Source organism: Acinetobacter sp. NIPH 1852 (genome assembly GCF_022549455.1).
Taxonomy (GTDB): domain Bacteria; phylum Pseudomonadota; class Gammaproteobacteria; order Pseudomonadales; family Moraxellaceae; genus Acinetobacter.
On record NZ_JAKZGG010000001.1, the window covers coordinates 1 to 56,819 of the forward strand.

Here is a 56,819-nt window from a genome sequence, read left to right on the forward strand (position 1 = left end):
ATTTAGTTGAAAAACTAGTTACAATTCAGACCCAATGAAGCTAATCCGTTAATAACTCTTTGGTTCGTAAGTAAGGCACACACTGTGAAATTTAATTCACAACGTGATTAAGACCCCAAAACACCACAACAGTTTGCTGGCGACAATAGCAAGAGTGAACCACCTGATCCCTTCCCGAACTCAGAAGTGAAACCTCTTCGCGCTGATGGTAGTGTGGCACTTGCCATGTGAGAGTAAGTCATCGCCAGCTTTTAAATACAAAACCTCCCAACTTATGTTGGGAGGTTTTTTTTGTTATATACTTTTAATTATTTAAGATGTTTTCAATATGGTTTGGATAGTGGTACAAACATTTTCTTTTCCTTATGAAGCACAAATTGCAAAAACGCATTTAGAGGCGGCTGAGATTCCTGCTCAAATTGAAAATGAGCATATGATTAATATGAATTGGCTTTACTCTAATGCCTTGGGTGGCGTTCGGTTGTTAGTACCTGAGGTTTATGCAGATGAAGCAAAAGTGATTCTTGCAAAAGATTTTAGTGCTGAGCTAGAGCAAAAATTTGGTGTAAATGAAGAATGTTGTCCAAACTGTGGCAGTAAAAATATCGAAGCTTATATCAAAGGGAAGAAACCAGCTTATATCGTTTTCTTGTTAATTGGTTTTCCATTATTTTTTTATAAACATGGAAATAAATGTAAGCAATGCCAGTATTTTTGGAGTTAAGTCATTTTCGGTTATAATTTATTAGCAAATCTATCTAACATTAATAAATCATTTAGAGAATGAAAATGACCAAGAAAAAACAATTAGATGCTGAGCACACAGTTGCTTTATTGATAATCTTAAAAAAACGTTTTGAACAAAACATGCATCGCCATCAAGGAGTCGATTGGGTAGAAGTAGAAAATAGATTAAAGCAACAACCAGAAAAGTTATGGTCACTCAATCAAATGGAAGATACAGGTGGAGAGCCTGATGTAGTCATCTTGGACACTAAATCAAAAGAGATTGTATTTTGTGATTTTGCAGTAGAAGCTCCGAAGGGGCGTAGAAGCTTATGTTATGACCGCAAAGCTTTAGAGTCTCGAAAAGAGCACAAGCCTGAAAGTAATGCTATCGATATTGCTGAAATGATAGGGATTGAATTATTGACGGAAGAGCAATATAAACAACTACAATCGATTGAAAATTTTGATTTAAAAACCTCTAGTTGGGTGAAAACACCAGATGATATTCGTGCATTGGGTGGTGCTATTTTTTGTGATAGCCGCTATGGTCGAGTATTTACCTACCATAACGGAGCACAATCTTATTATGCAACTCGCGGATTTCGTGGTCTATTAAAAATCTAAATAAGCTTAATGTGAAATGCCTCCTATAAAGAAATTTAAAGTTTTAGGTGGGGGTATTTTTATCTTTTAATTGTGCCAAGCGCTTGCTTGGTTTTGGTGATTTTGATACCTTAGTGCTCATATAAATATTCGAAAACGATGATCAATAATTGCTAGGAAGCACAATATGCAACTTAATCCGATGTATTACACCGAACAACATCTTGCATTTGCAGAGAGCATAAAGCGTTTTGTGGAAAAAGAGATCAGTCCATTTATTAATGAGTGGGATGAAGCAGAAACTTTTCCTCGTGAGCTCTATAAGAAAGCTGCGGACATTGGTTTGCTAGGTGTTGGTTTTGATGAGCAATATGGTGGGGTTGCGGATACAGATGCCTTTTATACCTTATTAGCTTCTATTGAACTCGCAAAGTGCGCATCAGGAGGGTTAACTGCTTCGTTATTATCTCATACCATTGGTACGCCACCGATTCAGCATTTTGCTAATGAAGCGGTGAAAGCTGAGGTATTGCCACAGATTTTGTCGGGTGAAAAAATCTCTGCCTTGGCGATTACTGAACCTGGTGGTGGATCGGATGTGGCAGCATTAAAAACTAAAGCCGTTCGTGACGGTGATTATTATGTCGTCAGTGGCGAAAAGACTTTTATTACTTCTGGAATGCGAGCTGATTACTATACGGTCGCGGTACGTACCGATCCAGATGCCAAGGGTGCAAATGGGATTTCAATGCTGCTGATCGATGCTCATAGTGCAGGCATTACCAAGACTAAACTAGATAAGATGGGGTGGTGGGCTTCGGATACGGCACATTTACATTTTGACAATGTTCGAGTTCCTGCAACGAATTTGTTGGGTGCAGAGAATATGGGCTTTTTTGTGATTATGAATAATTTTAATATGGAGCGCTTTTTCCTTGCAGCCAGTAGTTATGGCTTTGCCTTGGTGTGTTATGAGGAAGCTTTAGATTGGGCAAAACAGCGTCAGACTTTTGGTAAACGACTCATTGACCATCAAGTTGTTCGCCATAAATTGGTCGATATGGCGACTCGTTTAACCTCAACACGTGCTTTATTGGAAGATACGGCTTATCGTCTAGGCAAACCCGAATTACAAGGCAATGAGTTGATCGCACAAATTTGTATGCTCAAGAATGTTGCTACGCAAACTATGCAATTTTGTGCCGATGCTGCGGTGCAAACTTTAGGTGGCATGGGCTTTATGCGTGGGATGAAATCTGAACGTATTTACCGTGAAGTTAAAGTGAATATGATTGGTGGCGGAGCAGAAGAAATTATGAAAGATCTAGCCAGTCGTCAGCTTGGATATTAATGCCGGACGATTAATTTAAGAGTAACTTGTTCAAGGAAAATAATAACATGGATGGTTTATCTTTAAACCCAATTTACTATACGGAAGAACATCGTGCTTTTGCGGATAGTGTCAAAAGGTTCGTAGAAAAAGAAATTTCGCCATTTGTGACTGAATGGGATGAAGCGGAAACATTCCCTCGTGAGCTGTATCAAAAAGCGGCGAGTGTTGGATTACTCGGTTTGGGCTTTGATGCGGAACATGGTGGGATTCCAGAGGCAGATGCTTTTCATGTCTTGTTAGCAGCGATTGAAATGGCAAAAGCGGCTTCGGGAGGCGTACATATTTCGCTGATGATTCATAGTATTGGCACACCACCGATTCATCATTTTGCCAAACAACAGATCAGAGATGAGGTGATGCCGCAAATTATTGCAGGGGAGAAAATCTCTGCTTTGGCAATTACTGAACCAAGTGGTGGTTCAGATGTAGCAGCGTTAAAAACCAAAGCTGTTCGTGAGGGTGATTATTACATTCTCAATGGGGAAAAAACCTTTATTACTTCGGGAATGCGAGCCGATTATTATACGGTTGCAGTGCGTACTGATCCTGATGCGAAAGGTGCAAAAGGCATTTCGATGTTATTGGTGGATGCTCATAGCGTAGGCATTAGCAAAACGCCATTAAAGAAAATGGGGTGGTGGGCATCGGATACTGCTCACTTACATTTCGACAATGTGAAAGTGCCAGTCAATCATTTATTGGGCGAAGAAAATGCTGGTTTTAAAGTGATTATGAATAACTTTAATATGGAGCGTTTTTGGTTGGGGGCGATTGCCTATGGTTATGCTTTGGTCTGCTATGAAGAGGCTTTGGATTGGGCAAAACAGCGTCAGACTTTTGGTAAGCGTTTAGTTGACCATCAAGTCGTTCGCCATAAGTTGGTGGATATGGCAACGCAACTGACTGCGACACGAGCATTGTTGGAAGATACTGCTTACCGAATGGGACAGGGAGAGCAGCAAGGTGCAGAGCTAGTCGCTCAAATCTCGATGCTGAAGAACGTAGCAACTCGTACCATGCAATTTTGTGCAGATGCTGCGGTGCAGACTCTAGGTGGAATGGGCTTTATGCGTGGCATGAAATCTGAACGGATTTATCGTGAAGTGAAGGTAAATATGATTGGTGGTGGTGCGGAAGAAATTATGAAAGATTTGATTAGTAAGCAATTGGGATATTAACTGTAAAAATAGGCAACGTCAAAGTTGCCTATTAAATTAATTTTCTTCTAGACGATTTAATAAGAATTCAGTAATGATACCTACTGCTTGGATGATATTATGAGACTCATAATTATTCAGGTTGGAAGTATAAATTCTACCGTGGCCAGTACCTTCTTTATTGCGTATAATATTAATACTGGTCGCTAGTTTGAATAGAGCTCTTTCATAGTCCTTAATTGCCGATTCACCAGCTTGTTTGGGTGTTTCAGGAGTAGTCATTTCTAATGCAGCATAAGCCTGTCCCATAAGAGTAGGAAAGTTTGCGTTTGCAGTATGACTACCGAATTTCGTTTGTATGATATGTTTTGCTGTAGCCTCTAATAAATCTTTCCCTGTTCCTGAGAGTAATGCTGCATCTTCGGAACCTTGCTTTGCTCGATTTGCATATGATTTTAATGCGAGAGTAAGATTTTTTCCTGATAGATTTTCTAGAGTTTTAGTATGTAAATCTCCATGTTCAGATAAAATTATTCCGTGAAAGTCTAGAATATTTATCATATTTTTGATTTCTTCTTTCCCTACAAAATTTTGAGAGTTTTCTCTAAATCCCCCAGATGCTTTAATAAGACTAAGAATTGAATGAATCAGTTTGCTTCCATTTCTAGGTTTATATTCTAACGCCCAACTTAAAGTGGCTCTTAATCTTTTAGCTTTACCAACCGTTTGTCCTAAATGTTTGGGGTCTCCTTCTAATAAACTTGCCTTTTTTATATAAAAATCTAAATCGGAATGTGTTGGTTCTCTTGATGTAACCTGTGAATCATCAATTAATTTTGAAATGGCAACAATAATATCATCAGCTATTGGTATTTCCATTTTTACCTCATTTTTTATTAAATTTAAAATAAAACACTAGCTTTATAACTCATTTCAAAGCCATTTCCCAAACCATTTCCGTCAACTCATCAATCTTTACTTTGCCTTCTGGTCTGTACCACGTCACTGTCCAAGAAATAGAACCACCAACCAAACGTCGCCAGATAAAAGCATCATGTTTGACCTTGCCTTGAGTGCGTAATTTTTCGATGACATCGAGCCAAACTTGCTCATACTCATTCCGCATTTTCAAAAGATAATCTTGTTTTTCTTTAGATAAAGCGAACCATTCATGTACCAATACTGCCATTGCAGCACCTGTATCACCTGTAATTGAAATCAACTCAGCTTTGATTAAATCACGTAATTGTTGTTCTGGATCATTTGAGCGTTCAGCCGCTTCTTTTAGACGAGCAAAGTTATAAATGATGGTTTGCTCCATCACTGTCGCTAAAATTTCGTCTTTGCTTTTGAAGTGATGGAATAGGCTGCCCGATTGAATACCAATAAATTCACCGAGTTGGCGGACGGTAGTTTTGTCATAACCTTGTTTATAAAACAAATAAGCGGCACCAAGCAGCAAACGTCCACGAGGGCTGTCATCAAAACAAACAATTTTGGGTATTTGCTCAATTGAAGTTGCGATCATGCCAGTCCGTTATCCCGTTAAATCTAAGTGTATTGTAACAAAATTCATTTCATGAATTGTCTTATCTTTTTATAACAAGCATTTGCTTATAAAAGTCCTTTTTTGCCAATACAGCATATCATTATGCACTTTACAAACCAAGCACTTGCTTGGTAATGTTAAGGTGTTTCTGAAATAACAATGAGAAAGCTCATGACAAGCGTCAAACAGGATGACCAGAAAGTAGTAAAAATTGGCTGTGCTTCAGGCTTTTGGGGAGATACCAATACCGCTGCTTTCCAATTGGTGCACCTTAGTGATATTAACTATTTAGTCTTTGATTATCTGTCTGAAATCACCATGTCGATTATGGCAAAAGCGATGATGAATGATCCAAGTCATGGTTATGCATTGGATTTTGTTAGTCGGGTGATGTCTCCTTTAATCAATAAAATTGCTGAGAAAAAAATTAAAGTCATCAGCAATGCAGGTGGCGTCAATCCATTGGCATGTCGTGATGCCTTACAAAAAATTATTGATGAGAAAGGCTTAGATCTAAAAGTTGCGGTGATACTTGGTGATGATGTGTTGCCAAAACATGCTGAATTATTAAAACAAAATGTGAAAGAAATGTTTAATGGCGAGCCTTTGCCAGCTCATGTCGCTAGTAGTAATGCTTATCTAGGTGCAGTTGCGATTCGTGATGCTTTGGACTTAGGCGCGGATATCGTGATTACAGGGCGTGTGGTGGATTCGGCTGTTGTTCTGGCTCCTTTGCTACATGAGTACAAATGGTCGTTGGATGATTATGACAAGCTTGCACAAGGCTGTTTAGCTGGACATGTAATTGAATGCGGTGCGCAATGTACAGGCGGTAATTTTACCGATTGGCGTTTGGTTGAAGGCTTTGACAACATGGGATTTCCAATTGTTGAAGTCAGTGCCGATGCTTCATTCATTGTGACTAAACCACAGGGCACAGGTGGTTTAGTGTCGACCGCTACGGTTGCCGAACAGATTGTTTATGAGATTGGCGATCCTCAAGCTTACTATTTACCTGATGTGACCACAGATTTTAGCCAAGCTCATTTAGAGCAAGTCGGCGAGCATCGCGTAAAAGTGACTGGTGCGACAGGACGAGCGCCTACACCACAATATAAAGTCAGTGCGACCTATGCGGATGGTTATCGTGTCTTGGTTAGTTTCCTTATTGCTGGACGCGAAGCTCCTGAGAAAGCGCAAGTGATTGCGGATGCGATCATCAATAAATGTGAACGTGTCCTCGCATTGCGTTCAGTACCACCATTTAGTGAAAAATCTGTCGAAATTCTAGGGATTGAAAGTACTTATGGCGCACACGCTAAAGTCAAAGATAGTCGTGAAGTCGTGGTGAAGATTGCAGTTAAGCATATGTTTAAAGAAGCCTGTATGTTCTTTGCATCTGAGATTGCTCAAGCATCAACAGGCATGGCACCTGCTTTAGCAGGCATTGTAGGTGGGCGTCCTAAAGCATCGGCAGTGGTCAAATTATTCTCTTTCCTGATTGATAAAGATCAAATCAAGGTTGAGGTGGATTTTGCAGGACAGCGTCATCCTGTGCAGATTCCAACAGGTTCAGTAACACAAGATTTTGTTTCCCATTCAGTTGGTGAGGTCGCAACCTATCAAGGCGATGAGATTGAGGTGCCTTTAATTGATGTTGCTCATGCACGTAGCGGTGATAAAGGTAACCATAGCAATATTGGTGTGATTGCACGTAAAGCGGAATATTTACCTTGGATTCGGGCTGCATTGACTGAGGGCAGTGTTGCTGAATATATGCAGCATGTTTTAGATCCTGAAAAATCCAAGGTGATTCGTTATGAGTTACCTGCGATGAATGCATTGAATTTTATGTTGGAAAATGCGCTAGGTGGCGGCGGAATTGCCAGTTTACGTATTGATCCACAAGGCAAGGCATTTGCGCAGCAATTATTGGATATGCCAGTGAAAATCCCAGCAAAGTTGTTAGAAAAATAAAGTAAAGGATGTAGAGCAAAATGAGTTATCAATCAATTTTTAGAACCGATGCATTTGCCGATAAAGTGATTATCGTTACAGGCGGTGGTTCTGGTATTGGCCGCTGTACGGCACACGAGCTGGCATCTTTGGGTGCGCAAGTCGTGATCACAGGGCGCAAAATTGAAAAGCTGGAAAAAGTTAGCCAAGAAATCATAGAGGACGGTGGCAAAGTCCATTTCATCGTTTGCGATAACCGTGATGAAGAACAAGTCAAAAGTATGATTGCTGAAGTCATTGAAAAATTTGGCAAGCTCGATGGTTTAGTAAATAACGCTGGTGGTCAGTTTCCTTCTGCACTCGAAAATATTTCTGCCAATGGCTTTGATGCTGTGGTCCGTAACAATCTGCACTCTACATTCTATTTAATGCGTGAAGCTTATAATCAATGGATGGCAAAGCATGGTGGCAGTATCGTCAACATGACCGCAGATATGTGGGGCGGTATGCCGGGTATGGGGCATTCAGGAGCGGCTCGTTCAGGGGTAGATAACCTAACCAAAACGGCTTCGGTGGAATGGGGTAAATCAGGCGTACGTGTTAATGCAGTTGCACCAGGTTGGATTATTTCCTCTGGTATGGATAACTACAGCGGTGACTTTGCCAAAGTCATTATTCCAAGTTTGGCAAGCAACGTTCCTTTAAAACGTATGGGGACGGAATCTGAAATTTCTTCAGCGATTTGTTATTTACTTTCTGATGCAGCGGCTTTTGTTTCAGGCGTGACTTTACGTATTGACGGTGCAGCTTCACAAGGTACGCGCATGTACCCATTGGCGGATGCCACCAACAATGAAGCATTTAATGGTTTCCACCGTGCATTTATTCCAGATATTTTTAAAAATACAGATGGAGAATAAATGATGACTATTCTTCAATCTGAAATCGCTGTAGGTAGTGAGCAATACGAGCAAAACCGTGAAGCGTTATTAAGTCAGCTTGCAGACGTTCGTGCTGTACAGCAAAAAAGCATTGATAAATCCTATGCTGCAAAACCGAAGTTTGACAAGAAAGGCAAAATCTTGCCGCATGAACGTATACGTTTATTGCTGGATGCTGATTCACCATTTGTCGAGCTGTGTGGCTTAGTCGGCTACAACATGCATGATGATAAAGATGGTTCTGAAGCTGGTGGTGGCATCATTGCTGGGATTGGCTTTGTGAGCGGTGTCCGCGCTTTAGTGTCTGCCAGTAATAGTGCCATCAAAGGCGGTACTATGTCGCCGATGGGTGTTCAGAAAACCTTGCGTTTGCAAAAAATTGCGCTTGAACAAAAGTTACCGATGGTGACCTTGACTGAAAGTGGTGGGGCAAACTTAAATTATGCCGCAGAAGTATTTACCTATGGCGGAATGACTTTTGCCAATCAAGCTCGATTATCTGCAACAGGCATTCCGCAAGTCGCAGTCGTACATGGCAATGCAACCGCAGGCGGGGCATATCAACCAGGTCTATCTGACTATGTGATCGCGGTGCGCAAGCAAACTGAAATGTTGTTGGCAGGTCCACCTTTGTTGCTGGCTGCAACAGGTGAAGTGGCAACAGCTGAAGAACTGGGTGGTGCAGAAATGCATACCCAAGTTTCAGGGGTAGCGGAATATCTTGCTGAAAATGATGCCGATGGTATTCGTTTGGCACGAGAAATTTTTGAGCATTTGAACTGGAAAGAACAAACCACACGTCTCAATCAAGAATACAAAGAACCTCGTTATTCAGCAGAAGAGCTATTAGGTATCATCCCGCAAGACCCAAAACAACCTTTCGATATGAAAGAAATCGTGGCTCGCATTATTGATGATTCTGATTTTCTGGAGTTTAAACAGGAATACGATGCTTTAACGGTATGTGGCTGGGCAAAAATGGGTGGGGTACATATTGGTATCATTACCAATAATGGTCCAATTACACCACAAGGTGCAGTTAAAGCGGCACAATTTATCCATCTCTGTGAGCAGACCCAACGTCCGCTTTTATTTTTGCATAACACTACAGGTTTTATGGTGGGAACAGATGCGGAACAGAACGGCATCATTAAGCATGGTTCCAAGTTGATTCAGGCCGTTGCCAATGCCACTGTGCCTAAAATTTCGATCATTGTTGCTGGCTCTTATGGTGCAGGTAACTATGCAATGTGCGGACGAAGTCTTTCACCGAGCTTTATTTTTGCGTGGCCAAACTCACATGTCGCGGTCATGGGATCAGCACAGGCCGGCAAGGTGTTGCGTATCGTTGCTGAGGGTAAGCAAAAAGCTTCTGGCATGGAACCAAATCCGCAAATGTTGGATTTTCTTGAGCAAAGTACTGCCATGAAACTTGAGCAGCAGTCGACTGCCTTATTCAACACTGCAATGCTGCATGATGATGGCATTATCGATCCAAGAGATACGCGTAAGGTCCTGATCTTTCTATTGCAAACCATATATGAAGCACAACAACGTGAGTTGAATCCAACCCGATTTGGTGTGTCGAGATTTTAAGAAATCTCCCCTGAGGACAACGTTCCGCAAGTCAGGAGGGATTAATGAATATTAAATTTAAGGAAAAAAACAATGAAATTTACCGCAGAGCATGATGCCTTACGTCGCACTACACGCCAGTTTGTAGAAAATGAATTGAATCCATTTATTCCAGAGTGGGAGGAAGCAGGACGTTTTCCAATTCATGATGTGTTTAAAAAAATGGGGAATTTGGGTTTATTAGGCATCTGTAAACCTGAAGAAAATGGCGGTTTGGGCTTAGATTATTCTTATAACCTTGTGGTGGCAGAAGAGTTAGGTCGTGCAGCATGTGGCGGTGTACCGCTTGCGATTGGTGTGCAAACTGATATGGCAACGCCTGCGCTTGCTCGCTTTGGTAGTAAAGAACTTCGAGATGAATTTCTCAATCCAGCCATTTTGGGTGAGTATGTCGCTGCGATTGCTGTTTCAGAAGTACATGCGGGTTCTGATGTTGCCGCGATTAAAACCACAGCCAAAAAAGATGGCGACGACTATGTGATCAATGGTAGCAAAATGTGGATTACCAACTCGCTCCAAGCGGATTTCTTTTGTCTACTTGCCAACACATCTGATGACAAACCACATGTCAATAAATCGATGATCATTGTACCTGCCAAGACCGCAGGAATTAGTTTTTCAGAGCCACTGAATAAGTTGGGAATGCGTTCGACCACAACCGCCCAAGTTTATTTTGACAATGTGCGCGTACCGCAACGTAATCTCGTTGGTGCGGAAGGCATGGGCTTTATGATGCAAATGATGCAGTTCCAAGAAGAGCGTATGTGGGCATGTGCCAATGCGGTCGGTGGTATGGAAAAAGTGATTCAGCAAACCATTGATTATGCGAAAGAGCGGACGACATTTGGTCAGCCATTGATTAATAATCAATATGTGCATTTTCGTTTTGCAGAGCTGATGACTGAAGTTGAAGCATTGCGAGCACTGACGAATCAAGCCTGTGAACAACATATTGCAGGGGAAAATGTCACCATGTTGGCATCAATGGCAAAACTCAAAGCAGGGCGTTTAAGTCGTGAAGTGGCAGATAGCTGCCTGCAATATTGGGGGGGGAATGGTTTCATGTGGGATAACCCAGCATCGCAATTGTTCCGTGATGGGCGTTTAGGCTCGATTGGTGGTGGTGCGGATGAGATTATGCTGGGGATCATTTGTAAGCTGATGGATATCTTGCCGAAGAAACAGAAGAACTAGGAGAAGAAAGATGACACTTTCAGCTTCACTTGCGAGTTTAGATACCGATGACAGCATTCAACTTGAACAACAAGGCGGTATTTTAACTTTTTGGCTGAATCGTCCTGAGAGTCGTAATGCCATGAGTTTAAATATGGTCAATGCCATTCAACAGGTGTTTGCGCATATTGCCGATGATGCTTCGATTCGCGCCGTGATTCTGCGCGGTAAAGGCGGTCACTTCTGTGCAGGAGGTGACATCAAAGATATGGCGGCACTTCGTGCAGAAGCTGCCAATGCTGGTAGTTTACAGCCTTATGTTGATTTTAATCGTCGTTTTGGTGCCATGATTGAACAGGTGGATCAAGCACCGCAAACTGTGGTGGTCGTGCTTGAGGGTGCAGTATTGGGCGGTGGTTTTGGTTTGGCTTGTGTCTCTGATATTGCGATTAGCCGTAACGATGCCCAATTTGGTTTGCCTGAAACAGGGCTGGGCATTTTACCTGCGCAAATCGCGCCTTTTGTGGTGAAACGTATTGGTCTGACTCAAGCGCGTCGTTTGGCATTGTTGGGTTTACGTTTTAATGGTGAGGCTGCATTGAAGTTTGGTGTGGTGCATGAAGTCGCACAGGATGATACCGAGCTAGAACAACAGCTTGCTGAAACGATCCAACTGATTAAGCGTGCTGCACCATTGGCCTCTCGTGCAACCAAAGCCTTATTACATCGCACGTTAAATGAACCTTTGACTGAACTTTTGGATGATGCTGCACAGCAGTTTGCACAAGCGGTCGGTGGTACAGAAGGCCAAGAGGGCACAATGGCATTTATTCAAAAACGTTTGCCAAATTGGGTGGAATAAATCTTTCTTTGAAATAGTAGGGATATCAAATTTAACCTCACCCTAGCCCTCTCCTAAAAGGAGAGGGAACACTACGAAATCAAATAAGCCATTGGATTCGTGAAAGTCTCCCTCCTTTTAGGAGGGAGATTTAGAGGGAGGTTTTATGAGAACTTGATAGCCCTACTGAAAAAAGGGAGCTTGGGGGATTTAAATAATGAAATTTTCAAAAGTATTAGTGGCCAACCGTGGCGAAATTGCAGTGCGGGTGATGGAAACGGCCAAAGCAATGGGCTATCAAACCGTTGCTGTATATTCCGATGCTGATGCCAATGCCCGACATGTCCAGGTTGCAGACGAAGCTGTGTATATCGGTGCATCTAAAGTTTCAGAATCTTATCTGTCGATTGCCAATATTATTGAAGCGTGCCAAAAGACAGGTGCTGATGCGGTCCATCCAGGATATGGTTTTTTGTCAGAAAATACTGACTTTGCACAAGCCTGCAGTGATCATGGTATTACCTTTATTGGTCCGAATGCCGCAGCTATTCATTTGATGGGTAGCAAGCGTTTATCCAAAATTGCCATGATTGAGGCTGGTGTACTGTGTGTACCGGGCTATGAAGGCGATCAGCAGGATATTGATTACTTGGCTGAACAAGCAGAAAAAATTGGTTTCCCATTGATGGTGAAAGCATCTGCTGGCGGTGGCGGGCGCGGTATGCGTTTGGTACACCAATCTGCAGACGTGTTGGAAGCTTTGAAAACGGCACGTTCTGAAGCTGAAAATGCCTTTGGTTCAGGCGAGCTGATTATTGAAAAAGCGGTCATCGCACCTCGCCATGTTGAGATACAAGTGTTTGGGGATACGCATGGTCATTATGTGTATTTGTTCGAACGTGATTGTTCGATTCAACGCCGTCATCAGAAGGTGGTTGAGGAAGCACCTTGTCCAGTCATGACCCCTGAATTACGCCAAAAAATGGGTGAGGCTGCGGTTGCTGCGGCCAAAGCTTGTGATTACATCGGTGCGGGTACGGTAGAGTTTCTACTTGATCAATCAGGCGAGTTTTATTTCTTGGAAATGAACACGCGTTTGCAAGTTGAACACCCCGTGACAGAAATGATTACTGGGCTTGATTTGGTTGAATGGCAATTACGAGTCGCCAATGGTGAAACTTTACCATTACAGCAACATGAATTGACTTTAAATGGTCATGCGATCGAAGTACGTTTGTATGCTGAAGATCCGCGTCAGGATTTTTTACCGCAAACAGGCAAAGTGTTACGTTGGCAACCTGCGGAGTTGCCGAATGTTCGTATTGATCATGGCATGTTGGAGCAAGGTGAAATTAGCCCATTCTATGACCCGATGGTGGCTAAAGTGATTGCCTATGGCAAAACACGTCAGGATGCAGTTCGTCTACTGGCGAGAGCCGTCGATGATTGCGTGCTTTTGGGCGTGAATAGTAATAAACAATTCCTGTCTAATTTGTTACGTCATCCGATTATTGTCGCTGGGGATACCAATACCGCGTTTATCCAGCAGCACTTTCAGGATGATGTGAGTCTGCATCAGCAAGTGTTAGAGGTTGAAACTTTGGCTGTTGCTGCCGCATTATTTACTCAACAAAATCAGTCCAATCAAGCGTGGCAAACCGGCGTTTCAGTTCCGTTCCCATTAAGATTGAAATATGCCGATCAGCAACTATTGTTGCATGTTCAGTCAAATCATCATCAAGTCACGGTTCAACTATGCGACCAACATGCTACGGTTGATTTGATCGATATTGTTGACGGGACAATTGTCTATCAAGCCAATGGTATACGCCGTAAGCTGAATTATGTTTTGGATCAGAATCAACTGTATTTAGATGCAGGCAATGGCAACATTGTGATTGAAAATAGCACCTATGCAGCGCCTGAAGCCGCAGAGGTTATTGGTGATGGCAAAATCCGTGCACCTATGGATGGTGCAATCGTTAATCTTTTGGTCAATGTCGGTGATACGGTGAGCAAAGGGCAGACCTTATTGGTGTTGGAAGCAATGAAGATTCAGCAACAAATCAAGTCTGATGTTGATGGGGTTGTTGATGAGTTAATTGGCCAAGTCGGACAACAAGTGAAAAAACGGCAATTACTGTTAAATGTTTCGATTGCCTAATCCATATTGAATAAAAAGCTAGGTCAATCGACCTAGCTTTTTAATAAGGCGAATACAGGTGCTAATGAGCTTGTATTATTTCCTTTTAATTCCTGTGTCGCAAATTCTGCTAAAGCTTGTTCATGTGCAAGTAAATATTTTAGAAAATCTTGGGTATCGGCTCCAGCATGTTGATTCATGCGTTCAAAGGTCGCCATAAATGGTTTTGTGCCTTGTTTGAGTAAGCGCATGGCAAGTTTCCAAGGGAGCTTTGCCATTGCAATACCCGATGCTTTGGCCTGTAGTTTGACATGAGGTCGAATTGAAGCCGTTTGGCCTTGTTCTTTTAAAAACAGTTGGAGTTTTTGCAGTGTTTGGGTTTCCAGTTGCGCCAATATTTGCCATTTGTGTTGTTGGTCAACAGAACGCGTGTACTTAGCTGCATTGAGAAAAATCAATTCACCCAATATTTCCGATTCAAGTGCAATATTGAGATCTTGTTGATAATTTGGATAAGTCATTCCTTTGATTTCCATAAAAAATTAAGCGTGATTGTGCAAGGTGAATGTCTGTCTATGAATCAGTATAAGTAAAAAATCCCAGCGGTGAAATAGTGACCACCCCGATTAGTGGGATGGTACTTATTTTATGGGAACATGCTTGATCTTAATGTTTCTAGTCGCTGTTGATACTGTTGCTGCCACTCGGCCTCTGAGAGCTGATTTTTCAAAGGTTGCATGTCTTGTTGTAATTGTTGTAATGCTTGCTGGTATTGATTCACTTGTTGCTGTTGTTGTATTTCACGTTGATCTCGACGTTGAATGTCTTGTCGTTCCTGTTCCGTGAGATAACGTTGCTGCAAGATCTGTTTTAAACGTTCAGTCTCGGCAGAATTGTTGTGGTTTTGATTGAGTAATTCAATGGATTGTTCATACAGTCCAATTTTGCTTTGTTGTTGAGTTGCATCTGGATATCGACGTTGCAATTCCTCGAAAGCTTTTAAACGTTGTTCTGCATTCAGATCTCTATTTTGCTTAATCTCTGCATAAGCAAATTTGTAATCCGCATAATTACGCTCTTGTCCAAAACCAAGCATCGCTTCAGCTTTTCCCAGCATTTGTTCTCTTAATTTCCATAAAGCATTGAAACGTTCTTGCGGAGATAAGGAGGTTGAAAGCACTGTAATTTGCATGTGCTGTTCATATTGCGGCATACGTTTTAATAAATTTTCAACCAAATGCGCAAATTCTTGGTCAGGATAATCTGCCAATGCTTTTGCTAAAGCCGCATTACAGTCTTGTACATGACAATTCGCTTTAAAGTCATTCAAAAATTGAGTGATATTTCCAGGTTGCTTCTGAAGCACTTGTAATTGTCTCAATAAGGATTCTTGAAAAAGCTCATCTGTGGTTTTATTCTGCATAGTTCCATCTGTCGAATGCGTTGTTGAATCATCAGAGAATGGCATGGTTTGGCTTTGCTGGATTGCAGCGGAAGAGGCGCTGCTCTTCCAGACTACAATTCCGACCAAGACCAGTAAAACAATAACGATTGTCAGTAATAGTCTTTTATTCATCCACAGTATTCCGTTTTATGGATTGTAGTTAAAATGTCCCATTACAGGGAAATGGTCAGAAAGATCCCATGTCATAAATAGTGGGTCTGCGGTAGAACGTAAAATACGAACATCATTACGCGATTGAATCGGTTGGCGATGCGTATTTGAAGAAACCACATAATCCAAGTATTCAACCGTTGTGCCACCTGAACCTGCTGCGCCAGCGAGTTTATTAATACGAGGATCAAATGTAGATTCGGTATAACCTGTGCTGACGGGTGCTGTCGCATTTAGGTTGGTAAGCATGTCTTGATAATCTTGCGGCCATAACAGCTTGTTGACATTAAAGTCTCCGCCCATCAATACAGCATCAAAACTCGGGATATTTTGTTGGTTGATTAACTGACGAATTTGCTGGAATTGAACTTGGCGTAACGCACGTGCTTCGGTGGTATCAAACGATGCGGTATGCGTTGAGGTCACATGATAGGCTTTACCATTTTTGATAATTTCCGCATACAACACGCCTTTATCCGCAAAACAATCTGTTCCTGTACAATCTGGATAAATCTGTTGTGCTGTTTTCACAATAGGATAACGACTGACGATCACGAGCCCACTATCAAATAAGTTATAACCTGAACCGACTGGGATATGTGTTTGATATGGATATTGTTGTGCCAGTTGATTCAACATCCCTGTACGAGAAGATGCAAATGCTTCTTGCATTAAAATCACATCATAACCATTTAAATGATTTGGAAGTTCTGCTAAACGCTCACTAATTTTACTTGCAACCATGGGCAGTGCGTAAATGTTATAGGACAGTACTTTTAATTCATCTGCACTGCTTGAGATCGGTTCTTGGACAGTGTTTTGATGGATGGTGTAATGAAAATCATCGTAACCGCCTGTATATACGGCTTTAACCGCAGCCTGTGCCGATAAGCCTGCATAAGTAGTATTGATGCGATGAACATTGCGATCAGTATACCAAGGTGATGTAGTAGATGCCGTTTGGATGCCGTGCTTGATGGTACTTCCAGACCAAGTCCCCGTCATCGATTGTTTGAATGTTACTTGCGAGCTTCCACTTGAAACAACCGTATCAAAATTATAAGTCTGTCCAGATTTTAATCCTGAATAACGATTCATGCGCAGCACACGCTTGGTTTCATAAGGCGCAAGTTGTGTTGCTTCTTGTGCCCACTGGTTTCCTTGTTCTAATGTTTGACTACCAGTATGGTTGACTTGTATTGATACAGTTTCAGGTGTGGTATTGGTAATGAACACATAAGAATCTGCCAGTGTATCTTGCATGGCAAAAGTACCCATCAGTAGTGTTGTTGCTACACTGAATTTAATATTTTTCAGCCCCATTTAATGTTTCTCCTTGTTGATAGTGCATTGCGTTGATGAATCGCTTCAATCAAGCAATCTTGTTGGTTTTCATTTTTGAAAATTAGTGTTGTTATTTGTTCGCAAATTATCATAATAAAATTTTGTTGCTAAATCATGTAATTTTTAAACCGTTCGTCTGATTCAGGAAAAATCATCTATATAGATGATTTTGAAATAGTCATTCGCTAATGTTTTTTGATTGCTACGATAAACTTGATGGGAGGTGTAGGTTCGAATATGAAAATTTATTATCTATTGATAGATTTTTTATACAAATAAAAAAATCTGACAGGGAGGTTGCCCCCTGACAGATTGAGTAAAGTAAATGAGAGGATTAAGCTTGATCTGCTGCGCTGATGGCTGCACTGGCTTGTTTGAGGCTATATAGCAATTGCCCTAGAAGAACATCTTTATTGCTTAACGTCACCATGACCATTGGGTGATGGGGAGAGGGAATCGCCGTCAGTATCGCTTTGCCATTTTCTGCATCTAAGGTAATACTTTGACATCCTGTGAGTTGGATCTCATTGAGAAAAGCACTGACCATCGCCAGTATTGAGCTGCTTACCGCTGCCAGTTTGCTACTGTTATATGGATTTTTTTTATAAATCGAAGCAAGCTCAAAACCATCGGTAGAGCAAAGCATAATGTAGTCAATGCCTCGAATATTGATCAAAATATCATTGGCTTGCGCTTTCGCAAACTGAATAAGTTCTTTTGGCGCGGTACGTTGTTGGCTGGGAATACTGAGCATAATTCTTCTCTTTTATAAAGTGATTAATTGGTCGCTTTTAAATTGACTTCTAGTGTGGCAATCAGTGATTCAATCATGAGCAGGATATGTTCTTGTTTACGGGCATCTATAAAAAATAGTGGGTATTGATAGTTGTTTTGGATTAACCAATCTCGATAGATTGACGTGGGCTGTCCTTTGTTTTCATCTACGTGTGTAACACCAATCGAGATGTTTTGCGTATAGTCTTTAAATCGATCTAAATAGCCTTCAAGTTCTTCCAGTGGAACTTTACTATTGTGATCGACCAGTAGCACCACACCCAGTGCACCTTGGCAAATGACAGGCCAAATAAAGTCAAAACGTGTTTGCCCTGGCGTGCCATAAAGACCGATTTTTACGCCATCATCAAGTGTGATTTCGCCGTAATCAATCCCTACAGTCGTTTCTACTTTATTATGCGCTTGGGTATCCGTATTGAATGCTTCCGTGGCAAGTACTGGAATTTCCGAGAGAGATTTGATCGCTTCAGTTTTCCCTGAACCCATACTTCCTGCGAAAACAATTTTATATTGTTGAAGTATCATGTCATTCCTTAAAGACCAAAACGGCGTCTAATTTTGCCGAAAAATTTATTTAAAAAACCGTGTTGCTCAGTCGTTTGTTCGGCGGTCTCTGTTTGTAAATAATGGCTTTCTGAAGCCGAGACGATGCCGCCGTTGCTCGAAACGATGCAAGCAGAAATAAATTGTTGAACTGTTTGAATCGGTAATTTTAATTGTGTGGCAACCTGACCAAGTTGAGCACCTTGGATAAAACATGCTGAAAGTTGTAGGATGGTTTTACGATCATTGTGCTGAGCAGGCTGTGGCCAAAAATCGAGTTTGTAATACTCACTTTCGCTAGGGGCGAGGCGCTGAAATTCGACAGAATGCCAAAAAAGATTCCATAACCAGTCTTGTAAGTTGTATTCCACTTTACGCGACACTTTGGTGAAATCGGACGTTGTGGCAAATTCATAATTAAAACTATGGTTAGTTTGTGTATGGGTACGTGTCGGTTCTAGCCAAGCAATTTGGCTGCGTGTATCAATAATCGCTAAAGTCCCGTGATCATCAAAAAGATGCAGACGAGCATTTTCTGGATTTAACATCTCTGTTAAAAACTTTTGATTGATGGCATTGTGTGTCGAGACCAGTTCCACTTTTGGTTGTTGCATTCGTTGATCAGACAAATAACTTAAAAGGCGAAGATGAATCCAGTTCTTGAGTGCATCAGTGTGTTGGAAGGGTAGAAAAAGTGTGTTGTGTTCTTCTATGTGACAAGAACCTTGTCCCTTTGATATCTTTAAACAAGGGAGTTGTTTTTGTTCTAAGATGCGTTGGATACCTTCGGTATCGAAAAAGTTTTCATTTATTAATAATAAGTCTATATTTGGATCGGCAATATTAATCCAATTAATGCCAAACTCATTAGGTATTGTTTTTCTAAGTTCTAATTTTAACTCATCTGAAACTTTTAAACTTATACCTGAAATCGCGATATTAATGCAATGCCCATTCATAGTATCACTTTAATAATGGTAAAATATTGGACTGAGCAAAATTAGTCTTTTTAGAGAGACTAATATTAGACCTCTTATATTATTTTTAATTTTAACTAAAATAAAAATAGATATAGGAAGTCTAATATATTAAATGTTTTGCTATTGCTAATTAAGCAAAGTCTAACTCTTTCTCAAACGTTTTCAGTTCATGACGAGCCATTGCAAGGTTGGATTTACTGCGGTCTAGTACAACATAAAGGAATAGATTTCCATTGCTTTCCAATGGACGGATTAAGTGATAAGCCTTACCTAGTGTAATTAAAATGTCTTCAATATCATCGTTTAGTTTCAATGAGTTAGCAACACGGCGTTTTGCTCGTATAACCTCAGTATTACCTGCAGCTGCAAGCTCTAAATCAATTGTGCCCCCACCTTGAGTTGCGAGCGCTAAGCCACTTTCTGTGTCTACTAATGCTGCTGCAACGAAACCATCAATGTTTGATAAGCTTTCTAATGAAATTTTAGCCATGATATTATCTCTACTGATACATTCTTGTTTATAAGTTTATATAAGTTACTTTTGTTTTAATTGGTTTTCAAAAGTACTTAATTTCATTATAGGAGAGTATTTTATTAAATCAATCATGCTTTAGCCTAATTTAAATAATAGAAATGTTAGGAATTGACAATTTTTGTCAAGTAAACGAATTATAATATTAATTAAGGATTATATTTTGTTTTAAATGTGATTTTATTCACAATAATGATGGGGTTTTCTTGGTTTTTTGTATTGTAAATAAATGTAAAAGTGTTTTAATTAGAATTCTTAAACTAATAATTAAATAAACTAAAGTGTGTGTAAGTTTGGGAAGGGATAGAGAAAGTTATTCTGCTTTCTCTATCTGAGAGAAGGTGTTTAAACATAAACCAATTGGCTGTAAGCACAATATAAAATCATCAGAATAATCAACGCCACCAGCGGAGCAGCGATATAGGACCAAGTCGGTGTGAGCGGAGGAGTAGCTTCCAATACGGTATCTTCATGCGCATTCGGTTGTGCTTGATGAACCAATTGATTAAATTCTTGCATGGTTGCTTCAAGAGAGATTTCTTCTTGTTCAACGGGCTTAGAGCCTAATAATTCGGTTAACTGATTGGTTGACCACACCCAGTCTTCGGCTTGTCCAGATAAGTGCTCAATTTGACCCAACAGTAACTCTGTTAAACCTGCTAAACCAAAACTTCCTGTTTGGTCTAATTGTTTTAATTCGGCGAATTGTAACGATAACACCTCAGTGAGACTGGTTTCTAATTCTGAGGCACTGAGCGTTGATTGGTTGTGCGCTGAGGTGGTCAGGTGTCGTGTGATTTCTTGGATATAAAGTGGATCAGAGTTTTGAACCTCCTGATACAGCTTTTGATGATTCTGTTTCCAAAGGCTAATCAATCGACCAAGCGCAAGCGCATTGATCTCGTCAATATGAAGTTGCTTTTCTTTTTGAGAATATTGATTAAAAAGTTGTGGTTTTTGAATTTTAATTTGTTCAGAAAAATATTGAACTAAGTCAAATGCCATCAGGGATATCCTCGTTTAATCTAGAATTCTAAGAGAAGGTTTCTTTTTACTTGGTTCAGTTTTTTGCTTTGGTTCATCTATTTGAGCTGTTGTGGTGACTTCAATATCAGTATATTCAGAAGGGTCGAAAAATAAACCTTGTCCATTTTCTTTTGCATAGATACCCAATACGGCCTGAATGGGCACATAGATTTCTTTTGCTACGCCGCCAAATCGAGCAGAAAAACAAATCATTTCATTGCTGATATTTAGCTGATGAACCGCATGTGGTGCAAGATTCAAAACAATTTGACCATCTTTGACAAATTGCAGCGGAACATCAGTATGTGGCTGTGTTGCATCGACCAGTAAATAAGGCGTCAGTTGATTATCGCAAATCCATTCATAAATGGCACGAGCAAGATATGGGCGTGTCGGTGTAAAAGTTATTTGCTCAGACATAATTGAAAAACTTATTAAATCGTAGAAATCAATTCATTGTAGCTGTTTTTTTCTTGGGCTGTCATTGATTTAGTGAACGATGGACGGCTAAAGATACGATGACAATACAAGAAAATAGGTCGGCAGTGCTGTGCAGGCAGCTCAATCCCCATACTTTTTAATCTCAGAAAAATCGGCGCGAGCATACAATCTAAGATAGAAAATGTTTCAGACATAAAAAAGGGGTAATGTTGGAACAGCGGTGTTAGGGAAATAAGGGTATCTCTAAGTTCTTTTTGTGCTTTTTGCTTTTGCTTTGGGTCGAGTGTATCGCTATGTCTCAACATCTGATCAGCGAGCTTGAACCAGTCTTGTTCAAAACGCCAGATATATTGGCGCTGCTCGGCTCTCGTCATTGGGGCATCAGCATATAATTTGTTTTGACGGTAGCGATCATCTAAATATTCAGCAATTACATTTGGTGAAAATAATTTTAGATTCTGTTCGATCAGCATCGGGAGTTGATTGTATGGATTTAGATCTGCTAAATCTTCATCTTCATGGTCGGTTATGATTAGATGATATTTGATTTGCTTTTCTGCTAATAACAAGCGAATCCAGTGTGAACGGAAATCATCTGCATGACTATAAAGGGTAATGCCCTGAACTGGGGTATTCTCAACCGACGACATATTACAAAGCTAGAGATATAAACGGTTCAGCATACTAAAAAACCGCAGAAAAAGCATCCATGAAATATCATCGTGACTATAAATAAAAAAACCTCGGAGAAATCCGAGGTTTTTTGTCCAATTCGAAAAACGATTAACGTTTAGAGAATTGAGGACGCTTACGTGCTTTACGTAAACCAAGTTTCTTACGTTCAACTTCACGAGCATCACGAGTAACGAAACCAGCTTGACGAAGAGCAGGTTTTAGATCTTCATCAGCAGCGATCAATGCACGAGTAATACCGTGACGGATCGCGCCAGCTTGACCACCCATACCACCGCCTTTAACGGTGATATAAAGGTCAAATTTTTCAGTTACTTCTAAAAGCTCTAAAGGCTGACGCACAACCATACGAGCAGTTTCACGACCGAAATATTGCTCTAGAGTACGATTGTTAATTACGAGTTTGCCTGTACCAGCTGACAAGAAAACACGTGCAGTTGCGGTCTTACGGCGACCTGTACCATAATTAGTAGCCATGTGCTGTATCCCTTAGATGTCCAAAACTTGTGGCTGTTGAGCAGTATGAGGATGCTCAGTACCAGCGTACACTTTCATTTTTTTGATCATTGCATAACCAAGAGGACCTTTTGGTAACATACCTTTAACAGCTTTTTCTAAAACTGCTTCAGGTTTGTGAGCAATTAACTTCTCGAAGTTAGTCTCACGGATACCACCAGGGAAACCAGTATGGCGATAATATTTTTTATCAAGTGCTTTTTTACCAGTCACTTGAATTTGCTCAGCATTGATAATAACGATGTAATCACCAGTGTCAACGTGAGGAGTATAAGACGTTTTATGCTTACCGCGTAAACGACGAGCGATTTCAGTCGCAAGGCGACCTAAAGTTTTGCCAGAAGCATCAACAACATACCAGTCATGTTGAACTTCAGCAGGCTTAGCGCTGAGAGTTTTCATTAAACCACTACCTATTATAGTTGGTTTGGACGGTGGAATCTGTCCAAACAAAAGGAGACGGAATTTTACATGAATTTATAAACACGCACAACAATAATTCACTTAAGATACTAGAATTTGCTGCAATGTGACTGATTTGGTCAATAACCGGACTTTAATTTTAAGCTCTATTATTTGCCTTGTGACAAATGTGGCTTTGCCCTATGATTTTATATTAATTAATTGAAATAAATAGAAGTATTAACCTCTTCTTTTGGGGAATTTGATGGAGTTGTCGTCTTCTACAAAAATGATTGTAGTTACAATATTAATCTGCGTTTGTTCAGCACAGACAAATGCGCGACGGCTTTATAAATGGGTAGATCAGGGCAGCGTCACCAATTATTCAGAATTTCAGCCTAGAGAGGGAACCAGTCGCAAGCTTGAGGTTTTGGAAAGTCGTGGCAATGGCTATGTTGACCCTGCGATGGCAGTCACTGCTGAAATGAAAGCAATCGAGATTCCTGTGGATCAGACGCATCTTCAATCATCCTCTACAGGCGTGGTCGCACCACCAACTCAGTCTCAACCAACAACGCAAACCATAGTGAAGCAAGGGATGCCGACAACGGCTTATTCACCTCCAACTTCTGTGATCGCCGTTACGCCGCCAATAGATAAAAAAGAAGCATCACCTGTCCAGCACGTTCAGATCGTTGAAAAGAAAGAGATCACGCCCAATCCGCTGGTCGAGAAGCCAAGTAGCGCGGTTCTTGTGACTGAGAAAAAGGCGGATTTAACTGAGGTTGTGCAAATAGAGAAAAAAACACCATCAAAAATTAACCCTTGGACCCGAACCCCACATTTTTCGCCTTCGAATTTAGTGCCGCAAAATTTACCTAAAAATACCAGCAGCGAATAATGTGTGGGAATTATAAAAAGGAAACGCTATAGCTGATTTTAGATTTTGGTTACACTAAGTAGAAATCATCAATGATTGGCGGTAAGTATGCTTCCTTTATATGTCACTTCTGGTGAACCAGCAGGCATTGGACCTGATATTTGTTTAGCTTTGGCAGAGCGAGTGGATGAGCGTCCGATTGTGGTCCTCGCGGATAGGGACATGTTGCAGCAGCGCGCTGATCAGTTGAAAATTTCTGTTGAATTAATCCCATATCAAGGGCAGCGTCAATCGAGTGAAACAGGACAGCTCTTTGTTGAGCATGTGCCTTTGACTGAGCCAGTTGAATTGGGACAATTAAATCCAGCACATGCTGCCTATGTATTGGAACAATTGCGCCGTTCCGCAGATTATGCAATGGCAGGTGCGAGTGTGGGCGTTGCGACAGCACCCGTGCAGAAGTCTATTATTAATGATGCAGGTATTGGCTTTAGTGGTCATACTGAATATTACCAAGAGTTTTCAGGTGTTGATCGCGTCGTGATGATGCTCGCGACCAAAACATTACGCGTTGCCTTAGCTACCACGCATTTACCTTTACGGGATGTCCCAGATGCAATTACCAAAGAACGCTTGCATCAAGTGATTGATATTCTGATTCATGATTTAAAAACAAAATTTAAAATTGCAGCGCCGCGAATTTTAGTGTGTGGATTAAACCCTCATGCGGGTGAGGATGGTTATTTGGGACGAGAGGAGATTGAAGTCATCAATCCTGTGCTGGAAAGCTATCGTATACAAGGCATCGATATGAGTTTGAGTTTGCCCGCAGACACTTTATTCACCCCTGAAAACCTTAAAGATGCAGATGCTGTTTTGGCAATGTATCACGATCAAGGTTTACCTGTGTTAAAATCACAGGGCTTTGGTGAAGCGGTAAATATTACTTTAGGCTTACCATTTATTCGAACCTCAGTCGATCATGGTACAGCTCTTTCTCTTGCAGGCACTGGGCAAGCAAAATCATCGAGTTTGCATGTAGCAGTCGATTTAGCCCTTGATTTAGCTCGAACCTCCCTTGCGAAGTTTTAGTCACTTCTTACCCTCTATATCAACGAGGGGAGAATTAAGTTTGAAATATTGAGTATAAATATATGTATCAAATTAATGCCCTAAACCCTAAAGATGAAGGGCATCAGGCTCGAAAACGTTTTGGTCAGAACTTTTTACATGATCAACGTGTAATTGCCAAAATTGTACGCTCTGTAAATCCGCGTACGGGCGAAAATATTGTCGAAATTGGTCCTGGTTTGGCTGCATTGACCTCGCCTCTCATCGGTGAATGTGATGCTCTGACTGTCGTGGAGCTAGATCGCGACTTGGCAGCAGGCTTACCTGCGCGTGTACCACACCCTGAGCGTTTGACGATTATTGAAGCGGATGCATTGAAATACGATTTCACTCAATTGTTTCAAAAGGGTCGTCCACTTCGTGTCGTGGGGAATTTGCCATATAACATCTCAACGCCTTTATTGTTCCATCTCTTGGAGTTTGGTAGCAAAGTCAAAGATATGCATTTTATGTTGCAAAAAGAGGTTGTGGATCGTATTACCGCTGTGCCAAATACCAAAGAATATGGTCGTTTGTCGGTGATGATTCAGTATTTTTGCAAACCGACATTTTTATTTGAAGTGCCACCAGGATCATTTAATCCACCGCCAAAAGTAACTTCTGCCGTATTCCGTTTAGAGCCGTATGAAACCAAGCCGATTGTGGCAAATAATGAAAAAGCTTTAGCACGATTGGTTGGACATGTTTTTACGCAACGTCGTAAAACGTTGCGTAATAGTCTGAAAGGAATGTTAGCTGAGGATGGTTTTGAAAAAGCAGGTGTTGATCCGATGGCGCGTCCAGAAACGTTAAGCTTGGCTCAGTTCGTCGCGTTATCTGATCAAATGGTGTCTTAATGTCAAAGCGTTATAACTATGTCATTGGTGATGTGCAAGGTTGTTTCGAGGCACTCAAAGCATTATTGAAACAAATTCGCTTTGATCCTGATCAAGACTTTTTGTGGTTTGCTGGTGATTTAGTTGCGCGTGGTGAAAACTCGGTTGGCGCATTGCGCTTTGTTAAAAAGCTCGCTGATCGGGGTGCTGCTGCAACTGTTTTAGGCAATCATGATTTGACCTTAATTGCTTGCGCACGCGGTTTTAAAAAAATCAAAGACAAAGATGGTACGCAAGATATCATTGATGCGATTGATGGTGATGAATTGATTGACTGGCTGCGTAAACAACCTTTGTGTTTATTGCCAAATCAACACACGATTTTGACGCATGCAGGTGTTCCTTTGTTGTGGAATGCTCAGCAAACTGAACGCTATGCGCGTGAAGTGCAAGACGTTGTTGGTCATGATGATTTAAGTGTGCTGGATCATTTTTTGGCAGAAATGTTTGGTACACAACCGGATGTTTGGTCTGAGGACTTAACCGATATGGCGCGTCTGCGCTGTATTACCAATTATTTAACCCGTATGCGTTTGACTGATGTAGATGGGCGTCTTGAGTTTAGTTTTAAAGATGGTTTAGACGCGCCGATGCCAGAAGGGTTTCAGCCTTGGTTTGATTTTGAAAGTCAGACTGCGCAAACACACCACATTCTTTTCGGGCATTGGGCGGCTTTACACGGCAAAACCGTAAGTCCAAAAATTCAGAGTGTTGACGGCGGTTGTGTTTGGGGGCAGCAATTGATTGCTTACCGTTTGGAGGATGAGCAACTTTTTGCAGTGGATAATCCATTGAACTAATAAAGTATTGAGTATTTTTAAGCTCTGTCTCAGTTTGGGAGAGGGCTTTTTTATTTTAACACTGTCAAAAAACTGTCATCTATTGATCATTAAAGTGTCAAAAAAATTTTATAAGCTTAAAGCATGAAAATAACGACACAAATGGATGGCGATATGCAAAGTACATACGCGACATCTCTATTAAAGCAAGATCAGTTTCCCGAAAGTATAAAATTTTACTTTAAAAGGAAACAACTTAAAGATCAACAAAATGAATTATCTGAACTTCAAGATTTAGTTCGTCCTCGTTTAAGAATTGCAATCGTGACTGAAACATGGCCACCAGAAATCAATGGTGTGGCTTTGTCGATGATGCAGTTGTGCCAAGGTTTGCAACGTCTAGGTCATAAGATTTTATTGGTTCGTCCGACACAGAAAGGCGTGTGTACAGAATTTCATCCTGATCAGGAATGTTTTGTTCTTGCACAACCCATCCCAAAGTACCCAAGCGTCCAATTTGGTTGGCCACAATATTTAAAGGTTTCAAAAGCCTTTGAAAAATTTGCACCAGATGTGGTGCATATCGTGACTGAGGGGCCTTTAGGATTGACCGCTTTACAAGCCGCTAAATCTAAAAAAATCGCGGTATCAAGTGGCTTTCATTCAGCTTTTCATGACTTTAGTCGCTTCTTTGACTTGGCTTTTTTAGTAAAGCCGATTCAACGCTATTTAACATGGTTTCATAACAGCACTGATGTGACTTGTGTGCCAAGTCAATATACCGAGCAAGCCTTACGTGGCTTCGGTGTGACCTGTCCCTTGGTGGTGGTTGGACGCGGTGTGGATACTACAAAATTCTCACCAAAACATCGTTCAGCACAATTACGCCAACAATGGGGTGCTGATGCTGATACGCGGGTGATGTTGTATGTGGGGCGCTTGTCGCCAGAAAAAGAAGTAGACGTATTGATTAAAAGTTTCCATGCGCTACAGGCACAGCAAGGCGCAAATTTTAAGTTTGTGATCGTCGGTGATGGCCCTGATCGCGTGCGCTTAAGTAAATTAACCACCTCGCAAGATGTGATTTTTATGGGCAGCCTCAGTGGTCGTGAATTGTCGGCTGCATATGCAAGTGCGGATGTTTTTGCCTTTGCAAGCCAAGCCGATACCTTTGGCAATGTCGTACTCGAAGCGATTGCCAGTGGCTTAGCTGTCGTGGCTTATGATTACGTTTGCGCACATCAGCACGTCAAACAGGACATTACGGGATGGTTGAGTCCACTAGGGAACACAGCCGATTTAATTCAATCCATTTGCCATTTACCTGCACTTCCGCAGTTGCGACAAATGGGCTTACTCGCCAGTGAAAGTGTACAACAATCGAGTTGGCAATTTCCTGTACAACAATTAGAACAAGCACTTTATCAGGTAGCGAAGGAGTCACCTATGCGCTCTACCTAAAGTATTCTCAAATAGGAGAAGATTATGAATTTTCAAAATGCAAAAATAAAAATGTTAGATCTTGATTTAAAAGGGTGTTTATACCTTAACCATCTCTCCCAGTCACAACGCATTGCCTTATTTTTTAAAACGATTAGTCGTTTGGGTGATGGTCCATTTTGGTATGTCATGTTGTTGTCTGTCTGGGCGATGCAAGGCTTGGCTTACGGTCTGAAAATTCTGTATTTGATTGCAGCGGGTTTGCTTGGTACTGCAATTTATAAATTTTTAAAACATAAAACGACGCGTCCGAGACCTTATCAAGTCCATCAAGTCATTGTCTTGGGTGAGCGACCATTGGATCATTTCAGCTTTCCATCGGGGCATACCTTACATGCGGTCATGCTAACGATTACATTGGGTTATATTCAGCCGATTTTACTGATACTGATGCTGCCATTTACCCTGCTTGTTGCATTGTCTCGGATGGTTCTAGGGCTGCATTACCCAAGTGATGTGATTGTGGGAGCGATGATTGGTGCGTCGGTTGCCAGTGCTATCATTTTACTCGCGCCAAGCTTTAATATCCTTTTATAAGCGCTTGCGAGCGAATTTAGCAACAGAATACTACCGCTTAAATCTGATGATTTGTTAAAGTAGCTCTAATTATATTTATTTACTTAGGTTGTTATATGGGCTTACGTTGGACAGATACCATGGATATCGCGATTGAATTGGTCGAAGCACATCCAGAGGTGGATCCGCAATGGATCCGTTTTACCGATCTTCATGCGTGGGTGTGTGCTTTGCCTGACTTTAGTGATGACCCAACGAAATCAACAGAAGGTTTGCTTGAAGCGATTCAGATGGCATGGCTGGATGAGGTTCGTTAGAAATTCATCCGAAATCGTTGAACTTTTACAGATTCAAGCTGATTATTCATGATGACATCGGTATAATGCGGCAAATTTTTTAATGTTTAGACCATAATAGGAGCCAATCATGGCGATTGAACGTACATTATCTATCGTAAAACCAGATGCAGTAGCTAAAAACCACATCGGCGACATCTTTGCTCGTTTCGAAAAGGCAGGTTTGAAAATTGTTGCAACTAAAATGAAACAGCTTTCTCAAACTGATGCTGAAGGTTTTTATGCTGAGCACAAAGAACGTGGTTTCTTTGGTGACTTAGTTGCTTTCATGACTTCTGGTCCAGTGGTTGTTTCTGTTCTTGAAGGTGAAAATGCTGTTCTTGCTCACCGTGAAATTTTAGGTGCAACAAACCCTAAAGAAGCGGCGCCAGGTACAATCCGCGCTGATTTCGCTGTAAGCATCGATGAAAATGCTGCACACGGTTCTGACTCAGTTGCTTCTGCTGAGCGTGAAATCGCTTACTTCTTTGCTGATAACGAGATCTGCCCACGCACTCGTTAATCCAAAGTATTCAAGCCAGATAAGTGGTATACTACTTATCTGGTTTTTTATTTTTTATAGATTGTATTGTGCAAATAACGCACAGTGTTTTCTAGCGCTGATATTGTTTAGGTAAATTCACATGAGTTCTGCAGTCGTCGTTTCATCAGAAAATTCAGATGAAAAACAACAGTCATTCACTACGCCTGTCGTTCAAGCTGCCGACAATAAAGTAAATTTACTTGGCATGTCGCGAGTTGAACTCGAAAAATTCTTCGAAGACATGGGCGAAAAAAAGTTTCGTGCCGGTCAGATCATGAAGTGGATTCATCAATTTTTCGTGACTGATTTTGCTGAGATGACCAATATCTCAGGTAAATTGCGTGAAAAACTCGAAAAAATTTGTGAAATTAAAGCGCCTGAAGTGGTTCATCGTAACTATTCAAAAGATGGGACACGTAAGTGGGTGTTCCGAGTAGGAGAGGGTGAAGGATCGCTCGTTGAAACAGTCTTGATTCCTGCGGAAGATAAAACAGGCTCTCGTAAGACCTTATGTATTTCTTCTCAAGTGGGCTGTGCATTAGATTGTTCATTTTGTTCGACAGGTAAACAAGGTTTCCAACGTGATTTAACCCCTGCGGAAATCATTGGTCAGCTTTGGATGGCAAATTATTCTTATATGGAAGAAGTGCCTGTGGCAGAACGGGAACGTACTGTGACCAATGTGGTGATGATGGGCATGGGTGAACCATTATTAAATTATGATGCAGTCCTCAGCTCAATGCGCTTGATGTTGGATGATTTTGCTTATGGCATGTCTAAACGACGTGTGACTTTATCAACTTCTGGTGTTGTTCCTAAAATTGATCAGTTAATACAAGATATTGATGTGGCATTGGCGATCTCATTGCATGCGCCGAATGATGAGTTGCGCAATGAACTGGTGCCAATTAATAAAAAATACCCATTAGAACAATTGATTGCTGCGTGTCAGCGATATTTGGCCAAAGATGGCAATGAAAGTGCACGTAAGCATGTGACTATTGAGTATGTCATGCTTGAAGGGGTCAATGATCATCCAGAGCATGCACAACAACTGGTGAAGTTGTTAAAAAATTTACCGAGTAAAATTAACTTAATTCCATTTAATCCATTTCCGCATGCGCCTTATGGACGTTCTAGTCGTAATCGCATCATTGCTTTCCAAAAAACTTTGTCTGATGCAGGATTTGTGTGTACGATTCGTCAGACACGTGGTGATGATATCGATGCAGCGTGTGGACAATTGGTGGGACAAGTTGCTGACCGTACTCGTCGCGCCGAACAGTGGAAAAAGAAAGTGGCGCAACGACAAGAAATTTTGCGCACACAAGGATAATACTTGGGGATAAAGCGTTGAATACAACTCGACTAAAAACGATTATAGCGACAACAGTTGTACTTGCTGTGTGGGGTTTAACAGCTTGCCAAACCACATCATCGACCAAAAACCCTGAAAAGGCCGTGCAGGTTCGTAGCCAGTTAGCAGCGGAATATATTCGTAACGGTGATCTCGATGCTGCTAAACGTTCACTCGACCAAGCCTTAAAAATCAATTCCCGTGATGCAAATGCCAATATGATGATGGGCATTTTACTGCAACAAGAGGGCAGTAAACTGAATATGGAAAAAGCGGACGCTTATTTTAAGCGCGCAATTTCTGCTGAACCGAATAATGCACAAGCTCGTAATAATTACGGTACATATTTGTATCAAATGCAGCGCTATAATGAAGCGATTGAGCAGTTCGCCCGTGCGGGTGCAACCTTAGGTTATGATCAACGCTCTCAGGCGTTGGAAAATTTAGGGCGGATCTATCTAATCACAGATGATGTTGCGAATGCTGAAAAATCATTCAAACAGGCACTACAAGCAAATCGAAATGCAACCATTTCAATGTTAGAGTTGTCGGAAATTTTCTATTTGCAACAAAACAATAGAGACGCGTCACAACTATATGAACAATATGTTCGTAATGTGGGACAAAAAAACCAAGGTGCACGTGCGCTTTGGCTGGGTATACGCATAGCTCGAGCGAATGCGGATCAATTGGGAATGCAAGTGTTAGTCAATCAATTGCGTGCTTTGTTTCCAGAAAGTCTAGAATATCAACGTTATTTGCAATTACAGTACAGTACTGAGGCCGTATGGAAATAAATCCAAATTCACATCAGCCAACTGGCTCAAACTCTCCTTCGTCAACTTTGGGAAATATTCAACGACCTGGTGAGTATTTGCGTCAAATTCGTATTGCACAAAAGAAAGAACTGGAAGAGATAGCGCGTGAAATGAATATGCCCGTCAAAACCTTGACGGCATTAGAAAAAGACGATTATACCTCGTTGCCTGAAGCAACCTTCATCAAAGGTTATTATCGCGCTTACGCAAAATACTTAAATGCAGATGCCAGTGCCATAATCCATCGTTTTGATGAAATCTATGTCAATGATACTGGGTTAAAAGCAAGCCATGCTTTGAATAACTCACCAATCAAAATCATGGGGAAGCTTTCAGGCTCAAACAGTGTCCGTAATCGTCAATGGTTAAAGCGTATTGCGATTCTGGTGATTGTTGGTTTATTGGGTTGGTTAGCAGTTACGGCTGTGCAAAATTGGTCAACAAGCAGCAAAGATGATATCGATGTGCCAAAGATCACCAATTCAAATATTGAAATTCTTCCAATGGCGAATACAGTTATAACATCAGGTGATCAGCTTGTATTGAATTTTAGCCGACCAACATCCGTGCATATTGTGGATTCAACCGCTAAAGTTTTGGCAACTGGTCGTCAAGCATCGACGCTTACGTTGACTGGTGAATCGCCATTCCAAATCCGTTTGGATGATGCAACTGCTGTATCACTCAGCTTAAATCAAGAACAGATTTCCTTACGTCCTTATACTGTAAATGGTAAAGCTGAATTCCGTTTGTCTCGCTAATGTTGAAAAGGTAGAGCTATACGATGATCGTGAACCCAATTAAGCGCCGCCCAACACGTAAAATTCGTGTGGGATCGGTGTATGTCGGTGGTGATGCCCCGATTAGTGTTCAGAGTATGACCAATACTGAAACCTGTGATGTGGATGCGACTGTCGCGCAAATTGAGCGTTGTGCAGAAGCAGGTGCTGACATTATGCGTGTTTCTGTGCCCTCGATGGAAGCAGCAGAGGCGTTCGGTGCAATTCGTAAACGTGTTTCTGTGCCCTTAGTGGCAGATATTCACTTTGATCATCGTATTGCATTGGCTGTGGCGGATTATGGTGCTGATTGCTTGCGGATTAACCCTGGTAATATTGGCTCTGATCAAAAAGTACGTGAAGTCGTTGCTGCTGCCAAACATCATGATATTTCAATTCGTATTGGGGTCAATGCGGGTTCGTTAGAAAAAGATTTACAAGCGAAATATGGCGAACCAACAGGTCAAGCTTTACTTGAATCTGCGATGCGTCATATTGATATCCTCGATCGTTTAAACTTTCATGAGTTTAAAATTAGTGTCAAAGCATCCAATGTGTTTTTAACCATGGATGCCTATCGTTTGTTGTCACAACAGATTGATAATCCATTGCATTTAGGTGTCACTGAAGCAGGAATTTATCGTACAGGTACAGTGAAATCAGCGATTGCGCTTGGCGGATTACTGATGGAAGGTATTGGCGATACCATGCGAATTTCGCTGGCTGCTGAACCCGAAGATGAAATCAAAATTGGTTTTGATATTTTAAAATCATTGGGTTTGCGCTCAAATGGAATTAACTTTATTGCTTGCCCAAGTTGTTCACGTCAAGAATTCAACGTGATTCAAGTGATGCAAGCATTAGAAGAACGTTTAGAAGATATTCGTACACCGATGGATTTATCTGTGATCGGATGTAAAGTGAATGGTCCAGGTGAAGCCAAAGAAGCCGATATTGGTATTGTTGGTGCGTCACCGCGTTCACTGGTCTATCGAAATGGTGAAAAAAGTCATTTAATTGACACCAATCAGTTGGTTGATGAAATAGAGACCATGGTTCGTCAGCGTGTTCAAGAGATTGAAGAAGCCAAATCTAAAGAAATTATTCGTACAAGTTTTTGAGTAGGTCATGAGTTCAATCGTCGCGATCAAAGGTTTTAATGACACCCTTCCAACGCAAACTGCGGCTTGGAGAAGTCTGGAACAACAACTTGCATCTTTAATGGATGCTTACGGCTATCAACAAATTCGTCTGCCTATCGTAGAGCAAACAGGTTTATTTAAGCGTGCCATTGGTGATGCAACCGATATTGTTGAAAAAGAAATGTATACCTTTTTTGACAAAGGAACACCGCCAGAATCACTAACTTTGCGTCCTGAAGGCACAGCGGGCTGTGTACGCGCCATGTTGGAACATAACTTATTGCGTGGTGCAACACCACGTGTTTGGTATGTTGGCCCAATGTTCCGCTATGAAAAACCGCAAAAAGGCCGTTATCGCCAGTTCCACCAGTTCGGTGTGGAAACCTTTGGTGTAGCAACGCCTGATATCGATGCTGAACTCATTTTAATGACTGCACGTCTGTGGAAGCGTATGGGTGTCGCAGACAAAGTCCGTTTAGAGCTCAATACTTTGGGTGAAACAGACGAACGAGCAGAGTATCGCGCAGCTTTGGTTGAGTTTTTAAATCAGCATAAAGAGGCATTAGACGAAGATTCTCAACGTCGTCTCAGCACCAATCCATTGCGTATTTTGGACTCTAAGAGTGAATCAACGCAAAAGATTCTAGAAAACGCGCCTAAATTGCATGATTTCTTGAAAGAAGACACCATCAATCACTTTGAACAATTAAAGCAATACTTAACCGATGCTGGCATTGAATTTGTGATTAACCAAAAATTGGTGCGTGGCTTAGATTACTACAACAAGACAGTTTTCGAGTGGACGACAACGATGTTGGGGTCACAAGGAACAGTCTGTGCGGGTGGTCGTTACGATGGTTTGGTTGGGCAGTTAAAAGGTAAAGCAGATCAATCTGTACCTGCTGTCGGTTTCGCGATGGGAATGGAGCGTTTGTTGCTGTTGCTTGAGCAAGTAGAACAAGAGAAGGTTGTACGCGACTGTGAAGTGTTCTTATTGGCTGAGCCTGCTTATCAAGCCAAAGCATTGTTATTGGCTGAGCAAATTCGTGATCAACTCGAAGCTGCAAATAGTCCAATTCGCCTTAAAACAGGTTCTCAAGGCAGTATGAAAAGCCAAATGAAAAAGGCGGATCAGTCGGGTGCGATCTATGCGGTGATATTGGGTGAGCGCGAGTGGGAATCACAGCAGCTTTTGGTAAAAGAGCTTGCAACTGCAGAGCAGTCACAAGTTGCCATAGCAGAGCTGACCTCATTTTTTATCGAGAAATTTAAACAATAAAATATTTAGGAAAAGGACAATCACATGAGTTTAAGTGATGATGAACAATTCGACCAATTTAAGTCGTTTGCCAAAAAATATGGTTCTGCAATCATTAGCGGAATTCTCATTGCCTTGATTGCCTTTTTCGGATGGGAATACTGGCAAAAGAAAACGCTTGCTGAAGCGCAGAGTCAAACGGCGAAAGTACAAAAATTGATGGATGAAGCCAATGTGCTGGCAGGTCAGCCTAATGCTTTTGCGACGATATCTGAATCAGCAGATAAAATTGTGAAAGAAGATGCAAATTCGGTACATGCAATCCAGACCCAATTCCTGTTAGCTAAGTTGGCTTATGATAAAGATGACTATGCGGCGGCTGAAAAAGCATTGAAGAAAGTCGAAAACTCAGCAGTCAAAGATGCTGGTTTAGTACAAATTGTTAAACTACGTTTAGCCGATGCACAACTCGCTCAGAAAAAGTATGACGAAGCCTTAAAAACACTGGCCAATGTGACTGAGCCTACGTTTAAAGCGACAGTAGACGAACTTCGCGGTGATATTTTTGTTGCGAAGAAAGATACTGAATCAGCACGTAAAGCCTATCAAAGTGCATGGGATAGTTTGATCGAACGCAAAAAAGAGCGTCAGCTTTTACAAATTAAACTCGAAAGTGTTGGCGTTTTAGTAGATGATCCTGAAATTGAGCGCCCGATCTTAGATACCAATGTGGATGAGTCTTAATGCAGAATAAACTAAAACTACCATTGGCAATCGCCATTGCCTCAGCTTTATTCGTTGGATGTTCGAGTAATAAAGTTAAGCCAGTGAAACCAAACCCATTGCCAAAAATCACGCAAGAACAGAGTTTAAACCTTGTTTTTTCACAAAGTGTTTCCTCTACCAATGCTGCTGAGTCATTACGTTTGCAGTTGGATACGGACAATGGTGTGATTTTTACGCCTGATCCTGATGGACAAGTTTCAGCTTATCAAGGCAAACAGCGTCTTTGGAAAAGTAAGATAACCAAACAAGAGCTAACTGCTGGTGTCGAAGCGGGTGAAGGGATTGTTGTCATTGGTAATCGTAAAGGGCAATTGTTTGCTTTAGACCAAGCTACAGGTGAGCAAAAGTGGGCAACACAGTTGTCTGGTGCGATTTTATCTCCATCCTCGATACAGTTGGGGCGGGTGATTACACTGGCAAATGATGGGACTGTATTTGCACACGATGCAGTTTCAGGACAACAGGTTTGGGCCTATAAGCTGCCTAATATTCAGTTTAGTTTACGTGGTCAAGCTGCACCTGTTCCTTTAGGTGAACGCACGGTACTGATTGCTTCAGCGAATGCATATATCTATGCAATTGATGTGATTAGCGGTATACCGCAGTTTCAACGTCGTGTTGCCATTAGCGAAGGTCGTTCCGATATTCAACGTTTGATTGATATCAATGGCGATCCAGTGGTTGCGGGTCAGTATTTAGTGACCACGAGCTTTCAAGGGCAAGTAACGGTTACTGATTTAGCGACACAACGTGTGGTGTGGAGTGAAGACGCGAGTAGTACCAACCGTCCAGAAGTATCTGAAGATAAAGTCTTCGTTTCAACTGTTGATGGTAAGTTGAATGCCTATGATCTCAGTACGGGTGAGTTGGTGTGGCAGAATGAAAGCTTATTAAATCGTAAGTTAAGTAATCCTGTGATGTTGGGTCAAAATCTGGTGGTTGGTGATTTGGATGGTGTTTTACATCTGATTGAGCCTGCAACTGGTCGTCTAGTTGGACGTGCTAAAACACGTGGAGATGTCCGCACATTACGTGTCATCGACAACCAACTTTACGTCGCTACTCAAAAAGGTGCATTAAGCATTTGGCAGAATCGTTAATTTTATCCAAGCTTGTGGTAAAATTAAAAAATAGGGCATGGCAAAATACCATGCCCTGCATTTTTTATAGAATCTAAATTTCAGCATAAATTTTTTCAATCCAAATATGATACTCGTTAGGATCATCCGCAACCTGAGCGAAGATAAACAAAGCAACGCTTTGTCTGAGTGTAAGACGAGTAGCTGTGCTGCGAGTATGGTATGAGAATTGAGTCTTGTGGAGTATGGATAACTGCCTTTGCCTTTACGAAGCTTCAAACGCTTCTCAGGGCAAAACCAAAGTAAGTCCAGCTGAAGGCTTATCCAAGTGTTGGATGAGAACTCAGCAAGACACCGTTATGATGATTTTAAAAATCTAACTCAGATTAAGGTAATTTATGAAACCCGTTATTGCGCTCATTGGTCGTCCAAACGTCGGAAAATCAACGCTATTTAACCAAATCACAAAAAGTCGTGATGCTTTGGTTGCTGACTTCGCTGGTTTAACTCGTGACCGCAAATATGGTGATGCGGTTTTTCAAAATAAATCATTTATTGTCGTCGATACAGGTGGTATCGGTGAAAATGAAGGCGGTATTGACTCGTACATGGCAGAGCAGTCAAAAACTGCAATCAATGAAGCTGACATTATCGTTTTTGTAGTCGATGCCCGTGCAGGTCTATTGGCTTCGGACGAACAAATCGCACGTGAATTACGTACTTTAGGTAAAAAAATCTACCTCGTTGCCAACAAAGTGGATGGTGTTCACGCTGAAGCGGCTTTGGTTGAGTTTTATAAGCTTGGTATGGGTGAACCCTTACAAGTGGCTGCCAGTCACGGACGTGGCGTGCAGCAAATGCTTGAGGATGTCTTGGTTGATGTTCCTGAAGATGAAAGCGATGAAGCACATGATAAAGCTACAGGTTTACGCTTAGCCATTATTGGTCGTCCAAATGTAGGTAAATCGACTTTGGTCAACCGTTTGCTCGGCGAAGATCGTGTGGTTGCATTTGATGAACCCGGTACAACACGTGATTCTATCTATATTCCGTTTGAGCGTGATGGGCGTAAATACACCTTGATTGACACTGCGGGTGTACGTCGTAAAGGTAAAGTCGATGAAATGATTGAGAAGTTCTCAATCGTGAAAACGCTACAAGCGATTAAAGATGCACATGTCATTGTTGTGGTTCTGGATGCGCGTGAAGGTGTGGTCGAACAAGATTTGCATCTGATTGGTTATGCACTTGAAGCTGGACGTGCCATGTTGATTGCCATTAATAAATGGGACAACATGACCGAATATGACCGTAAACAATGTAAGTTGGATGTCGATCGTCGCTTTGATTTTATTCCTTGGGCAAAAGTACATTTAATCTCTGCATTGCATGGTACTGGTGTGGGGGAAATGTATCCAACCATCCATCGTGCTTATGAATCGTCACATTTGAAAGTTTCACCTGCAAAACTCACCCAGATTTTGAATGATGCAACAGAAGCGCATCAACCGCCAATGATTGGTGGTAAGCGAATTAAAATGCGTTATGCGCATATGGGTGGACAAAACCCACCAACGATCGTTGTTCACGGTAATAAGGTGGATAAAACCCCTGCGGACTATCGTCGCTATCTCGAAAATGTGTTCCGTAAAGTGTACAAGTTGGAAGGAACTCCTGTTCGTGTTGATTTCAAAACTTCAGACAATCCATTTGAAGGTCGTAAATCTATGGTCGATGAGCGTGTTGCTGCACGTAAACGCCGTTATGTACAGAAGTTCAAAAAAGCTGAGAAAAAAATGAAGCGTTAATTAACGATAAAATGATAAGCCCAAACTTTGTTTTGGGCTTTTTTATACGAGAGGCTATTAACTATGCCACGTGAAATCGAAATACATGTTCAGGCATTGGCTCAGCTTCTAGAACAGGATAAAGCTGACTTTGCTGATTTGCGTTCGTTTAACCATTATAAAAAAGATCAGATTCAAGCTTATCGCAACCGACTGCTCGCAAAAAAGTTAGCGTGCGAAATTGAAGATTTAAACATTTCCAAACATGAACAGGGCAAACCTTTTTTAAACTCACATTCGCTGCACTTTAATCACTCTCATAGTCAACAATACTATGCTTTGGCCATGAGCGAACGAGTAAAAGATATTGGGGTCGATGTCGAAGAGTTAGATCGCAAGGTGCGTTTTGATGCTTTGGCGCAACATGCTTTTCATCCTGAAGAATACCAAATATGGCAGCAATACGAACAAGATCAGGAATATTGGTTTAAGGTCTGGACTACAAAAGAAGCGATTTTAAAAGCTTCTGGCCTAGGCATTCGATTAGATTTAAATAGCTTAAATACGCAAGTTCATCCATCAAATCATGGTGGAATGTGTACACATCCACTGATCGGCACTTTTGCCTATCAGAATTTCATCTTAAATCGTGTCGTAGTGACAGTTGCATGGCGAGCAGAGCAGTCTTGTCGAGGGTTTCAGTTTCCGCAGATCCAAATGATTCAGCATTAATTTTGTGCAACTTTTAGTTGGCTTTTCATAGATGTCCAAATCGTATACTCAAAAAAATGCCAGTGATTACACTGGCATTTTCTTTGAATCAAAAAGAGGGGAGAGATTTAAGGAATCTCATCTTCTTCAAATTCAGGCTTCACTTGTACGATAAAATCTTGACGATTTAGACCACGCCATAATGCGTAGGCAGTACCGATATAAATAGATGAATAAGTACCGACAAACACACCGACAATCATCGCCGCTGAGAACCAATGTAAACCATCACCACCCAAGAAGAACATCGCCACCACAACCAGCAATAACGTTGCAGAAGTGTGGAGAGTACGACGTAGGGTTTCGGTTAAGGCAATATCAATGATCTCTTGCGAACTGGTGTCACGGATCTTACGGAAGTTTTCACGAATACGATCCGATACCACGATGTTATCGTTGAGCGAGAAACCGATAATCGCTAACAATGCTGCCAAGACGGTCAAGTCAAATGGCCATTGGAACAATGCAAATGCACCTAGAATGATGACAATATCGTGGAATAACGACATCACAGCACCCATCGCAAGCTTAAACTCGAAACGAATGGTGACATAGATCAACATCAGGATCAGCGCAAGTGCAACCGCACCAGCAGAACGAACATAGAGTTCGTTACCAACCGCACCACCGACCGCATCTACTTTATGAACGTTAACCGTATTATTCGGTAGCTGAACTGCTTTGGTAATGCTGTTGCTGAGATCTTCAACCTCTAAATCATCCTGTACAGGCATACGAACAATCAGGTCTGTATTACTGCCTAGGGTCTGAACAACTGCATCTTTAAATCCAGCTTGACTTAGTGCTTGTACAATCTGCGACGGTTGAACGGCTTGTTCATAATTCAACTCAGCAGAAACACCACCGGTAAAGTCCAAACCGAGATTTAGACCTTTGGTTGCAATAAAGAACAGACTGGCAATCGTCAGTAAGATCGAGATAATTGCCGCAGGTTTGGCAATCTTCATAAATGGGATGATTTTTAAATCATCGGGACGACCGTATTGCTTTGAATCTCGTTGAGTCAGATTAGTCATATCAATCTCCTTAAATACTCAACTTGGTCAAATTACGGCGTTTGCCATAAATGAGTTGCACAATTGCACGTGTGACTGTAATCGCAGTAAACATCGAACAAACAATACCAATCATCAGCGTCACAGCGAAGCCTTTGATCGGACCTGTACCAATTGCAAAGAGGATAAATGCAACGAGGAAAGTGGTTAAGTTGGAGTCGAAAATCGTGTTATAGGCTCGATTATAACCTTCAACAATTGCTTGTTTGGGTGAGGCACCCCACCGTATTTCTTCTCGGATACGCTCACAAATCAGAACGTTGGCATCAACCGCCATACCAATGGTAATGACGATACCTGCGATCCCTGGAAGGGTGAGAGATGCACCTAACCACGACATCACAGTCAAAATCATTGCTAAGTTTAAGACGAGTGCAAAGTTTGCGATGAAACCAAATAAACGGAAGAAAACCACCATCCAAATTGCGACTAAGATAAAGCCGATAATGGTCGACTGAACCCCTTTCTCAATGTTCTCTTTACCGAGACTAGGACCAACCACACGCTCTTCAACGAAATACATCGGTGCAGCCAAAGCACCTGCACGAAGCATCAGTGCAAGTTCAGCTGCTTCTTGTGGTGAATCTAAGCCAGTAATACGGAATTGTGAACCTAATACCGCTTGAATCGTGGCTGCATTGATGACGACAGATTCAGTGTATGGCGTGCGCACCTCGGTTTGTGCACCCGTCTCAGGATCGGTGACATAACTGATTCGTTGTTTATTTTCGATAAACAAAACTGCCATACGTTTACCAACAGCATTACGTGTGCCGTCAGCCATGAGTTTGCCGCCAGCGCTATCCAAGGTAATATTTACTTCTGCGCCGCCAGAATCTTGGCTAAAGCCTGAGCTTGCATTTTGAACGCGTTCACCAGTCAAAATACGACTACGATTGAGCAATAAGTGGCGACCACTATCCATTGATTCAAAAGCAAACACTTCTGTTCCTGGAGGAACAGGTTGCCCATTATATTGACGCGTGTAAGGATCAATATATTGATCATTGCTATCGGCAACTAAGCGGAATTCTAAGTTCGCAGTACGACCTAAAACACGCTTTGCTTCAGCAGTATCTTGTATCCCTGGTAACTCCACCACGATACGATTGCTGCCTTGGGTTTGTACCAATGCCTCAGCAACACCCAATTCATTAATACGGTTACGTAAGGTGGTTAAGTTTTGGTTCACTGCATAAGATTGAATTTCTTGACGACGTGCATCAGTGTAGCTCAGTCTTAAGGTTGCACCTGTTGCTGTAGCAACCGACTGCTGTGTAAATTCGTTACCGTTACGACGTAAGAAATCAGCCGCAGCATCACGGTCTGCATTCTCTGCAAACTGAACGGTAATGGTGTTGTTACTTAAAGCGAGATTATTGAATTTAATTTTATTGTCACGAAATTGACGACGTAGATCAGTCGCAGATGTTTCCATACGCTGACTAATGGCTTTATCCATGTCGACTTCGAGCAAGAAATGTACACCACCACGTAAGTCTAAACCGAGTTTCATCGGTTTAGCCCCAATCTTTTGCAACCATTCTGGTGTTGTTGGCGCAAGATTGAGCGCAATCACGTAGTCTTCGCCTAAATCACGGCTCAGGATCGCTTTCGCCTTCAACTGTTCTTCTGATGAGTCTAAACGTAATAAAGCTGCATTATTAGAGAAACTATTATCGTGACTGCTAATATTGGCAGTTTTTAAAATCTGCTCAGCTTTTTGCACGACACTCTGATCAATCTGAGTACCTGCTTTTGCGCCCGAAATTTGGACAGCAGGTTCATCAGGATACAGGCTAGGAAGTGCATATAACGTACTGATCACAAATACTACGATGATCAGTAAATATTTCCATGCAGGGTAACGCATTCGCTTTCTTCTTAAATGAAAAAGTCGTGCTGAGGCACGACTATTTTATGATTAAAGGTTATTGAGTGTGCCTTCAGGTAACACTGAAATAACACTTGCACGTTGAATTTTAACTTCTACACCACGGCTCAGTTCAACGGTTGCAAAGTCACCATCTAAGCGAATGATTTTGCCCATTAAGCCGCCAGCAAATACGATTTCACTGCCAACACCAAGACTATCAACCAAGCTACGATGCTCTTTGGCACGTTTTGCTTGAGGACGCCAGATTAAGAAATAAAAGATCGCAACAAATACAGCGATCATCAATATGTTAGCCATTAAGCTTGGTCCTTGTTGAGCAGCATCAGCAGCGTGGGCAGTAGAAATGAAAAAGCTCATTTTGATTTCCTAAAGTTTAAAAAAGGTCAAAAAATTGACAATAAGTTCCAATTCGTTTTGCAATGTACCTTGTCTTGGCTTTGCGTGCAAATCCAGATGAATTAATTTGGACAAGGTGGAACTTCTAATCCACGACGTGCATAAAAGTCCTGTACATAGGCATCAAATGTATCGTTTTCCAGCGCATCACGCATCCCTTGCGTCAGGCGTTGGTAGTAACGGAGGTTATGAATTGTGCCGAGCATCGATGCCAACATTTCTCCACACTTCTCTAAATGATATAAATAGGCACGACTAAAGTTTTTACAAGTGTAACAATCACAATGTGGGTCTAAAGGACCTTGATCATGACGATATCGACTATTACGAATTCTGACTAAACCATCAGTGACAAAATAATGCCCATTACGTGCATTACGTGTCGGCATCACGCAGTCAAACATATCAACACCGCGACGAACTGCTTCCACGATGTCTTCAGGCTTACCAACACCCATGAGGTAACGTGGTTTGTCCTCTGGCATTTTATTAGGTAAATAATCAAGCACCTTGATCATTTCATCTTTTGGCTCGCCGACAGATAAACCACCAATCGCATAGCCATCAAAACCAATGTCTAACAAGCCAGTGAGTGATTCATCACGTAGATCTTCGTACATCCCACCTTGAATAATGCCGAATAGGGCATTTTTATTCTTGAGTTCATCATGATGGTGGGTTTTACAACGCTTGGCCCAACGTAAAGAAAGCTGTAAAGATTTTTGCGCTTCTTCATGGGTTGCAGGGTAGGGCGTGCACTCATCAAAGATCATAACGATATCTGAATTGAGGACTTGTTGAATTTCCATGGAAATTTCAGGAGATAAGAAGACTTTTGAGCCGTCAATTGGAGAACGGAACGTCACGCCTTCTTCTTTAATTTTACGCATCGCACCCAAGCTAAACACTTGGAAGCCGCCTGAGTCGGTCAAAATTGGTTTATCCCACTTGATAAACTCATGTAGACCACCATGCTCTTTAATCACTTCTAAGCCGGGGCGTAAATATAAATGGAAGGTATTGCCTAAGATAATCTGTGCTTGAATTTCTTCAAGATCACGAGGCAACATGCCTTTGACCGTACCATAAGTACCGACAGGCATGAACACTGGCGTTTCAACCACACCATGTTCTAGAGTGAGTCGACCACGACGGGCGCGTCCCGACTGGCCTAATTTTTCAAATTTCATGTCATAACCCGAGCAAGATCGAAGTGCAACGTTGAAGTCGCACTAGGAGGCGAAAAAACAGTTCGCTGATCAAAAACGGCTATTTTCCTTGATTATGGCGCATAGTTCTACTACTAAATGTAGCTGGCGTTAAAAATTCGGTTTATAGTCAAAATTACGGTCAATCACAGGGTCACGAAAAGGACGAATTGCTTTCTTTGATAAGGTGATGGTGTTGACCAAATTGTTTGGAAAAACTTGAATGTGATTATTAAACAATTCGACATTGCGGTTAAAGATGGTAATCGCAGCACCGACATTTTCATTCTGTTCTTGAATATCATCCATCATCTTGCTATACAGCGTATCTGCTTTCAGCTCAGGATAGTTTTCAACCACAACATTTAAACTACGCATCAAATCGCTATTTAATTTTTCGATGTGTTGTAACTTGGCAATATCGGTATCATTGATATTGAGATTCATGATCTGCTGACGTAATGCAGTTACTTGCTCTAAGGTCGATTTCTCAAAGACTGTGTACTTACTTAGCGTATCTTCGAGTGCTTCCAGTGTTTTGACTTTCTGGCGCTCAAAATTGGCAACCTCTGCCCAAGCACGTTTGGTGGCATTGAAATATCGCACGATCGTGTTGCGGATATGAATTCCCCAACCGATGAGTACAACAAAAATCCCCAAGAAAATGAGTAAACCTGTCATTGCCATTCCCCTTTATTATTTACCTAGTCGAACTTTTATCGTTCCTCATCCCTTATGCCGTTTTAGTTGTGGATCAGGGCTAGGATGAGTTATTTAATTAAATTGAGCATCATTTCTTGAAATCTTTGATATTGAGGCATGGTCATGGTACGAAGATGACCACGTAGTGCTGGAATATCATTGATTTGATCGCGCTTACTCGTTGTTTGTAATAGGTTTTGTTCACCAACATAACAAAGAATTTGCTCTTGATGATGATAGATTAAATCGCCTTTAAAATGTTGAAAAAAATCATGTAATTTTAAGGTCATACTTGGGCTAATGCTTTTAGCGAGTTCATGTTGGCTTCGCCCAAAAATTTTAAGATTACGATTGACTGAGATATCACTACTTTCCCACGCATGAGCATAAGGTTCAAAAAAACGAGAACGTTGGTTACTGACAGCAATTCCTAAAGCAGGCATTTGAAAAATAAATGCGCCCCATAAGTCTTTATGTATTTCTTTACTGATCTGTTGATTCTTATCCCCATTTCTTAGAATTGGTAGTTCACTGACATAATGATATTGGAAGATCAGCACCTGATGTTCCGTGACACCATCATGCCATGTTGTGGAGGCGTATTGCGTAATGTCATTAGATTCCGTGCCACGATGAAACAATGGGAAAAATTGTTTAAGTCGACTGATCACCAGTGTTGGTTGCGCCTGAATCGGAAGATATGCGGGGAGTTGCTGGAAGTTTAAATGATAACGTAGGGTCATCAAGCGTTGTTCTAGATATTCTGTTACTTGTATCAAGGGCTGTTTCGGTTCATAAAGCAAATAGGCTAAAAATCCAGAAAGAAATGCGCCTAAAAAGCTCCAGATAAACTGAATGTGTGGATGAATAAAATAGCCGAAGACCAAACAGCATGCACTGACAATCGCAAGGAGTAGGGGTAGTATATTAAAGAAATGCAAGCTATGCGCTTCACCCCAAGGATGTAGTTTGTCGAGCAGTTCTTGATCGGTTGTTGATTTATTTCCAATATCCCAAAGCCGAGCAATATTGCGAAAAACTTGAGCGTTTTTTTTGCGTCTTATATGGAGTGCTTGTTGTACAGTGTCGATCGGCATGGCGATGATCAATTCATTATATTAGATTGATGAGGTATAGATTATGCTTTAAATTTCAGAAACTAAGAAGTGCCTTGTGGGCTATTTTAATCAGTATGGATGGAATTAGAGAGTCTTGAGCAAACTGGTGAGTGCTTCTTGTAAACGTTGAAGTTTTGGCATTTTAAGTTGTTCGAGTGTTTCAGCAAGTTTATTAACTGTGATTGCCTGAAATAAATAATTATTCTCCGCTAAAGGGGATTCATTGAATAGCCAGCACATCACACTAGTTTGTGGGTGTACATAAATATCTCCATAAAAAGTCTGCATCATTTTTTCCAATGACAATACTCTTTCTGGCGTTAAAAACTTAACAAGCTCATATTCATTTACGCCAGTTTGCTGATGCTTTTTATTAAAGAGAATATCACTAGATTTCCACTCGATACCTAGATGACATTGATGTTTATAGCGAGCTGAGATACTGATGCCTTTGAATGGAAAATTGTCCATGAATACGCCCCACAGATCACAATGGGTCGTTTCAAAGAACTCTTTGCCTTGTTCATCGGTTGTCCTTGTTTGATAGGTGTAGTGATAGTTAAAAACAGAATAATCATATGTTTTTTGTTTAATCACTAATTGCCCATCTAGCAATATTTTAACAGTATTGTCTTTATTACCTAATTGAAATAAGGGATGATCCAGTAAAGCAGGATTTAAGGGGGTGCTATCAGCATGAAACTTAACCTGATAGGTCTGTTCCAGAACATAGATTCTTAATTGTTCTTTTAGGCTGTCTAATTCAGTTGTCGAAATACGATAACGCACACCAATACTAAACAGAACAACACAAACAATTAGATAGTAGGCAGAGAACAAAAGGCCTGCCAATAAAAAAATCAGACTCAGCGTGCACATTGTCCAGTATAGGTAATTCTTGATATACAGGTTTTGCTCGCCATCCCAGAGTTTTAAGGTATTAATTAAAAGTTTTGGTGAGGGTTGTTTCTCTAGCAATTGGCGAATGGCCTCAATATTTTTTAAGGTCGACTGATTGTGAGTAGATTGATTTTTAAAAGTTTTTTTAATTTTATTGGATATGAATGGCATAGTTTTTTAGATAATCATTCTGAAAAAATAGGCTAAACCATGATTTAGCCTATGAGTGATATTTATGCGAGTTGATCAATCAACATCGCATCGCCATAGCTAAAGAAGCGATAGCGTTGTTCAACTGCGTGCTGATATGCCGCCAAAATATTATCCCGATTTGATAGTGCTGAAACGAGCATCAATAGCGTGGACTCAGGTAAATGGAAATTAGTAATCAAACGATCCACCATGCAGAACTGATAACCTGGGTAGATAAAGATTTGAGTGTCACCTGTCCAAGCTGCAATCTTACCACCATTTGCTTGCGCTGCACTTTCTAAGGCACGTGTCGCGGTTGTGCCAACGGCAATCACTTTATTGCCTCGTGCTTTGGTTGCTAAAATTAAATCAATCGTCGCTTGCGGCACATCACACCATTCACTGTGCATAATATGGTTACTAATGTCTGTGGTGCGAACTGGCATGAAGGTTCCTGCACCAACATGCAAAGTGACAAAAGTTTTTTGAATGCCTTTTTCTGCCAATTTTGCTAACAAATCTTGGTCGAAATGTAAGCTTGCAGTCGGAGCAGCGACACTGGCGATTTTTTCAGGATCATGAAAAACTGTTTGATAACGTTCAGTATCAATCTCTTCAGCTTCACGATTGAAATAAGGCGGAATCGGTAACTGACCGTATTGATCGAGCACCGACAAAATCGGTTGCGAAAATTTCACCACAAATAGATTTTCATGGCGACCTTGTACCGTCACAGGAACTGCATCTTCACCAATATACAGTTCTGCGCCTGCTTTAGGTGAGTTGCTCGATTTGATATGGCAATGTGCTGTATGTGTATCCAACATTCGTTCAACCAAAACTTCGATAGCACCGCCAGTGGCACGTTTTCCTTTTAATCGTGCTTTCATGACTTTGGTATCATTCAGAACCAGTAAATCGCCATCTTCCAATAAATCTAAAATATCGGTAAAAGCATGGTCGTGATACTGACCTGCTGCATCAATATGCAGTAGGCGTGATGCGCTACGGCTTTCTAGTGGGTAGCGAGCGATAAGTTCATCTGGAAGATCAAAAGAAAAGTCGGAGAGTTGCATACATCTAAAACATTGCAAAAAATTGGGCGTAGTATAGTCTTTTTTGTGTTTTTTCGCTGAGTTTGATGTTTATAGCTAGAAAAATATCTGAGTGATTTAAAAGTGAGCAATAAGTGCGAGATGGGGTTTGACAATAAAATCAAACAGGTTATGATACGCAACACAAAGCATCGCACTCTTCCCGAGGTGGTGAAATTGGTAGACGCGGCGGACTCAAAATCCGCTGTCAGAGATGACGTGTCGGTTCGAGTCCGACCCTCGGGACCATTCGATAGCTTAGACAGATATTTCAAAGCCCCAAGTTCTTATTAATCAAGGACTTGGGGCTTTGTCGTTTCTGGCGTTTATGTTTTTTTACGGTATTTTTGGGGTTTTTAAGGTATATATTTCCACACATTTTCCACACTTTTTTTTGTGGGTTTATTTTTGGAAATTAGGAACTTGGTGCATAAAATGAGTTTGTCTGTTTATCAGCAGGCGAATGGCTCATGGCGAGCTGATTTGCGTGTATTGGATGTGCGGTGCAGTAAAGTAAGGAAAAATAAAGCTGACGTGCTAAGGTGGGCAGCTGAGCGTGAGCGCGATATCTTTCTGAATCACTCTACAGAGGAAGCGTTAAAGAGAAATATTGTATTGACTGTGCATGAGGCTTTATCTCGATATTCGACAGAGGTGTCACGATTTAAAAAAACATGGAAAAAAGAAACGCAGCGCATTAAATATTTTCAAAGTACTTTGCCTAAAGTTGATTGGCCACTAGAACGATATCAATCAGATTATTTGGCGACATACCGTGATGAAGCCATGAATCGATCAATCAAGCCACTGAAGGCGAGTTCTGTGCGACGTGACTTCTCAACATTGTCATCGTTTTTCGCCTGGTGCATTGAAAAGAAGTGGATTAAAAATAATCCTGTAGCTGAAGTAAAATTGCCACCTAAACCCAAAAACCGAGAACGTCGTATCGAACTAGATGAAGTTGAGCGAATGTTGGCAGCATTAAAATATGTACCTGGTACGGTACCAGTAACAAAAATGCAGGAAGTGGGATTAATTTGGCTCATTGCGATGGCCACTGGTATGCGATCGGGTGAGATCGTAAACAGATTGCCTCGTGAAGTACTATTGGCCAAACAACAAATATTATTGCCTGACACTAAGAATGGATCTTCGCGGAGAGTGCCATTAGATAATTTTGCGGTTCATCTTTGGTCTTTGGCCATGAAGATTGATCGCAAAGCGTGTCCCAAAGTTTTCACTGTGACGGATTCTTCGCGTGATGCTTTATTCAGAAAGGCAAGAAAGCAGGCAGGTTTGGAAAATGCAGATATCACTTTCCATGATTCAAGACATGAAGCAGCTTCATTGATGGCCAAGAGGATTAAGAATGCTTTAACGCTATGTAAAATATTTGGATGGAAGGACCCAAAATTTGCCCTGGTGTATTACAACCCTACAAATAATGAAATCGTGGATGAGTTGAATCAATCCTGTGAGTTTCAACAGATAGCATAAAAATAAAGCCACCTTACGGTGGCATTATTTTTATGAATAGTTTACGACTGCTTTATCGAACGCCATCGCGTAATCTATTACGTCTTTGGCTCTCCAACGTTGGACGGTATGATCGTCTTTGGTTGGTAGATCTCTGCTTGGTGGAAAATATTTATTCGTAATTATGTGGCGTTTTACATAGTCTGCCGAATAATCAAAATATAGAGCAATATCTTCTAAGCACCAGAGTTGATGCTCGATCGGAATAATTGGCTTCGATTCAATCGCCTTCATCATTTTAAGGAATACTTTTTCTAGTAACTTTTCTGCATTAAGTTCCATTGAATAGATCCCTATTTAATTGCTTCAGTTAGAAAATAAACAGCACCAAAAAGTGATGAACTGCTTAGTAAGATGGTGGCTTTGGTTAAGCTGTAATTGTTCATATCAATCCATCCTTTTCTAACTTTTTAATTTTGATACGTACCTGAGCTTCATCTCTGTTAAGTACTTCTGCTATTCGGCAAGCTGGAAAATTATCTTCGTACATCGTTGTTAAAACCTGTAATTCACATTTCCAGTACAGACCTTTTGTGAGGTCATTAGAATGTGTGTGGTATTTAATTTTAGGGGTACTTAAGCGATCTTTGGGATTTGGCATAAACATTTCCCTACACGTAAATAATCAGCCACTCTTGGGGCATCTACAGGTGTTAAGTCATATCGATACAAGTCAAATGTTCTTACCCGGGTTTTAACAGTGATTCGATCCTGATCGATCGCAATAATCTCTCCGGTGTAATGCTTATGGTCCACAATAATTTTATGGCCATAGCCGTTTTTACGTTCTTGAATGGAGAAGTTGACCTGATGGCCAACGGTTAAAGCATCATAGTCTGGGAGGATTAGACCACCACATTCACAGTTGAATTTAGGCATTTTTATTATCCTCACTAACTCTGTAATAACTTTGTGCTTCACAACGTGGGCACACCAAATCAGTTAATCCTGAAATACTTTTACTTGGTTTACGCAATCGATCTTTGACCAAATGTTTATTTCTACAACGGCAGCACTTAACTAATTCGTCATCATGATTCATTGGATTTATCCTCTTGATTTATTAAATTTTTGATAAAACTTTGCCTGTTACATGTAGTAATTCCACAGTGACACCTAGTTTTTCGGCAAACGTCGCCAAGTTCTTTCGATCAAGAAAATTACATGCCCAATGTAAAGATTCGAATTTGCTTTTGTGGTCAAGAAATTGATAAGTTTTATCGGCGATGTAAGGTGCATCCATACCATTTTGTGCAAATGTTTCAATAATTAGGTTTGCCACATAATTTAAGTTAGAATTTTCGTGCATAATTGCTCTCCAGTGGTTGTGTGTCACATACAGGAGTGGCCGCTTCTGTATGTGAGTTAAATATTTAGAATTAGTGAAAAGGTCGCTTTGGTTCGTTTGAACCGTCTTTGGTGACTTCTTTTAGTACCTCGACTATTACCTCTAAGATTTTTATGCTTGGTTCAGCTCTTTTTTCAGTTTCACTTTCAGCTTTGGCTTGTGCATGGATCTGCTTTGAGAGCTCTGGGTCCATTGGCGTTAAGCCTAATTGTTTGTACACATCATCTAGATATGCCCATTTATAAATAGTACTTTGACGTACACCATTTCCACCTAATACATGAAAATGCTTTCCACAAAAATGAGACGGTGAAACGATAGTTCCTTCATAGCAGACAAGAACAAGAAAGCGGTCACGCTCTGGAGTGATGCGGATGTCTTTGAATAATTCCTTTGTTTCATTTGACTGGTCTGCCTTAGGTTCAGCAGGGATCGCTTGAAAACTCATTTTGTAATATTCATTTTTTGTCTGTAGGACGATTTTTTCAAAAAAATCGATTTCATGATACGGACGATTCTTTTTGACTAGCTCAAGGACATTGAATAGATTATTTCGGCTACAATGTTGTGGCAGTCGCCCCAAATAAAACATTGATTGTTCTTCATTAAGTTCGAGTTTCAGGGTCTCGGTAGGCGAGATCTCAACGTTTAATATGTAGATTGGATAATTGTGCATTTTTAAGTTCCTTTAAAATTTTTAACCGAGTTGAAAAATAAGACTTTGTAATAAAATCACTCGTTCCTTGAGGTTCGAGTACTCCTCCCACGGCAGGTTTTTTTTGATTATCTGTAAAACGTCCTTGGCTTCTTTGCGTGTAGAACGATTGTTTTGATAATTCAAAGAGCAAATGCAGCTCTCCACTTGACCTATGGCCTCATTGATATTTCGCGGTTCGACGGTAGTCATTTTTTTGTTCCTGGTTGTTTGACTTGGTTTGGATTTGTGAAGATCCAGCATTTAATAATTCGCTCGCTCTGGAGTGGATTTACGTTGGTGTGATCACCTAGGTTTTTCGCATCATCGGCTGGAAATTTATTTGATCTGACAGGCTTGTTGGCTTCTACAAACTTGTAGCGTTTGCTGGTGCGTAATAAGTTCCGCATTTCGTTTACGTCTGGCAGAGCTTGGAAGTTCCGCGCTGCAACTTTGTAAACCTCGTTTAGGTTAATTGCGATATGAGCCTCCGTTGGGTCGTAATGATTAAGGTGGAAATGTGAAGTACGGATGCTGTTGAGATATTCATATGCATCCCAGAACTGTTGTACAAACATATGATCCATGCCGATCTCATCGACACGACGTCGTGCCATATTTTCAAGCATTGTTTTGGCATTCTGGATCTCAGTAGCACTGATCTGATTTTTAAAAACGTGTTCTGCCAAAGCATCAATCATTGCTGAAACTTGAGCATGACAAAGTGCTATACGAACGTGGGTAATACCTTTGGCATGGAATTCAGCTTCGATCTTTTTAAGATTATTGCTGTAGATTTCCAAAATTTTATTTTCATTCTTCAGGCAAAAAGTCATGTAAGTACATGCTTCGTCTAAAGGCATTTGCGATAGCCTTGTCGCGATATTTTTCTTCTCTAAACTATGGCCCTTAATATCGACCGATATGTGCAGAGTACGAGATAGAATCGCTTCAGATGCTTGAATAGGTGTGTTCTGGCTGATTAAGACAGCAGCTCTAAAAGGTGGCTCGTATGTTTCGTTACCTGCGGTTTTTAAGCCCTTAGAGCGAATTGCACGACCGTTAAATGCATCTTTGAGTTCGTCCCATGAGAATTTGGCTTTTTGTGCTGATTGTTGGTCGTTACGATCGCCTTCAATCAAGACGATTGGCATGTTTGAGGTTTGGGCAAAGTTACGATAAATCGCAACACTGGTACTCTTGTTTGGGTCAAAGCCTTCGTATGATTCACGTCCGCTAAATTTCCAAAGCATTTCAATTAGGGTTGATTTCCCTGAACCTGCTTGTCCGACAAATTCAAAGAATGGATATGATGAATGCATGGCGCGGATCTGTTCTGCGAAATATGATCCCGTCCACCACGCTAAAATGATTAAACCTGTTTCTCCATTTAGGTCGTAATAGTCACGCCACCATGTCGGTTTAAAGTCCTGTTTGGGATTCAAATGAATTACTGGTGTGGATGCCAAGGTTTTGATCTCTTTTTTATTTGTCTTGAAATAGTCATGTTCGTTTTTGGGGATAACTTGACCTTTTTGCACAGCAAATTGGTCAAATATGTAGACATCGTGTTCTTTGCTATAACCAACAAAGTCGATCGTTTTAACTTCACGTAGATTTTCAAATTCACGTTTTACAAAGAGTTCCAGTTGCTGATCTGAACCTGTCCATAAAGCACCTGATAAAACGCCTAGTACACGTGGCTTAAACTTGCTACGTGATGAAATATGTTCAGGTGTAAACGTTGCTTTGACTTCGTTAAAAGGGGACTGAATATGCACGTAATACCAACTCTCATCGGTAATTTCATTGCGCTGGAAATAAAGTGGTTTAAGTTGAGCGTTACAGATCTCCACGACTGAAGAACTGTTTTTAAGTGCCCTGTGCTTTTTTTCTTCTTCAGAAAGGATAGAACCTTGTTCTTGATCCGTTGCTTCTAAAACCGCATTAAACTTCTTGTAATCAAGTTCCCACCAGTAAGTACGGAATGCATGATTAAAGTAAAACTTTGCGATGTTATAAAAGCTATAAATGAGCAAGCCTGCTTCTTCTGCAGTTTTAGCAATTTGCAACTTGCCGTAATGGATATATTTATCCTGGTGTTTCTTGGTCAGTTGATTGCTTTGGAATAGGTCATTCCAGTCTTTACCAGCAATAGGCAATGCAGCAGTACATAACCAACCATCTTCGATCGATTGTTCGATTTGTTTGGGTAAATACTTTTTACCTGCCTTGTCATTATCTAAAGCCCAAACGAGGCGAGGTCGATCTTTTTCAAGCTCCTCGCAGCGCGTAGCGATTTGTTGCAGGATCTTGTTTGGATAGTTAGCACTATTCATAGTACTGATACTGATCAGATCCGATTGAGATAATGCGATGCTGTTAAAAATGCCCTCTGTGAGCCAGATACTGCCAGCATTGCAAAGTTCATCTAAGTTGTGGACCGTCCACGATAGCCCTTTCCATTGACCAATAAAGTTCGCTTTCATGCGACCGAAGCGTTCAGGACGATCTATAAATCTTTCCCAATATACTTTTGGTGCAAGTTCAAAGCGGACTGTAGCCGTTACTAACTTGTGGTTCTCTCTGTCCCGATATAATTCTTGCGTATATAAACTTTTGAATGAAGTGATATCAAAGCCTCTCGCATGTTGCATATAGGCATCTGCGGAGGCGTTTGGGTTTTGTGGGGTTTTTGGGAAGTCCTCAGACCAGTCTTTGAATAATTCTTCACAGATATCTCTGACATGTTCTTCATAGGTACATTTATTAATACGACCACACTTCACCACCTTTGGGGTAATAGCATGGGTGTATAGTTCCTTTTGATTACATTTAGGACATACACCGCTACGGTACCAGTCGCCTACTTTTTTGAATTTGAAAAGTTGGTTTAGTCTTTCGTCTATTCGACGTTGCAAAATATCCATATATTACTCAGATCAATTTCATTTGTAGGAGACGATTGCGATAGGTTTGTGCTTGAGCAAGGTCAATTTTTCTTGTCCAAAAAAGAGCATTGATAGCTCCTTCGACATAACATTTTTGGAATTGATCTATTTCTGGTTGCAGTTCTAAAGCGAAGAGCTGCATTTCTATTTCGTTCTCCCATTTTTGTTTTGTCAGTGATAAATCAGGTTTAGGGATAAGGCTGTTGTGGATGGTACGTGTAATTTCAAGATCGGCTGCAAAGCTTGCGAGGCAGTCGGGATTTACGCAGCTCACAATAATGTTATGAAGTAGCGGTGAGGGTCTTTTTCGACTCGTCACATGCATCCTACGGTCGCAATGCGGACAGTAGAATCCTATCGATTTACTCATTTTATTCCCCTAGAGAATTAACCAAGTGATCTGTTGCTCCCGACACCACTCACTGGAATTTTCTTTATTTACATACTGTTTCAATAGTTCATCAAATAATTACAAGATCGGCTTCTTATTCTGTGATGAGCCGAAATGGTGCGCTTTATGATTCCTTTGGCTTTTTTTCGTCCTTTCTAAGAAGTTCTAATGTGTGTTTTTTAGCGTACTGGTTAGGAGTTAGATCTTCATGTGCTGCTTTAATGCGTAGATTTTTAAAATCTTCTTCATCTAGGCGGTAAACGATTTGCTTTGTTGGGTTTGTACTCATTGCATTGACTCTATAAAAAGCTAAACTTGGAATGTTTTTGTGAAAATCGTGCAATGCGTGATTTTCACAATTACAAATTACTACGATGTGTCGTATATTTCAACAGGTAACTACTATGAATAGTAACTTTTCTGATTTAAATCGGGGAAATCGTTTAAAAGAAGAAAGAAAACGATTAAAACTTACGCAAAAAGATGCGGCTATCATTATTGAAATGCAGGATCAGAGTTGGATTCGTTTTGAAAAACGGGGAGAGCCATTTGATTTAAGAGCGCTCCAATGTTTGGAGGAAAATGGTTTCGATATGATGTATGTAGTTTTTGGCATTCGTAAGAATAGCGAGCTACAAAATATAAAGCCTGAGCATTTGGAAATACTCAGGCTTTTAAATGAGGCCAGTGAACAGAAATTAGCGAAGATTATTCAGATGATTCAATTAATGGCTTCGGAGGATTAGTCGCTACACCTTTTAGAATTTCTTGGATTTGATCATCTAATTCGTTAAAAATGGTGGATATTTGTTCCTTGCTAACGACATCGTATTCGAGTGACTCGGTCCCTGCATCGCTTAACTTGCGGATAAATGCCACCTTATTTTTTAATCGATTTAATTCATAATAAGCATCTTCATTTATAAGATACATTTCTATCCCCTTTTAATTAAAATACTAGAGAAACCATCATTTATTAGGTCGGTCATCTCATTAAATAAAATCCAACTTTGTTCTGTATTTTCCATAATTAAAATGGCTTGAACGGCACAAATGCTTAAATTAAATGTATCGAACTGTTTATTGAAGTGGTAGTCGATATTTTCTCTAAGTCGAGACCATAATACATTTGTTTCCAGAAATGTCTTATATGAAACATTACTGTCTAATAGCCTATGCAGTTTTCTTGCACTAATAAAAAGCTGACGTTTATTTGTTTGTGGATTTTGAAGTCTGACAATTATATTTTCTATTTTCATCGTTATTCCTCAATCTAATAAATGGCTTGGAAGTATTTGTGCAGGGGTGTGCCAATGCCATTTCGTTATGTCGAGTCGGGATGGAGCTGACGCAACATAGGCAGTAATCATACGGGCATGGTGGACCCATATTTCTAACAGTGGCTCAGAGGGGGAGATATCCAGTTTTAAGGTGCGTAACTGGTTATAGAGCTGCCTTTGCTTGTCTGGCATGGTCTTTAATTGTTCTTGTGTTGCAGGAGGATTTTGTGGTTCTTGGGTACCGACAATTTTATCCTGGTGCGAAGTAGCTTGAGGCGTTGGTGCAGGTGTGTCATTGATCGGGATGTTAATACAAAAAATTGACTTTAATTTCTTATAGTCGATGGTGTAGTAGTTGACCCGATCTGACTTCACATCCGATAACTTTGCTATCTGAATCAAGCCAAGGGCACGTAATTTTGCAACGGCCCTTTTAATCGTTGAAACGCTGAACATACCTAGGGTTTCTTTCCATTCTTCGTAAGTATGAAACCACCATTTCCGACCTTTGTAGGTTGTTAAATTTTTCTTGGTTTTGCGCTTGCGCGTTTCATTGATCAAGAAATATAGCTTTTGAAGGAAGGTTGCTGCGGTGATCCCCAGTACCTTTGCCATTTCTGGCGAGGCAATGAGGGGATATTCGTTGTGCTGTAGGAGTAGCTTCATGCGACAGCCCCCCGATAAAGTTCGGC

60 protein-coding genes, 1 tRNA gene and 1 rRNA gene are annotated in these 56,819 nt (G+C 41.0%); 31 read left to right on the forward strand and 31 right to left on the reverse strand.

Annotation, left to right across the window (positions count from 1 at the left end; genetic code table 11):
* Positions 1–135: 135 nt before the first annotated feature.
* The 5 genes from rrf (at position 136) to MMO38_RS00025 (ending at position 3,903) form a co-directional block, all read left to right on the forward strand.
* Positions 136–250 (forward strand): 5S ribosomal RNA (gene rrf / locus MMO38_RS00005).
* A gap of 78 nt (positions 251–328) precedes the next feature.
* Entirely contained in the window at positions 329–724 is a 396-nt protein-coding gene (locus MMO38_RS00010) for a DUF2007 domain-containing protein (protein ID WP_241321953.1), read from the forward strand.
* 65 nt (positions 725–789) lie between these two features.
* The gene (locus MMO38_RS00015; protein ID WP_241321954.1) at positions 790–1,353 is read left to right on the forward strand and encodes a DUF4256 domain-containing protein; all 564 of its coding nucleotides are present in this window, start codon (positions 790–792) and stop codon (positions 1,351–1,353) included.
* Positions 1,354–1,519: 166 nt separating this feature from the next.
* Positions 1,520–2,683 carry an acyl-CoA dehydrogenase family protein gene (locus MMO38_RS00020; RefSeq protein ID WP_004669670.1) on the forward strand — a complete coding sequence of 388 codons (1,164 nt, stop codon included), beginning with the start codon at positions 1,520–1,522 and terminating at the stop codon, positions 2,681–2,683.
* A 47-nt stretch (positions 2,684–2,730) separates the two neighbouring features.
* On the forward strand, positions 2,731–3,903 hold the full coding sequence (locus tag MMO38_RS00025; protein ID WP_241321955.1) for an acyl-CoA dehydrogenase family protein: 1,173 nt from the start codon (positions 2,731–2,733) through the stop codon (positions 3,901–3,903).
* Positions 3,904–3,939: 36 nt separating this feature from the next.
* Here MMO38_RS00025 and MMO38_RS00030 read toward each other — a convergent pair whose 3' ends face one another.
* A complete protein-coding gene (locus MMO38_RS00030; RefSeq protein ID WP_241321956.1) occupies positions 3,940–4,761 on the reverse strand; it encodes an abortive infection family protein in 822 nt (273 codons plus the stop codon).
* A gap of 49 nt (positions 4,762–4,810) precedes the next feature.
* The gene (locus MMO38_RS00035) at positions 4,811–5,410 is read right to left on the reverse strand and encodes a TetR/AcrR family transcriptional regulator (protein WP_005195197.1); all 600 of its coding nucleotides are present in this window, start codon (positions 5,408–5,410) and stop codon (positions 4,811–4,813) included.
* Positions 5,411–5,602: 192 nt separating this feature from the next.
* Here MMO38_RS00035 and MMO38_RS00040 point away from each other — a divergent pair, with 192 nt between their 5' ends.
* From MMO38_RS00040 to MMO38_RS00065, 6 genes are all read left to right on the forward strand, one after another.
* Positions 5,603–7,408, forward strand: coding sequence for an acyclic terpene utilization AtuA family protein (locus MMO38_RS00040; RefSeq protein WP_241321957.1), 1,806 nt, complete (start codon positions 5,603–5,605; stop codon positions 7,406–7,408).
* Positions 7,409–7,428: 20 nt separating this feature from the next.
* Complete coding sequence (locus MMO38_RS00045; RefSeq protein WP_005195199.1) at positions 7,429–8,307, forward strand: SDR family oxidoreductase; 879 nt, start codon at positions 7,429–7,431, stop codon at positions 8,305–8,307.
* Between the two features lie 3 nt (positions 8,308–8,310).
* On the forward strand, positions 8,311–9,924 hold the full coding sequence (locus tag MMO38_RS00050; protein WP_241322258.1) for a carboxyl transferase domain-containing protein: 1,614 nt from the start codon (positions 8,311–8,313) through the stop codon (positions 9,922–9,924).
* A gap of 72 nt (positions 9,925–9,996) precedes the next feature.
* Positions 9,997–11,157, forward strand: coding sequence for an acyl-CoA dehydrogenase family protein (locus MMO38_RS00055; RefSeq protein ID WP_005195202.1), 1,161 nt, complete (start codon positions 9,997–9,999; stop codon positions 11,155–11,157).
* Between the two features lie 10 nt (positions 11,158–11,167).
* A complete protein-coding gene (locus tag MMO38_RS00060; protein WP_241321958.1) occupies positions 11,168–11,998 on the forward strand; it encodes an enoyl-CoA hydratase-related protein in 831 nt (276 codons plus the stop codon).
* Positions 11,999–12,194: 196 nt separating this feature from the next.
* Complete coding sequence (locus tag MMO38_RS00065) at positions 12,195–14,141, forward strand: acetyl/propionyl/methylcrotonyl-CoA carboxylase subunit alpha (protein ID WP_241321959.1); 1,947 nt, start codon at positions 12,195–12,197, stop codon at positions 14,139–14,141.
* Positions 14,142–14,173: 32 nt separating this feature from the next.
* On the opposite strand, the gene MMO38_RS00070 is transcribed toward MMO38_RS00065, so the two are convergent.
* From MMO38_RS00070 to rplM, 12 genes are all read right to left on the reverse strand, one after another.
* Positions 14,174–14,641: a hypothetical protein gene (locus MMO38_RS00070; protein WP_241321960.1), complete on the reverse strand. Its 468-nt coding sequence runs from the start codon at positions 14,639–14,641 to the stop codon at positions 14,174–14,176.
* 125 nt (positions 14,642–14,766) lie between these two features.
* The gene (locus MMO38_RS00075) at positions 14,767–15,696 is read right to left on the reverse strand and encodes a lipase secretion chaperone (protein ID WP_241321961.1); all 930 of its coding nucleotides are present in this window, start codon (positions 15,694–15,696) and stop codon (positions 14,767–14,769) included.
* 15 nt (positions 15,697–15,711) lie between these two features.
* On the reverse strand, positions 15,712–17,058 hold the full coding sequence (locus MMO38_RS00080; protein WP_241321962.1) for a sphingomyelin phosphodiesterase: 1,347 nt from the start codon (positions 17,056–17,058) through the stop codon (positions 15,712–15,714).
* 355 nt (positions 17,059–17,413) lie between these two features.
* On the reverse strand, positions 17,414–17,833 hold the full coding sequence (locus MMO38_RS00085) for a roadblock/LC7 domain-containing protein (RefSeq protein WP_004669641.1): 420 nt from the start codon (positions 17,831–17,833) through the stop codon (positions 17,414–17,416).
* Between the two features lie 23 nt (positions 17,834–17,856).
* Positions 17,857–18,399 carry an ATP/GTP-binding protein gene (locus MMO38_RS00090; RefSeq protein WP_005195210.1) on the reverse strand — a complete coding sequence of 181 codons (543 nt, stop codon included), beginning with the start codon at positions 18,397–18,399 and terminating at the stop codon, positions 17,857–17,859.
* Between the two features lie 8 nt (positions 18,400–18,407).
* Entirely contained in the window at positions 18,408–19,376 is a 969-nt protein-coding gene (locus MMO38_RS00095) for a hypothetical protein (protein ID WP_005195212.1), read from the reverse strand.
* 151 nt (positions 19,377–19,527) lie between these two features.
* A complete protein-coding gene (locus MMO38_RS00100) occupies positions 19,528–19,887 on the reverse strand; it encodes a hypothetical protein (protein ID WP_004669635.1) in 360 nt (119 codons plus the stop codon).
* A 387-nt stretch (positions 19,888–20,274) separates the two neighbouring features.
* On the reverse strand, positions 20,275–20,934 hold the full coding sequence (locus tag MMO38_RS00105) for a hypothetical protein (RefSeq protein WP_241321963.1): 660 nt from the start codon (positions 20,932–20,934) through the stop codon (positions 20,275–20,277).
* A gap of 15 nt (positions 20,935–20,949) precedes the next feature.
* Positions 20,950–21,375 (reverse strand): ClpXP protease specificity-enhancing factor, encoded by a 426-nt coding sequence (locus tag MMO38_RS00110; RefSeq protein ID WP_005195215.1) that lies wholly within the window; start codon positions 21,373–21,375, stop codon positions 20,950–20,952.
* A 14-nt stretch (positions 21,376–21,389) separates the two neighbouring features.
* On the reverse strand, positions 21,390–22,046 hold the full coding sequence (locus tag MMO38_RS00115) for a glutathione S-transferase N-terminal domain-containing protein (protein ID WP_004669630.1): 657 nt from the start codon (positions 22,044–22,046) through the stop codon (positions 21,390–21,392).
* Positions 22,047–22,179: 133 nt separating this feature from the next.
* Positions 22,180–22,566: a 30S ribosomal protein S9 gene (gene rpsI, locus MMO38_RS00120; protein ID WP_004669628.1), complete on the reverse strand. Its 387-nt coding sequence runs from the start codon at positions 22,564–22,566 to the stop codon at positions 22,180–22,182.
* A 12-nt stretch (positions 22,567–22,578) separates the two neighbouring features.
* Positions 22,579–23,007, reverse strand: a complete 429-nt coding sequence (gene rplM / locus MMO38_RS00125) for a 50S ribosomal protein L13 (RefSeq protein WP_004669626.1) — start codon at positions 23,005–23,007, stop codon at positions 22,579–22,581.
* Positions 23,008–23,272: 265 nt separating this feature from the next.
* Here rplM and MMO38_RS00130 point away from each other — a divergent pair, with 265 nt between their 5' ends.
* From MMO38_RS00130 to MMO38_RS00210, 17 genes are all read left to right on the forward strand, one after another.
* A complete protein-coding gene (locus MMO38_RS00130; RefSeq protein WP_241321964.1) occupies positions 23,273–23,908 on the forward strand; it encodes a hypothetical protein in 636 nt (211 codons plus the stop codon).
* 87 nt (positions 23,909–23,995) lie between these two features.
* The gene (pdxA, locus tag MMO38_RS00135) at positions 23,996–24,979 is read left to right on the forward strand and encodes a 4-hydroxythreonine-4-phosphate dehydrogenase PdxA (protein ID WP_241321965.1); all 984 of its coding nucleotides are present in this window, start codon (positions 23,996–23,998) and stop codon (positions 24,977–24,979) included.
* Positions 24,980–25,041: 62 nt separating this feature from the next.
* Positions 25,042–25,854 (forward strand): 16S rRNA (adenine(1518)-N(6)/adenine(1519)-N(6))-dimethyltransferase RsmA, encoded by an 813-nt coding sequence (gene rsmA, locus MMO38_RS00140; RefSeq protein WP_241321966.1) that lies wholly within the window; start codon positions 25,042–25,044, stop codon positions 25,852–25,854.
* Positions 25,854–26,693, forward strand: coding sequence for a symmetrical bis(5'-nucleosyl)-tetraphosphatase (locus MMO38_RS00145; RefSeq protein WP_241321967.1), 840 nt, complete (start codon positions 25,854–25,856; stop codon positions 26,691–26,693). The genes rsmA and MMO38_RS00145 overlap by 1 nt, the downstream gene beginning before the upstream one ends.
* Before the next feature lie 153 nt (positions 26,694–26,846).
* Positions 26,847–28,133, forward strand: coding sequence for a glycosyltransferase family 1 protein (locus MMO38_RS00150; protein ID WP_005195219.1), 1,287 nt, complete (start codon positions 26,847–26,849; stop codon positions 28,131–28,133).
* A gap of 24 nt (positions 28,134–28,157) precedes the next feature.
* Entirely contained in the window at positions 28,158–28,709 is a 552-nt protein-coding gene (locus MMO38_RS00155; RefSeq protein WP_241321968.1) for a phosphatase PAP2 family protein, read from the forward strand.
* A 95-nt stretch (positions 28,710–28,804) separates the two neighbouring features.
* The gene (gene iscX, locus MMO38_RS00160; RefSeq protein WP_004669612.1) at positions 28,805–29,005 is read left to right on the forward strand and encodes a Fe-S cluster assembly protein IscX; all 201 of its coding nucleotides are present in this window, start codon (positions 28,805–28,807) and stop codon (positions 29,003–29,005) included.
* A gap of 109 nt (positions 29,006–29,114) precedes the next feature.
* The gene (gene ndk / locus MMO38_RS00165) at positions 29,115–29,546 is read left to right on the forward strand and encodes a nucleoside-diphosphate kinase (RefSeq protein WP_004669610.1); all 432 of its coding nucleotides are present in this window, start codon (positions 29,115–29,117) and stop codon (positions 29,544–29,546) included.
* Positions 29,547–29,667: 121 nt separating this feature from the next.
* Positions 29,668–30,903, forward strand: a complete 1,236-nt coding sequence (gene rlmN, locus MMO38_RS00170) for a 23S rRNA (adenine(2503)-C(2))-methyltransferase RlmN (protein WP_004669609.1) — start codon at positions 29,668–29,670, stop codon at positions 30,901–30,903.
* Between the two features lie 17 nt (positions 30,904–30,920).
* Positions 30,921–31,721, forward strand: coding sequence for a type IV pilus biogenesis/stability protein PilW (gene pilW / locus MMO38_RS00175; RefSeq protein ID WP_005195228.1), 801 nt, complete (start codon positions 30,921–30,923; stop codon positions 31,719–31,721).
* Positions 31,712–32,503 (forward strand): RodZ domain-containing protein, encoded by a 792-nt coding sequence (locus MMO38_RS00180; RefSeq protein WP_241321969.1) that lies wholly within the window; start codon positions 31,712–31,714, stop codon positions 32,501–32,503. The genes pilW and MMO38_RS00180 overlap by 10 nt, the downstream gene beginning before the upstream one ends.
* Positions 32,504–32,526: 23 nt before the next feature.
* Entirely contained in the window at positions 32,527–33,642 is a 1,116-nt protein-coding gene (ispG, locus tag MMO38_RS00185; protein WP_241321970.1) for a flavodoxin-dependent (E)-4-hydroxy-3-methylbut-2-enyl-diphosphate synthase, read from the forward strand.
* A gap of 7 nt (positions 33,643–33,649) precedes the next feature.
* Positions 33,650–34,942: a histidine--tRNA ligase gene (hisS, locus tag MMO38_RS00190; RefSeq protein ID WP_241321971.1), complete on the forward strand. Its 1,293-nt coding sequence runs from the start codon at positions 33,650–33,652 to the stop codon at positions 34,940–34,942.
* Between the two features lie 24 nt (positions 34,943–34,966).
* Positions 34,967–35,665, forward strand: coding sequence for a tetratricopeptide repeat protein (locus tag MMO38_RS00195; protein ID WP_004669602.1), 699 nt, complete (start codon positions 34,967–34,969; stop codon positions 35,663–35,665).
* Positions 35,665–36,807, forward strand: coding sequence for an outer membrane protein assembly factor BamB (gene bamB, locus MMO38_RS00200; protein ID WP_241321972.1), 1,143 nt, complete (start codon positions 35,665–35,667; stop codon positions 36,805–36,807). The genes MMO38_RS00195 and bamB overlap by 1 nt, the downstream gene beginning before the upstream one ends.
* Positions 36,808–37,184: 377 nt before the next feature.
* On the forward strand, positions 37,185–38,594 hold the full coding sequence (der, locus tag MMO38_RS00205; RefSeq protein ID WP_004669600.1) for a ribosome biogenesis GTPase Der: 1,410 nt from the start codon (positions 37,185–37,187) through the stop codon (positions 38,592–38,594).
* A gap of 63 nt (positions 38,595–38,657) precedes the next feature.
* A complete protein-coding gene (locus MMO38_RS00210; RefSeq protein ID WP_241321973.1) occupies positions 38,658–39,305 on the forward strand; it encodes a 4'-phosphopantetheinyl transferase superfamily protein in 648 nt (215 codons plus the stop codon).
* A gap of 107 nt (positions 39,306–39,412) precedes the next feature.
* Here the strand turns inward: MMO38_RS00210 and secF are convergent, their stop codons facing one another.
* The 8 genes from secF to queA form a co-directional block, all read right to left on the reverse strand.
* Positions 39,413–40,381, reverse strand: a complete 969-nt coding sequence (secF, locus tag MMO38_RS00215; protein WP_241321974.1) for a protein translocase subunit SecF — start codon at positions 40,379–40,381, stop codon at positions 39,413–39,415.
* Positions 40,382–40,391: 10 nt separating this feature from the next.
* A complete protein-coding gene (gene secD, locus MMO38_RS00220) occupies positions 40,392–42,293 on the reverse strand; it encodes a protein translocase subunit SecD (RefSeq protein ID WP_241321975.1) in 1,902 nt (633 codons plus the stop codon).
* 51 nt (positions 42,294–42,344) lie between these two features.
* Entirely contained in the window at positions 42,345–42,674 is a 330-nt protein-coding gene (gene yajC, locus MMO38_RS00225; RefSeq protein ID WP_004669596.1) for a preprotein translocase subunit YajC, read from the reverse strand.
* Between the two features lie 101 nt (positions 42,675–42,775).
* Positions 42,776–43,903, reverse strand: a complete 1,128-nt coding sequence (gene tgt / locus MMO38_RS00230) for a tRNA guanosine(34) transglycosylase Tgt (RefSeq protein WP_004669594.1) — start codon at positions 43,901–43,903, stop codon at positions 42,776–42,778.
* 129 nt (positions 43,904–44,032) lie between these two features.
* Positions 44,033–44,602: a LemA family protein gene (locus tag MMO38_RS00235; RefSeq protein WP_241321976.1), complete on the reverse strand. Its 570-nt coding sequence runs from the start codon at positions 44,600–44,602 to the stop codon at positions 44,033–44,035.
* Positions 44,603–44,691: 89 nt separating this feature from the next.
* On the reverse strand, positions 44,692–45,720 hold the full coding sequence (locus tag MMO38_RS00240) for a hypothetical protein (RefSeq protein ID WP_004669590.1): 1,029 nt from the start codon (positions 45,718–45,720) through the stop codon (positions 44,692–44,694).
* 105 nt (positions 45,721–45,825) lie between these two features.
* On the reverse strand, positions 45,826–46,812 hold the full coding sequence (locus tag MMO38_RS00245) for a hypothetical protein (protein WP_241321977.1): 987 nt from the start codon (positions 46,810–46,812) through the stop codon (positions 45,826–45,828).
* 62 nt (positions 46,813–46,874) lie between these two features.
* A complete protein-coding gene (queA, locus tag MMO38_RS00250) occupies positions 46,875–47,909 on the reverse strand; it encodes a tRNA preQ1(34) S-adenosylmethionine ribosyltransferase-isomerase QueA (RefSeq protein WP_241321978.1) in 1,035 nt (344 codons plus the stop codon).
* Positions 47,910–48,089: 180 nt separating this feature from the next.
* Here queA and MMO38_RS00255 point away from each other — a divergent pair.
* Positions 48,090–48,176, forward strand: a tRNA-Leu gene (locus MMO38_RS00255).
* Between the two features lie 186 nt (positions 48,177–48,362).
* Positions 48,363–49,424, forward strand: a complete 1,062-nt coding sequence (locus tag MMO38_RS00260) for a site-specific integrase (protein WP_241321979.1) — start codon at positions 48,363–48,365, stop codon at positions 49,422–49,424.
* Positions 49,425–49,454: 30 nt separating this feature from the next.
* Here MMO38_RS00260 and MMO38_RS00265 read toward each other — a convergent pair whose 3' ends face one another.
* From MMO38_RS00265 to MMO38_RS00295, 7 genes are all read right to left on the reverse strand, one after another.
* The gene (locus tag MMO38_RS00265; RefSeq protein WP_241321980.1) at positions 49,455–49,745 is read right to left on the reverse strand and encodes a hypothetical protein; all 291 of its coding nucleotides are present in this window, start codon (positions 49,743–49,745) and stop codon (positions 49,455–49,457) included.
* A gap of 294 nt (positions 49,746–50,039) precedes the next feature.
* Positions 50,040–50,342 carry a hypothetical protein gene (locus MMO38_RS00270; protein ID WP_241321981.1) on the reverse strand — a complete coding sequence of 101 codons (303 nt, stop codon included), beginning with the start codon at positions 50,340–50,342 and terminating at the stop codon, positions 50,040–50,042.
* A 184-nt stretch (positions 50,343–50,526) separates the two neighbouring features.
* On the reverse strand, positions 50,527–50,772 hold the full coding sequence (locus MMO38_RS00275; protein WP_241321982.1) for a hypothetical protein: 246 nt from the start codon (positions 50,770–50,772) through the stop codon (positions 50,527–50,529).
* Between the two features lie 70 nt (positions 50,773–50,842).
* Positions 50,843–51,487 (reverse strand): hypothetical protein, encoded by a 645-nt coding sequence (locus MMO38_RS00280; protein ID WP_241321983.1) that lies wholly within the window; start codon positions 51,485–51,487, stop codon positions 50,843–50,845.
* 227 nt (positions 51,488–51,714) lie between these two features.
* On the reverse strand, positions 51,715–54,435 hold the full coding sequence (locus MMO38_RS00285; RefSeq protein ID WP_241321984.1) for a toprim domain-containing protein: 2,721 nt from the start codon (positions 54,433–54,435) through the stop codon (positions 51,715–51,717).
* Positions 54,436–54,442: 7 nt separating this feature from the next.
* On the reverse strand, positions 54,443–54,826 hold the full coding sequence (locus tag MMO38_RS00290; RefSeq protein ID WP_241321985.1) for an ogr/Delta-like zinc finger family protein: 384 nt from the start codon (positions 54,824–54,826) through the stop codon (positions 54,443–54,445).
* A gap of 145 nt (positions 54,827–54,971) precedes the next feature.
* A complete protein-coding gene (locus tag MMO38_RS00295) occupies positions 54,972–55,136 on the reverse strand; it encodes an NmrA family NAD(P)-binding protein (RefSeq protein ID WP_241321986.1) in 165 nt (54 codons plus the stop codon).
* A 115-nt stretch (positions 55,137–55,251) separates the two neighbouring features.
* Here MMO38_RS00295 and MMO38_RS00300 point away from each other — a divergent pair, with 115 nt between their 5' ends.
* The gene (locus MMO38_RS00300; RefSeq protein ID WP_241321987.1) at positions 55,252–55,593 is read left to right on the forward strand and encodes an XRE family transcriptional regulator; all 342 of its coding nucleotides are present in this window, start codon (positions 55,252–55,254) and stop codon (positions 55,591–55,593) included.
* 189 nt (positions 55,594–55,782) lie between these two features.
* Here the strand turns inward: MMO38_RS00300 and MMO38_RS00305 are convergent, their stop codons facing one another.
* Positions 55,783–56,106, reverse strand: a complete 324-nt coding sequence (locus tag MMO38_RS00305) for a hypothetical protein (RefSeq protein ID WP_241321988.1) — start codon at positions 56,104–56,106, stop codon at positions 55,783–55,785.
* A gap of 9 nt (positions 56,107–56,115) precedes the next feature.
* On the reverse strand, positions 56,116–56,793 hold the full coding sequence (locus MMO38_RS00310) for a hypothetical protein (RefSeq protein ID WP_241321989.1): 678 nt from the start codon (positions 56,791–56,793) through the stop codon (positions 56,116–56,118).
* Positions 56,794–56,819 lie beyond the last annotated feature (26 nt).

What these genes read in the sequence shown, in the direction of transcription:
- MMO38_RS00290 (WP_241321985.1), bottom strand. Translation starts at nt 54,826, where the DNA reads ATGAGTAAATCGATAGGATTCTACTGTCCGCATTGCGACCGTAGGATG.
- der (WP_004669600.1), top strand. Translation starts at nt 37,185, where the DNA reads ATGAAACCCGTTATTGCGCTCATTGGTCGTCCAAACGTCGGAAAATCA.
- MMO38_RS00050 (WP_241322258.1), top strand. Translation starts at nt 8,311, where the DNA reads ATGACTATTCTTCAATCTGAAATCGCTGTAGGTAGTGAGCAATACGAG.
- MMO38_RS00260 (WP_241321979.1), top strand. Translation starts at nt 48,363, where the DNA reads ATGAGTTTGTCTGTTTATCAGCAGGCGAATGGCTCATGGCGAGCTGAT.
- secD (WP_241321975.1), bottom strand. Translation starts at nt 42,293, where the DNA reads ATGCGTTACCCTGCATGGAAATATTTACTGATCATCGTAGTATTTGTG.
- iscX (WP_004669612.1), top strand. Translation starts at nt 28,805, where the DNA reads ATGGGCTTACGTTGGACAGATACCATGGATATCGCGATTGAATTGGTC.
- MMO38_RS00040 (WP_241321957.1), top strand. Translation starts at nt 5,603, where the DNA reads ATGACAAGCGTCAAACAGGATGACCAGAAAGTAGTAAAAATTGGCTGT.
- secF (WP_241321974.1), bottom strand. Translation starts at nt 40,381, where the DNA reads ATGACTAATCTGACTCAACGAGATTCAAAGCAATACGGTCGTCCCGAT.
- MMO38_RS00275 (WP_241321982.1), bottom strand. Translation starts at nt 50,772, where the DNA reads ATGCACGAAAATTCTAACTTAAATTATGTGGCAAACCTAATTATTGAA.
- MMO38_RS00115 (WP_004669630.1), bottom strand. Translation starts at nt 22,046, where the DNA reads ATGTCGTCGGTTGAGAATACCCCAGTTCAGGGCATTACCCTTTATAGT.
- MMO38_RS00085 (WP_004669641.1), bottom strand. Translation starts at nt 17,833, where the DNA reads ATGCTCAGTATTCCCAGCCAACAACGTACCGCGCCAAAAGAACTTATT.
- MMO38_RS00110 (WP_005195215.1), bottom strand. Translation starts at nt 21,375, where the DNA reads ATGTCTGAGCAAATAACTTTTACACCGACACGCCCATATCTTGCTCGT.
- MMO38_RS00060 (WP_241321958.1), top strand. Translation starts at nt 11,168, where the DNA reads ATGACACTTTCAGCTTCACTTGCGAGTTTAGATACCGATGACAGCATT.
- MMO38_RS00295 (WP_241321986.1), bottom strand. Translation starts at nt 55,136, where the DNA reads ATGAGTACAAACCCAACAAAGCAAATCGTTTACCGCCTAGATGAAGAA.
- rpsI (WP_004669628.1), bottom strand. Translation starts at nt 22,566, where the DNA reads ATGGCTACTAATTATGGTACAGGTCGCCGTAAGACCGCAACTGCACGT.
- MMO38_RS00130 (WP_241321964.1), top strand. Translation starts at nt 23,273, where the DNA reads ATGGAGTTGTCGTCTTCTACAAAAATGATTGTAGTTACAATATTAATC.
- MMO38_RS00245 (WP_241321977.1), bottom strand. Translation starts at nt 46,812, where the DNA reads ATGCCATTCATATCCAATAAAATTAAAAAAACTTTTAAAAATCAATCT.
- MMO38_RS00105 (WP_241321963.1), bottom strand. Translation starts at nt 20,934, where the DNA reads ATGGCATTTGACTTAGTTCAATATTTTTCTGAACAAATTAAAATTCAA.
- MMO38_RS00180 (WP_241321969.1), top strand. Translation starts at nt 31,712, where the DNA reads ATGGAAATAAATCCAAATTCACATCAGCCAACTGGCTCAAACTCTCCT.
- MMO38_RS00150 (WP_005195219.1), top strand. Translation starts at nt 26,847, where the DNA reads ATGCAAAGTACATACGCGACATCTCTATTAAAGCAAGATCAGTTTCCC.
- MMO38_RS00080 (WP_241321962.1), bottom strand. Translation starts at nt 17,058, where the DNA reads ATGGGGCTGAAAAATATTAAATTCAGTGTAGCAACAACACTACTGATG.
- hisS (WP_241321971.1), top strand. Translation starts at nt 33,650, where the DNA reads ATGAGTTCAATCGTCGCGATCAAAGGTTTTAATGACACCCTTCCAACG.
- MMO38_RS00045 (WP_005195199.1), top strand. Translation starts at nt 7,429, where the DNA reads ATGAGTTATCAATCAATTTTTAGAACCGATGCATTTGCCGATAAAGTG.
- MMO38_RS00155 (WP_241321968.1), top strand. Translation starts at nt 28,158, where the DNA reads ATGAATTTTCAAAATGCAAAAATAAAAATGTTAGATCTTGATTTAAAA.
- MMO38_RS00265 (WP_241321980.1), bottom strand. Translation starts at nt 49,745, where the DNA reads ATGGAACTTAATGCAGAAAAGTTACTAGAAAAAGTATTCCTTAAAATG.
- MMO38_RS00195 (WP_004669602.1), top strand. Translation starts at nt 34,967, where the DNA reads ATGAGTTTAAGTGATGATGAACAATTCGACCAATTTAAGTCGTTTGCC.
- MMO38_RS00030 (WP_241321956.1), bottom strand. Translation starts at nt 4,761, where the DNA reads ATGGAAATACCAATAGCTGATGATATTATTGTTGCCATTTCAAAATTA.
- MMO38_RS00285 (WP_241321984.1), bottom strand. Translation starts at nt 54,435, where the DNA reads ATGGATATTTTGCAACGTCGAATAGACGAAAGACTAAACCAACTTTTC.
- MMO38_RS00310 (WP_241321989.1), bottom strand. Translation starts at nt 56,793, where the DNA reads ATGAAGCTACTCCTACAGCACAACGAATATCCCCTCATTGCCTCGCCA.
- MMO38_RS00210 (WP_241321973.1), top strand. Translation starts at nt 38,658, where the DNA reads ATGCCACGTGAAATCGAAATACATGTTCAGGCATTGGCTCAGCTTCTA.
- MMO38_RS00280 (WP_241321983.1), bottom strand. Translation starts at nt 51,487, where the DNA reads ATGCACAATTATCCAATCTACATATTAAACGTTGAGATCTCGCCTACC.
- MMO38_RS00095 (WP_005195212.1), bottom strand. Translation starts at nt 19,376, where the DNA reads ATGAATGGGCATTGCATTAATATCGCGATTTCAGGTATAAGTTTAAAA.
- MMO38_RS00090 (WP_005195210.1), bottom strand. Translation starts at nt 18,399, where the DNA reads ATGATACTTCAACAATATAAAATTGTTTTCGCAGGAAGTATGGGTTCA.
- pdxA (WP_241321965.1), top strand. Translation starts at nt 23,996, where the DNA reads ATGCTTCCTTTATATGTCACTTCTGGTGAACCAGCAGGCATTGGACCT.
- MMO38_RS00020 (WP_004669670.1), top strand. Translation starts at nt 1,520, where the DNA reads ATGCAACTTAATCCGATGTATTACACCGAACAACATCTTGCATTTGCA.
- MMO38_RS00035 (WP_005195197.1), bottom strand. Translation starts at nt 5,410, where the DNA reads ATGATCGCAACTTCAATTGAGCAAATACCCAAAATTGTTTGTTTTGAT.
- rlmN (WP_004669609.1), top strand. Translation starts at nt 29,668, where the DNA reads ATGAGTTCTGCAGTCGTCGTTTCATCAGAAAATTCAGATGAAAAACAA.
- MMO38_RS00010 (WP_241321953.1), top strand. Translation starts at nt 329, where the DNA reads ATGGTTTGGATAGTGGTACAAACATTTTCTTTTCCTTATGAAGCACAA.
- rsmA (WP_241321966.1), top strand. Translation starts at nt 25,042, where the DNA reads ATGTATCAAATTAATGCCCTAAACCCTAAAGATGAAGGGCATCAGGCT.
- MMO38_RS00015 (WP_241321954.1), top strand. Translation starts at nt 790, where the DNA reads ATGACCAAGAAAAAACAATTAGATGCTGAGCACACAGTTGCTTTATTG.
- MMO38_RS00270 (WP_241321981.1), bottom strand. Translation starts at nt 50,342, where the DNA reads ATGCCTAAATTCAACTGTGAATGTGGTGGTCTAATCCTCCCAGACTAT.
- MMO38_RS00070 (WP_241321960.1), bottom strand. Translation starts at nt 14,641, where the DNA reads ATGACTTATCCAAATTATCAACAAGATCTCAATATTGCACTTGAATCG.
- queA (WP_241321978.1), bottom strand. Translation starts at nt 47,909, where the DNA reads ATGCAACTCTCCGACTTTTCTTTTGATCTTCCAGATGAACTTATCGCT.
- yajC (WP_004669596.1), bottom strand. Translation starts at nt 42,674, where the DNA reads ATGAGCTTTTTCATTTCTACTGCCCACGCTGCTGATGCTGCTCAACAA.
- MMO38_RS00075 (WP_241321961.1), bottom strand. Translation starts at nt 15,696, where the DNA reads ATGAATAAAAGACTATTACTGACAATCGTTATTGTTTTACTGGTCTTG.
- ispG (WP_241321970.1), top strand. Translation starts at nt 32,527, where the DNA reads ATGATCGTGAACCCAATTAAGCGCCGCCCAACACGTAAAATTCGTGTG.
- MMO38_RS00065 (WP_241321959.1), top strand. Translation starts at nt 12,195, where the DNA reads ATGAAATTTTCAAAAGTATTAGTGGCCAACCGTGGCGAAATTGCAGTG.
- MMO38_RS00100 (WP_004669635.1), bottom strand. Translation starts at nt 19,887, where the DNA reads ATGGCTAAAATTTCATTAGAAAGCTTATCAAACATTGATGGTTTCGTT.
- ndk (WP_004669610.1), top strand. Translation starts at nt 29,115, where the DNA reads ATGGCGATTGAACGTACATTATCTATCGTAAAACCAGATGCAGTAGCT.
- MMO38_RS00235 (WP_241321976.1), bottom strand. Translation starts at nt 44,602, where the DNA reads ATGACAGGTTTACTCATTTTCTTGGGGATTTTTGTTGTACTCATCGGT.
- bamB (WP_241321972.1), top strand. Translation starts at nt 35,665, where the DNA reads ATGCAGAATAAACTAAAACTACCATTGGCAATCGCCATTGCCTCAGCT.
- rplM (WP_004669626.1), bottom strand. Translation starts at nt 23,007, where the DNA reads ATGAAAACTCTCAGCGCTAAGCCTGCTGAAGTTCAACATGACTGGTAT.
- MMO38_RS00025 (WP_241321955.1), top strand. Translation starts at nt 2,731, where the DNA reads ATGGATGGTTTATCTTTAAACCCAATTTACTATACGGAAGAACATCGT.
- MMO38_RS00305 (WP_241321988.1), bottom strand. Translation starts at nt 56,106, where the DNA reads ATGAAAATAGAAAATATAATTGTCAGACTTCAAAATCCACAAACAAAT.
- tgt (WP_004669594.1), bottom strand. Translation starts at nt 43,903, where the DNA reads ATGAAATTTGAAAAATTAGGCCAGTCGGGACGCGCCCGTCGTGGTCGA.
- MMO38_RS00145 (WP_241321967.1), top strand. Translation starts at nt 25,854, where the DNA reads ATGTCAAAGCGTTATAACTATGTCATTGGTGATGTGCAAGGTTGTTTC.
- MMO38_RS00300 (WP_241321987.1), top strand. Translation starts at nt 55,252, where the DNA reads ATGAATAGTAACTTTTCTGATTTAAATCGGGGAAATCGTTTAAAAGAA.
- MMO38_RS00055 (WP_005195202.1), top strand. Translation starts at nt 9,997, where the DNA reads ATGAAATTTACCGCAGAGCATGATGCCTTACGTCGCACTACACGCCAG.
- MMO38_RS00240 (WP_004669590.1), bottom strand. Translation starts at nt 45,720, where the DNA reads ATGCCGATCGACACTGTACAACAAGCACTCCATATAAGACGCAAAAAA.